Origin of the sequence: Bradyrhizobium sp. CCBAU 11361 (genome assembly GCF_028128935.1) — a bacterium.
Taxonomy (GTDB): domain Bacteria; phylum Pseudomonadota; class Alphaproteobacteria; order Rhizobiales; family Xanthobacteraceae; genus Bradyrhizobium; species Bradyrhizobium niftali.
The window spans coordinates 1-42,892 of record NZ_LBJZ01000156.1 but is presented as its reverse complement, the minus strand read 5'-3'; the positions used below and the strand labels follow the sequence as shown (position 1 = coordinate 42,892).

Annotated in this window: 34 protein-coding genes and 1 pseudogene; 17 read left to right on the top strand and 18 right to left on the bottom strand. The window is 61.2% G+C overall.

Annotation, left to right across the window (positions count from 1 at the left end):
• Positions 1-933 precede the first annotated feature (933 nt).
• The gene (locus XI08_RS14370; protein WP_271574871.1) at positions 934-1,497 is read left to right on the top strand and encodes a hypothetical protein; all 564 of its coding nucleotides are present in this window, start codon (positions 934-936) and stop codon (positions 1,495-1,497) included.
• Between the two features lie 483 nt (positions 1,498-1,980).
• On the opposite strand, the gene groL is transcribed toward XI08_RS14370, so the two are convergent.
• Positions 1,981-3,621 (bottom strand): chaperonin GroEL, encoded by a 1,641-nt coding sequence (groL, locus tag XI08_RS14365; protein ID WP_271574870.1) that lies wholly within the window; start codon positions 3,619-3,621, stop codon positions 1,981-1,983.
• 71 nt (positions 3,622-3,692) lie between these two features.
• On the bottom strand, positions 3,693-4,007 hold the full coding sequence (locus tag XI08_RS14360) for a co-chaperone GroES (RefSeq protein WP_212453891.1): 315 nt from the start codon (positions 4,005-4,007) through the stop codon (positions 3,693-3,695).
• Positions 4,008-4,520: 513 nt separating this feature from the next.
• On the opposite strand from XI08_RS14360, the gene XI08_RS14355 reads away from it, so the two are divergent.
• On the top strand, positions 4,521-5,243 hold the full coding sequence (locus tag XI08_RS14355; RefSeq protein ID WP_271574869.1) for a DUF2786 domain-containing protein: 723 nt from the start codon (positions 4,521-4,523) through the stop codon (positions 5,241-5,243).
• 169 nt (positions 5,244-5,412) lie between these two features.
• Here the strand turns inward: XI08_RS14355 and XI08_RS14350 are convergent, their stop codons facing one another.
• The gene (locus XI08_RS14350; RefSeq protein WP_271574868.1) at positions 5,413-6,549 is read right to left on the bottom strand and encodes a LysR family transcriptional regulator; all 1,137 of its coding nucleotides are present in this window, start codon (positions 6,547-6,549) and stop codon (positions 5,413-5,415) included.
• On the opposite strand from XI08_RS14350, the gene XI08_RS14345 reads away from it, so the two are divergent.
• From XI08_RS14345 to XI08_RS14335, 3 genes are read left to right on the top strand one after another with little or no spacing between them, the layout of a single operon-like run.
• The gene (locus tag XI08_RS14345; RefSeq protein WP_271574867.1) at positions 6,500-8,104 is read left to right on the top strand and encodes an MFS transporter; all 1,605 of its coding nucleotides are present in this window, start codon (positions 6,500-6,502) and stop codon (positions 8,102-8,104) included. The two genes, XI08_RS14350 and XI08_RS14345, sit on opposite strands and share 50 nt — an antisense overlap.
• A gap of 51 nt (positions 8,105-8,155) precedes the next feature.
• Positions 8,156-9,019 carry an MBL fold metallo-hydrolase gene (locus XI08_RS14340; RefSeq protein WP_271574866.1) on the top strand — a complete coding sequence of 288 codons (864 nt, stop codon included), beginning with the start codon at positions 8,156-8,158 and terminating at the stop codon, positions 9,017-9,019.
• Positions 9,020-9,075: 56 nt separating this feature from the next.
• On the top strand, positions 9,076-10,008 hold the full coding sequence (locus tag XI08_RS14335) for an alpha/beta hydrolase (protein ID WP_271574865.1): 933 nt from the start codon (positions 9,076-9,078) through the stop codon (positions 10,006-10,008).
• A gap of 178 nt (positions 10,009-10,186) precedes the next feature.
• Here the strand turns inward: XI08_RS14335 and XI08_RS14330 are convergent, their stop codons facing one another.
• Positions 10,187-11,002: a Bug family tripartite tricarboxylate transporter substrate binding protein gene (locus XI08_RS14330; protein WP_271574864.1), complete on the bottom strand. Its 816-nt coding sequence runs from the start codon at positions 11,000-11,002 to the stop codon at positions 10,187-10,189.
• Between the two features lie 440 nt (positions 11,003-11,442).
• Complete coding sequence (locus XI08_RS14325) at positions 11,443-12,408, bottom strand: LysR family transcriptional regulator (protein WP_271574863.1); 966 nt, start codon at positions 12,406-12,408, stop codon at positions 11,443-11,445.
• 202 nt (positions 12,409-12,610) lie between these two features.
• On the opposite strand from XI08_RS14325, the gene XI08_RS14320 reads away from it, so the two are divergent.
• Together XI08_RS14320 and XI08_RS14315 are read left to right on the top strand one after the other, a co-directional pair.
• Positions 12,611-14,320, top strand: coding sequence for an alpha/beta hydrolase family protein (locus XI08_RS14320; RefSeq protein WP_271574862.1), 1,710 nt, complete (start codon positions 12,611-12,613; stop codon positions 14,318-14,320).
• 22 nt (positions 14,321-14,342) lie between these two features.
• Positions 14,343-16,076, top strand: coding sequence for a thiamine pyrophosphate-requiring protein (locus XI08_RS14315; protein WP_271574861.1), 1,734 nt, complete (start codon positions 14,343-14,345; stop codon positions 16,074-16,076).
• Positions 16,077-16,213: 137 nt separating this feature from the next.
• Here the strand turns inward: XI08_RS14315 and XI08_RS14310 are convergent, their stop codons facing one another.
• Positions 16,214-17,539 (bottom strand): NAD(P)/FAD-dependent oxidoreductase, encoded by a 1,326-nt coding sequence (locus tag XI08_RS14310; RefSeq protein ID WP_271574860.1) that lies wholly within the window; start codon positions 17,537-17,539, stop codon positions 16,214-16,216.
• A gap of 225 nt (positions 17,540-17,764) precedes the next feature.
• Between XI08_RS14310 and XI08_RS14305 the strand changes: the two are divergent.
• Positions 17,765-18,248, top strand: a pseudogene (locus tag XI08_RS14305) (Lrp/AsnC family transcriptional regulator).
• Between the two features lie 14 nt (positions 18,249-18,262).
• On the opposite strand, the gene XI08_RS14300 reads toward XI08_RS14305, so the two are convergent.
• From XI08_RS14300 to XI08_RS14275, 6 genes are all read right to left on the bottom strand, one after another.
• The gene (locus tag XI08_RS14300; RefSeq protein ID WP_271574859.1) at positions 18,263-19,924 is read right to left on the bottom strand and encodes an ABC transporter ATP-binding protein; all 1,662 of its coding nucleotides are present in this window, start codon (positions 19,922-19,924) and stop codon (positions 18,263-18,265) included.
• Positions 19,921-20,781, bottom strand: coding sequence for an ABC transporter permease (locus XI08_RS14295; protein ID WP_271574858.1), 861 nt, complete (start codon positions 20,779-20,781; stop codon positions 19,921-19,923). The genes XI08_RS14300 and XI08_RS14295 overlap by 4 nt, the downstream gene beginning before the upstream one ends.
• Entirely contained in the window at positions 20,778-21,728 is a 951-nt protein-coding gene (locus tag XI08_RS14290; RefSeq protein ID WP_271574857.1) for an ABC transporter permease, read from the bottom strand. Before XI08_RS14290 ends, XI08_RS14295 begins: the two co-directional genes overlap by 4 nt.
• Before the next feature lie 83 nt (positions 21,729-21,811).
• The gene (locus XI08_RS14285; protein ID WP_271574856.1) at positions 21,812-23,419 is read right to left on the bottom strand and encodes an ABC transporter substrate-binding protein; all 1,608 of its coding nucleotides are present in this window, start codon (positions 23,417-23,419) and stop codon (positions 21,812-21,814) included.
• A 277-nt stretch (positions 23,420-23,696) separates the two neighbouring features.
• Entirely contained in the window at positions 23,697-25,073 is a 1,377-nt protein-coding gene (locus XI08_RS14280; RefSeq protein ID WP_271574855.1) for an aspartate aminotransferase family protein, read from the bottom strand.
• Positions 25,074-25,086: 13 nt separating this feature from the next.
• The gene (locus tag XI08_RS14275) at positions 25,087-25,929 is read right to left on the bottom strand and encodes a GNAT family N-acetyltransferase (protein WP_271574854.1); all 843 of its coding nucleotides are present in this window, start codon (positions 25,927-25,929) and stop codon (positions 25,087-25,089) included.
• 176 nt (positions 25,930-26,105) lie between these two features.
• On the opposite strand from XI08_RS14275, the gene XI08_RS14270 reads away from it, so the two are divergent.
• Both XI08_RS14270 and XI08_RS14265 read left to right on the top strand, forming a co-directional pair.
• Positions 26,106-26,774 (top strand): haloacid dehalogenase type II, encoded by a 669-nt coding sequence (locus tag XI08_RS14270; protein WP_271574853.1) that lies wholly within the window; start codon positions 26,106-26,108, stop codon positions 26,772-26,774.
• A 15-nt stretch (positions 26,775-26,789) separates the two neighbouring features.
• Positions 26,790-28,064 (top strand): NAD(P)/FAD-dependent oxidoreductase, encoded by a 1,275-nt coding sequence (locus XI08_RS14265; RefSeq protein WP_271574852.1) that lies wholly within the window; start codon positions 26,790-26,792, stop codon positions 28,062-28,064.
• 116 nt (positions 28,065-28,180) lie between these two features.
• Here XI08_RS14265 and XI08_RS14260 read toward each other — a convergent pair whose 3' ends face one another.
• From XI08_RS14260 to XI08_RS14240, 5 genes are all read right to left on the bottom strand, one after another.
• The gene (locus XI08_RS14260; protein ID WP_271574851.1) at positions 28,181-29,638 is read right to left on the bottom strand and encodes an NAD-dependent succinate-semialdehyde dehydrogenase; all 1,458 of its coding nucleotides are present in this window, start codon (positions 29,636-29,638) and stop codon (positions 28,181-28,183) included.
• Between the two features lie 13 nt (positions 29,639-29,651).
• Entirely contained in the window at positions 29,652-30,698 is a 1,047-nt protein-coding gene (locus XI08_RS14255) for a tartrate dehydrogenase (RefSeq protein ID WP_271574850.1), read from the bottom strand.
• Between the two features lie 7 nt (positions 30,699-30,705).
• Complete coding sequence (locus tag XI08_RS14250) at positions 30,706-32,169, bottom strand: aldehyde dehydrogenase family protein (RefSeq protein WP_271574849.1); 1,464 nt, start codon at positions 32,167-32,169, stop codon at positions 30,706-30,708.
• Complete coding sequence (locus tag XI08_RS14245; RefSeq protein WP_049823833.1) at positions 32,166-32,459, bottom strand: cupin domain-containing protein; 294 nt, start codon at positions 32,457-32,459, stop codon at positions 32,166-32,168. Before XI08_RS14245 ends, XI08_RS14250 begins: the two co-directional genes overlap by 4 nt.
• A 69-nt stretch (positions 32,460-32,528) precedes the next feature.
• Positions 32,529-33,452 (bottom strand): 2-hydroxyacid dehydrogenase, encoded by a 924-nt coding sequence (locus tag XI08_RS14240; protein WP_271574848.1) that lies wholly within the window; start codon positions 33,450-33,452, stop codon positions 32,529-32,531.
• A gap of 234 nt (positions 33,453-33,686) precedes the next feature.
• Here XI08_RS14240 and XI08_RS14235 point away from each other — a divergent pair, with 234 nt between their 5' ends.
• Positions 33,687-34,589, top strand: a complete 903-nt coding sequence (locus tag XI08_RS14235) for a GNAT family N-acetyltransferase (RefSeq protein ID WP_271574847.1) — start codon at positions 33,687-33,689, stop codon at positions 34,587-34,589.
• Between the two features lie 63 nt (positions 34,590-34,652).
• On the opposite strand, the gene XI08_RS14230 is transcribed toward XI08_RS14235, so the two are convergent.
• Positions 34,653-36,059: a DHA2 family efflux MFS transporter permease subunit gene (locus tag XI08_RS14230; protein ID WP_271574846.1), complete on the bottom strand. Its 1,407-nt coding sequence runs from the start codon at positions 36,057-36,059 to the stop codon at positions 34,653-34,655.
• Positions 36,060-36,238: 179 nt separating this feature from the next.
• On the opposite strand from XI08_RS14230, the gene XI08_RS14225 reads away from it, so the two are divergent.
• From XI08_RS14225 to XI08_RS14200, 6 genes are all read left to right on the top strand, one after another.
• A complete protein-coding gene (locus tag XI08_RS14225; RefSeq protein WP_271574845.1) occupies positions 36,239-36,547 on the top strand; it encodes a hypothetical protein in 309 nt (102 codons plus the stop codon).
• A 20-nt stretch (positions 36,548-36,567) separates the two neighbouring features.
• Positions 36,568-37,458, top strand: a complete 891-nt coding sequence (locus XI08_RS14220) for a sigma-70 family RNA polymerase sigma factor (protein WP_271574844.1) — start codon at positions 36,568-36,570, stop codon at positions 37,456-37,458.
• Between the two features lie 118 nt (positions 37,459-37,576).
• Positions 37,577-37,861, top strand: a complete 285-nt coding sequence (locus tag XI08_RS14215; RefSeq protein ID WP_271574843.1) for an RNA polymerase sigma factor — start codon at positions 37,577-37,579, stop codon at positions 37,859-37,861.
• Between the two features lie 26 nt (positions 37,862-37,887).
• Entirely contained in the window at positions 37,888-39,201 is a 1,314-nt protein-coding gene (locus XI08_RS14210; protein WP_271574842.1) for an alpha-amylase family glycosyl hydrolase, read from the top strand.
• Positions 39,202-39,500: 299 nt separating this feature from the next.
• Complete coding sequence (locus tag XI08_RS14205; RefSeq protein ID WP_271574841.1) at positions 39,501-41,399, top strand: adenylate/guanylate cyclase domain-containing protein; 1,899 nt, start codon at positions 39,501-39,503, stop codon at positions 41,397-41,399.
• Entirely contained in the window at positions 41,396-42,688 is a 1,293-nt protein-coding gene (locus tag XI08_RS14200) for an ABC transporter substrate-binding protein (RefSeq protein WP_271574840.1), read from the top strand. The genes XI08_RS14205 and XI08_RS14200 overlap by 4 nt, the downstream gene beginning before the upstream one ends.
• The last annotated feature ends 204 nt before the right edge of the window (positions 42,689-42,892 follow it).

Here is a 42,892-nt window from a genome sequence, read left to right as displayed (position 1 = left end):
GCCCTGATCTCATGCGGCTGGGTCTTATCATGAGGGGGGACTGACCTCGGTGGGCCTCGAGGCATTCATCGCTGCTTTCAAAGCGCAACGTGAAGCGACCAGCCGGAGTCAGCGGAGTTCTGACGGTATTCAAGGGAGTTGCCAGGATTTGTGGTTCAACACCACCCTGGGTCGACGTTACCAAAATTTGGATTAAGCTCTCACGGAGAGCGTGCAGCGTACTCATAATGCCAGTTCGTGCGCGTCCCGGGACGTGGACCCCAACGTGTAAACTCTATGCGCCGGCGACGCTGCATTTGCAGCTAACCTGCAATGCTCGCTGATGGCCCATCAGCGAGGTGGCGGCACGTCACGTTGAGGTCCGTTCAATAGGGCATAGCGGACTGAATTCGCTCAGGTTGAGTCTTTCGTAATGTGACCCGACCGAAACTTTGGCGCGGGGTTTCTGTCCCGCGTTTTGCGTTAGGGCCACGCGGCTCTTCGCTCGCCCCGGCTGCCTCCTGGTGGATCGTGAAACCCGCCGAACGCAAGCCGATTGGCAACACAGTGTTTATAGAGGCAGGATCGAATCCAATATCCTTGGCGTTTGGTGGATGTGCCTCGCTGCCCTTCATAGTGCATTCGGTCAGGACAGCTGACGGTGCGCGCTGCGTTTTCCGCGCATAACGCTGACGACCGCCGCATTCCATGCTATTATGTTTATATTCCAGGTCGTTCGGTCGAGCCTTGTATTGAGGTCAAAACCGATGATTGGAGCCACCATCCCCACATACTTCGTCAGTCTAAGGCGAAGCATCAAGAAAGCATGATCACGTTGACGCTCGGCGCCGGCGTGCAACTCGATTTGACAGGAGAAAGCATACGCAGGTGGATTTCAACTCGCGGCAGTTCACGGCGGAGACCTGAATCGCCGCTTGATCTAAGGAGGCACTCATGAACTTCAACGTGCGCATAGTCCTCCCATTTACCGCAGCGATGAGACTCACCAAAGCAACGGCTCTTGCTGCAGCGCTCGTGTCTTTTGCCCCCGCGGCTGTCGCGGGAGAGCCGATTGAAAAGAAGGGGACTACTCCTTATGTAACTCACTTTATTTTTCGGCCCTTGATGAGCATTGACACCGCCGAACTCGGCAAGGCCACTACGCTGGAGGCGGTTGGGACCACTCAAAACATGAAGGGAGAGAAGATGCTGGACAAGATGTCAGCACGCTGCGTGGCGCTGAACGTCGCGTCCGGAGACAAGAAATATATTGACGGAGCTTGCGTGCTCGCCGACAGCGACGGCGACAAGATTTTCTCGACCTTCGATACTCGGGACCTCGACAAGGCCCAGCCGAAGATGGATTGTGGAACGCATATCATCACCGGCGGCACCGGTAAGTATAAGGGCATCACCGGAAGCGAACCATTTGCGTGCATAGCTATGCCTGCGCTGGCTGGCTCTGGCGATTATTTTGCGATGGACATCCCGCACAACACGTCCTGGGAAATCAAATGATCCTGAACCCGATGTCGGCGTAAAGATGGTTGTTGAGGCAGCCATCAATCGCTGAATGAGAGCCTAGCCCACCACAGCTGGGCTCTTCTTCTGTTCATAAATTTAGGTCAGATGGGCCGCTTGTGGGCTGCATGCGAAGTCCAGACCGGCTCACAGATGGTCTGGTTGTAGGGGTGGGCCCGAAGCGGCTCGCCCAGCGCGCGACCGCCGCGATTGGACTCTTAGCGGAGGCGCGTCGTCCTTGGGCGGCGAGCGCCGGCCATGAAGCTGCTATCGCTGTTTCCAGGAATGGTGGCTCCTCGGGATGATTCCGGGCGCGTGCCCCCTCGAACTTGGCCGCCTGACATTTGTCGCCGGCGCAGGCTTCGACGCGCTCGCGCAATACGGCGCGCCAGTGTTGGACGCCGACTGGACGGCCAGGAAATCAGAAAAGGCTCGGCATCGCCGCCGAGCCTTCATATTGTTGGACTCTGAATGTCGGACTTAGAAGTCCATACCCCCCATGCCGCCGCCGGGAGGCATGCCGCCCGCACCGGTGTTCTTCTTCGGCAGTTCGGCCACCATGGCTTCCGTGGTGATCAGAAGCGCTGCGACGGACGCCGCGTTCTGGATCGCCACTCGAACCACCTTAGTCGGATCGATGATGCCCTTGGAGACCAGGTTGCCGTATTCGCCGGTCTGCGAGTCGAAGCCGTAGGCGTACTGATCTTTTTCGAGGATCTTGCCGACGATGACCGAGCCGTCCTCGCCCGCGTTGATTGCGATCTGGCGGGCGGGGTAGGACAACGCCTTGCGCACGATCTCGACCCCGGTCTTCTGGTCGTCGTTCTTGGTGCGAATGCCCTTGAGGTGCTCGGAGGCGCGCAGCAGCGCAACGCCGCCGCCTGGTAAGATGCCTTCCTCGACCGCCGCGCGGGTCGCATGCATCGCGTCATCAACGCGATCCTTGCGTTCCTTCACTTCGACCTCGGTCGCGCCGCCGACGCGGATCACCGCGACGCCGCCCGCGAGCTTGGCGAGACGCTCCTGGAGCTTCTCACGGTCGTAGTCCGAGGTGGTTTCCTCGATCTGCGCCTTGATCTGAGATACCCGCGCCTCGATGTCGGCCTTCTTGCCGGCGCCGCTCACGATCGTGGTGTTCTCCTTGTCGATCATGACCTTCTTGGCGCGACCAAGCATGTTGAGCGTGACGTTCTCGAGCTTGATGCCGAGGTCTTCCGAGATCGCCTGGCCGCCGGTCAGGATCGCGATGTCCTGCAGCATAGCCTTACGGCGATCGCCGAAGCCCGGAGCCTTGACGGCGGCGACCTTCAGGCCGCCGCGGAGACGGTTGACGACGAGGGTGGCGAGCGCTTCGCCTTCGACGTCTTCGGCAATAATCACAAGCGGCTTGCCGCTCTGCACCACTGCTTCCAACAAGGGAAGTAGTTCATTCAACTGAGACAGCTTTTTCTCATTAATGAGGACGTAGGCATCATCCATTTCAACGCGCATCTTCTCGGCGTTGGTGACGAAGTAGGGCGAGATGTAGCCGCGGTCGAACTGCATGCCTTCGACAACTTCGAGTTCGGTCGCGAGCGACTTGGCTTCCTCAACGGTGATGACACCCTCGTTGCCGACCTTCTTCATGGCGTCGGCGATGAACTTGCCGATCTCCGCATCGCCATTGGCTGAAATCGTGCCGACCTGGGCGATTTCCTCGTTCGAGGTGACCTTCTTGGAGTTCTTGACGAGGTCGGCGACCACGGCTTCCACGGCCATGTCGATACCGCGCTTCAGATCCATCGGGTTCATGCCAGCGGCAACCGACTTGGCGCCTTCACGGACGATCGCAGCGGCGAGCACGGTCGCGGTGGTGGTGCCGTCGCCAGCCGCGTCTGCGGACTTGGAAGCGACTTCGCGCACCATCTGGGCGCCCATGTTCTCGAACTTGTCCTCGAGCTCGATCTCCTTGGCGACGGTGACGCCATCCTTGGTAATACGGGGAGCGCCGAACGACTTGTCGAGGACGACGTTGCGCCCCTTCGGACCGAGCGTCACTTTTACCGCATTGTGGAGGATGTCGACACCGCGCAGCATGCGGTCGCGGGCCTCGACTCCGAATTTGACTTCTTTTGCTGACATAGTGGGTTTCCCTGAGTTTTTGACTTGGTTTCACCCTTGATGAGGCGCTCGACAGGCGCTTGGGCAGTGGACTAGGCGGCCTTCTTCTTGGAAGACACGTCGGTGAGAACGCCCATGATGTCGCTCTCCTTCATGATCAACAGCTCCTGGGTGTCGATCTTGACTTCGGTGCCGGACCACTTGCCGAACAATACGCGGTCACCGACCTGGACGTCGATCGGGATCAGCTTGCCGTTTTCGTCACGACCGCCGGGGCCAACGGCGATGACTTCACCTTGGGAGGGTTTCTCCTTGACCGTGTCGGGAATGATGATGCCGCCAGCGGTCTTCTCTTCCGCGTCGATGCGCTTGACCACGACCCGGTCGTGAAGCGGACGGAATTTCATGCTCTCCCTCCTATCTTCTAGTCGCTTTTTGAAATAGCAGTCGAAGCTAGCGAGTGCTGACCGCTCCGAAAATAAGCCGGCTTGGTCGGCAAACAAGACAAAGCCGCGAAGGATTTCGAAAATCCGTCGTCCTCGCCGGTCCGCGGAGGGCCCATTCAGAGCCACCTAATGGAGCCCCTGGAATCAAGTCTGGGCTGGTCGGAGGAAGCCGCTGAGGAAACTTTAGGCGGGCTTGTACCGTCTGCCCAGGTTGTTGTTTGGCTTTGCCATCCAATGGCTAGCCGGGCAGGGTTGCGCGCGTTTGGATTAGCCTGTTCAGGTACAATGATGCCGCGTCCAACGGCAGTGTAGACCCGCGGCGGTACGCGGAGAGGCTGGAAAATCCCATCCCTCTCGCTTACCAAGAGCACCTGAGATGCAGCGGAAGAGCACTTTCTTTCTAGATTCTCTCCCTCCGCCAGTCTAGTTCGCCCGGGCGTCAGTTCGGTCGGAGCTTCCCGGGGCAACGTAAAAGTGGACCAATCCCCCAATCTCGTGGCGCTCGACAAGCTCAAACTGCGCATCCAGGCGTTGCGCGCAAAGACCATCGACAACGGCTGCACCGAAGACGAGGCGCTGTCGGCCGCTGCCAAAGTCGCTGAGCTGCTCGATCGCTACGACCTGTCGCTGACCGACATCGAGATTCGCAAGGCGCCTTGCGAACGGCGGTCATATGAGACTTACCGCAAGAAGCGAATCCCGCTCGACGACTGTATCGGCGCAATCGCCAATTTCTGCAGCTGCCGGGTCTGGCGCGAGAAGAACCAGGCAGGCGAGAGCCGCTATGTGTTCTTCGGCCTTCGCGCCGATATCGAAGTCGCGCACTATCTGGCCGAACTGATCGACGCCGCCGTCCGCTCCGAACTCGGCCGCTACAAGACCACGTCCGGCTATGGCCGGGTCCGGCACAATGAGCGGCATTTGGCCAATGCCTCGTTTGCGCTAGGCATGGTCGCATCCATCGCGGAGAAGTTGACGGCGATGAAGGGCAGCCGCGATGAGGTAAATCAAAGCACCGGCCGCAGTCTCGTTGTGCTCAAGGCTTCGATCGTCGACGACGAGTTCGGCAAGCTCGGCCTGAATTTACGGGCGGCGCGCAGCACCAGCCGCACGGTGTCGATGACGGCCTATGAAGCCGGAGGCGCTGCCGGATCCTCGTTGGCCATCAATCCCGCGGTGGGAAAGCCGACGACCTAGGCCGAATGTACGAAATGGCTGGCCTGACGGAGTCCAATATCATCGTCGCCATCGGCAAGGATGAGGGCCTCTCTTCCAACTCGTCGGTTACGGCCAGACCGCGACACACAGGCGGCCCGGAGTTGGCTGAAATGTCGATGAGCAAGTGGTTTCACTTCAGCTCGCGTTGCTAGCCGGTGGCGCAGTCCTTGAGTTGCTGCCGAAGCCATTGATGACCGCGATCGTTATCGAATCGGGCGTGCCAAGTGGCGTGCAGCGTAAAGGGCCTCGTATCGAACGGCAGCGGCAGGGATTGCAGGACATCACGGTAGCGGTTGAGGAAACGCTGCGGAAGAGTGCAAACGAGGTCGGTCGACTGTAGCAAGAGCGGCACGACGCTGTAGTGCTGAACTGACACGGCGACGCAACGCGTCAGCCCGTCCTTCGCCAGGACATCGTCGATGAAGCCGCGAAAGCCGCCGCCTTCTCCCGAAACGATAATATGCTCCAGGCGCGAATACTCTCTCATCGTGGGCCGCCGCAATCCGCGCGGATGATCCTTACGCTGGGCCATCATGAACCGTTCATCGAGCAGCGGCTGGGACGGCATTCCGCTTGGGACCGCATCTTTCGAAACCAGCGCAACGTCGAGATCTCCCGCCTCGAGCTGGCCAGCTAATTTCATCAAATCGATCGAGCGGAAGGCGAACCGGATTCTCGATAAGCCATCCCGTCGCGAGAACGCGACCAGCCGCGACCCAACAATAGCGGTCGCGTTGTCGTTCGCGCCGATTGTGAAAGTTCGATCCGATTTCTTCGGGTCGAAACCAGCTGGTGCACCGATAACATCTTGCAGATTCTGCAGTGCCAGTCGCAGAGGTTCCTTGAGCTCGTTTCCCCGCGGGGTGAGGACCATGCCTTTTCCCGAGGCGGCAGGTGTCAGCAACTGATCCTTGAAGATATCGCGCAGCCTGGCCAGTTGGGCGGAAAGTGCCGGTTGGCTAATGCCAAGCCGCGCTGCCGCACGGGTGATGTTCCTCTCATCGAGCATCGCCTTGAGCGATACGAGCAGAGGCATGTCATGAGCCCTGATATTCATCCGGATTATACCACATATCTCATCTATCGATTTCAAATATCCCATGACGGAGGACATCAACGCAAGCCGGATCATATGGGCCGCGAAAGCGGACAAGATAGTTGGGGGACAGATGAGGAAGCTGCCAAACGCCGGTCCTGCTGCGGCGGAGCCCACCATCGAGTTGCAGCGAAGGGTCATGATCGCAGCGACCGTCGGTACGGTCATCGAGTGGTACGATTTCTTCATGTATATCTCGGTGGCTTCGGCCATCTCGGTTAATTTCTTCTCGGCTGACAATCCAGTTTGGGCCAATGTCTTCGCGCTTCTCACCTTCGGCACGGGCTATCTCGTTCGGCCGTTTGGAGCGCTGGTGTTCGGTCGCATCGGCGACATGATCGGACGCAAGCAAACCTTTCTCACCACGATCCTGATGATGGGATTTTCAACGGTTGCCGTCGGTCTGGTGCCGAGCTATGCGTCGATCGGCCTGTGGGCGCCTTCGATTTTGATCTTGCTGCGAATGATCCAGGGATTGGCTCTTGGCGGTGAGTATGGCGGTGCTGCGACCTACATCGCAGAGCATGCACCGCAAGGCCGCCGCGGCTGGTTAACGTCCTGGCTGCAAACCTCTGCACCGATCGGCTTCGCTCTCTCGATGCTATCCGTGTATCTCATGCGCTCCAGCGTTACACCCGAGGCATTCAATGACTGGGGCTGGCGCATCTTGTTCATCAGTTCGGTGTTGCCGCTCGCGATCTCGGTCTGGATTCGGTTGAAGCTGCAGGAATCGCCGCTCTTCCTCAAAATGAAGAATGAGGGGACGCTCTCGAAGTCTCCGATCTACGACACGCTCCGGGCGTTGCCGAACCTGAAACGCGTGCTGATCGCGATGTTTGCGATGGTCGTCCCCCAGAGCGTGCTGCTGGTCGGTGCTCAGATCTATTCTCTGGTGTTTCTCACCGGCACGGCCAAGGTCGATCCGCAGATCGCGAGTCTCCTGGTCGGTGCGGCACTGATGTTGACGCTGCCGGTGATGATCTTCTTCGGCTGGTTGAGCGACCGCTACGGCACCAAGATATTCATCCTGGCTGCCTGCGTCATTGGCACGTTCACCTACCTCCCGCTCTACAAGGCGCTCATCTTCTATGCCAACCCTGCGCTGCATGCCGCGCAGGCCGCCGTACCCGTAACCGTCGCGGTGGATTCATCGGAGTGCTCCTTCCAATTCAACCCGATCGGAACGGCGAAGTTCACCACAGGGTGCGATATGGCCAAGAACGCCTTGATCCGGTTCGGCGCTCCCTATTTGACTAGGTCCGAAGCAAAAGGGGCGGTCGCGACGGTTTTCGTTGGCAGCAAGCCAATCCCGGTTGGCGCCGCAGGGCAGGCTCCGGATGTTGCGGCGTTCACCGCCAAGTTGAAGCATGCGCTTGAGGAGGCCGGATATCCGAGCCGTGCCGATCCAAGTGCGATGAATTTCAGAATGATCATACTCGTGTTGGCGGCGCTGAGCACGGTTGCCGGCATGATCTTCGGTCCGCTGGCATCGGCGATGACCGATCTGTTTCCGCCCCAGGTGCGTTACACGTCGGTCTCGTTCAGCTATCACGTGGGCAACGGCTATTTCGGCGGCCTCTTGCCGGCGATCGCCGCGGCACTCCAGATCTCCAGCGGCGATATATACGCCGGTCTGTACTACGTGATGGTCATTTCGGCGATCTCGTTCTTCCTCGGCTTGTTTTGGCTGCAATCGGCGCCGGCAGCGGCCAAGGTCGAGTCAGTCGCGACTGCCACGGCCTAGCGGTCACGCTTCAATCTGCACAAGCAAGAAAGTCTGGTTCAAATGACCGCAATGCACGCGATCGGCAACGTTGCCATTCGTCAGGTTGTCGAGATCCGAGGTCCGGGTTTCAGCCCGGACTTCCTCTTCCCGGATTGGGATCAGTCGGTTCTGGCGAAGCACCGAGCGCTGATGATCCCGGATTGCTTCGACGAGGCGGAGGGGCGCTTCATCGCGAGCATCCACACCTGGATTCTGAAGACGCGGCACCATACGATCCTGATCGACAGCTGCGCAGGCAACGACAAGAACCGTCCGATGCTGCCGCGCTTTCATCAGTTGAATCTGCCTTTCCTCGACCGGCTGGCGGAAGCCGGCGTCTCACCTGAACAGGTCGACTATGTCTGCTGTACCCACCTGCACGCGGATCATTGCGGCTGGAACACGCGACTCCTCAACGGCCGCTGGGTGCCGACATTCCCGAATGCCAAGTACGTCTTCTCCAAGGCCGAGTACGATCATTGGTCCGGCCCGGCTGGCAAGGAAGGCTTCAGCGCCGGCGTATTCGAGGACAGCGTTCTTCCTGTTATCCAGAGCGGACAGGCCGAGATCGTCGATGGCGAGGCTGCGATCGGGGACGGTCTTACGTTCCATCCGACCCCGGGGCACAGCCCTGGTCACGTCGCTATCCAGCTTTCCGACCAGGGACAGAAGGCGCTCTTCAGCGGCGACATCATGCATCAGCCGCTTCAGATCTATCGTCCGGACTGGAACAGCGCGTTTTGTGAGGACGCGGAGCGCGCCCGCGCATCGCGCCGCTGGCTTCTCGAACGGGCTGCGGAAGATCGCTCGACCGTTTTCACGGCTCATTTCGCCAACACGTCGGCCGGACACGTCACACGTAGCGGCGACAGGTTCGACTGGCGGTTCGCGTAACCTGAGAGGACACCGAGATGCATAAATCGATTACCGACGGCATCATCAGCGACGAGATGATGATCCCGAGCGACACCGCAGGGATCGAACTCTTCGTTCGCAACAAGCGACGGTCCGACTTGGTCCGGTTCTCTGCCGACAAGACGGTCTTGTTCGTCGCGGGATCGACCTACCCGGCGTCGACTTCGTTCGACCTTCGCCTGGACGGCTTGTCCTGGATGGATCATCTGGCCCAGGAGGGCTATGACGTCTATCTCGTCGATGTCCGCGGTTATGGTGGGTCGACCCGTCCGCCTGAAATGGAAGAACCGGCGTCCAACAATCAGCCAATCGTGCGCACACCCGTCGCTGTGCGTGACGTCGGCAGCGCTGCTACGTTTATCCGGTCGCGGCGAGGGGTCGACAAGATCAACCTGATCGGGTGGTCGTGGGGGACGACGCTGATGTCACGCTACGCCTCGGAGAACCTGGCGCACGTCAACAAGCTTGTTCTGATCGCGCCGCAGTGGCTCCGGACGACTCCGAGCGCGGCTGATTCCGGCGGCCCGCTCGGCGCCTATCGCATCGTCGAGCGCTCGGCGGCCAAGAGCCGTTGGCTCAACGGCGTTCCCGATGACAAGAAGGACGCGATATTGCCGCCGGCCTGGTTCGATGCGTGGGCGGAGGCAACTTTTGCTAAAACAGGACTCGGGCCGGACAAGCTGCGGGCGCCGAACGGAACGGTTCAGGACAGCCGAGAATATTGGGCATCTGGCAAGCCGCTTTATGATCCTTCCTCGCTCACGGTGCCGGTTCTGATCGTCCATGCCGATCTGGATCGCGACTGCCCGATGGATATGGCGCAAACGGTGTTCAGCAAGCTCTCGGCGGCGCCATATCGCCGCTGGATCGAGATCGGCGAGGGCACGCACTCGGTATTCATGGAGAAAAATCGCTGGCAGGTCTTCGCTGCTGTCGACGGTTTCCTTGGGGAACAGCCTGCAGCCTAAAGAGGGCACGCCGCGATTGCCCAGCTCCCGAAATGGCAAGCTTAACGGCGTGGCCCCTACCGCGCACAGATCTACCGGTACAGATCGATCACGCGTGCGTCGTAGATTCGGATATTGGGGCGAACAAATCGGACATTTGCGCGATCAGGAGAATTTGCGAAGCGCGAGTGAAATGAGGTCAATTTTTTCCTGCCTTGGCGGCAACAGTTTCCCATTTCCTCGCCTCACTCTCAAGGAATCGTGAAAATTCATCCGGCGCCATCGGCATCGGGTCAGAGCCCAGCCCGCGGATTCGCTCCACGATTGCCGGATCGCTCAGCGCCGTCACGAATGCCGAGTTGATTTTCGCGACAACATCGCCAGGCGTTCCCGCCGGCGCAACGATGCCGAACCAGCCAATCGCCTCAAAACCAGTGAGGCCCTGTTCGGCAAAAGTTGGCGTCTCGGGAAGACCTGGATATCGATGAGCCGACGAGACGGCGATGGGCGTAATCAGTCTGCCCTCAATCGCGGTCATCGCTGACGGAGGATCGACGATCCCGAGCGGCATATGTCCGCCAATCAGGTCGGTAACGACCGGGGCCATGCCCCGATAGGGCACCAGCTCGAGCCTGGTATCAGCCATCTGATTGAACATCTCGCTTGCGAGATGCATCAGCGTGCCGTTACCGCCGTGACCGAGTGCAAGCTTGTTTGGCTGCTTTGCCATGGCGATGATGTCGCGAAGTGTCTTTCCCTGCAGCGAATTCGAAGCTGCCAGAATGAAAGGCACCGAGGCGAGGCCCGTAACGGGCGCAAGGTCCTTGCGCGCGTCATAGGTTATGTTCTCCTGGACGCCGAGGCTTACGCCCAGCCCCGCCGCGCCGCCCAGTCCAATCAGGTACCCATCTGGTGGTGCTTTGGCGACGATGCCCATCGCGATCGCGCCGCCCGCGCCCGGGCGGTTTTCAATCACCAGCGTCTGGCCCAATTGCTTTTCGACGTTCGGCTGCACGATGCGTGCGATTGCATCGGAACTGCCGCCGGCGGGAAACCCAACGACGAGGCGGATCGCACGTTCGGGGTAAGCACTCGCAGCCCTACCACTCCCAGCCGCAGCGCACTGGCATGCGAGCACGATTGCTATCACTGCTCTTGAAGCGCTTCTCATGGGTCTTTACCGGTGCCGTTTTGCTAGGCCCGAACGCCAAGCCAACAGGTTTCGATTTCTACGGTCATCATCGTTCTCCTCCTGTTGTTGGTTGACAGATACGCGGGCACGTCGGGTCATATTGCGTGTTCCGGACGCTTCCCGTTAGCCACAAAATACTCATCCATTAATCAGAACGCCTTATGAATCCCGCAATGCGGCAATTCGCATCTTTAGCGCCTTAACGTGCTCATGACGTCTGCGCAGATGCGGTGAGCCAGTCGGCTGTCGGCCACCGCTCTGAATTATTGAATTCGTGGTCTGGTCTTTTTCGGGCTGGAATGGGCAGACACGTCGCCTCTTCGGTCGGCGGCGCGTCGAACGGACAAGAGCTGTCTCGTTGTCTCCACGAAGCGTTGGGCCGCTGGTGAGAGGACGAAATCCGCCCGGCTTACCAGAGAAACGTGTCTGATTATCGCGGGGCGAGCCAAGGGAACGGCTGCGAGCGTCGGGAATTGCGCCACGGGAAGCATATGTGCAGGCAAAATGCTTATTCCGGCGCCTTCTGCCGTCAATGCCAGTGCAGTCGTGATGAGGGAAACTTCCAGATTTGGTTTTAGCTGACGTCCGGTCCTGGCTAGGGCATCATCGATTTGCGACCTGATCCGTGTTCCGCGGCGCATTGCGATCAAGTTGCATTTTTCGAGGCTGTCCCACGTCAGCCGGGAAGCTTTCTCAAAGCGACCGTCCTTGATCCCAATAGCCGATAGTGAGCTCTGCGCAATTGTTTCGATCTTCACGTCCGGCGTGTCGGCGTTCTCAACGCTTCCGATGCCCAATTCGGCATCTCCGGCGGTGACAAACGGAAGCAAGTCATCAGGCGCAACATCGAAAATCTCGACGCGGACGTCCGGATAGTCCGCTCGATATCGCGCCAGGACGCGGGGGAGCAATGCAGAGGCAACTCCCGCGGACACCGCAATTGTAGTCCGACCTGCCTTTACCTCGACCAGATCGCTCATGTGCCTGGCCAATCCGTTGGCGCCAGCAAGTATCCGTTCCGCAATCGGTATCGCGTCCTTGCAGGTGAGGGTCGGACGCAGCGCGCGGGTCGTGCGGTCGAACAGTCTGAGCTGAAAGTTCTCCTCAATCTGCCGGATCAGGAGGCTGACCGCCGATTGCGTCACGCGCATTTCGGCGGCGGCCTTGGTGAGGCTGCCATGGCGATAGACCAGAACGAGTGCTTCGAGCTGCCGCATCGTCGGGATCATGAGCTGACCTTATGAAATGATGAGAATTTTGTGACTATTCTGAACGATCGGAACCTGCAAGATATTTCGGTAGCCGAATGTGCCCGCGATGAAATCCAGTCTGGCGCGCTGCGCGCAGCCAGACTGGGCCTGATCAGGCCACGGTACGAAGCCATTCTGTCCGGGCTACCAAGGGGAGGATTTCATGGGTCAAAAAGGGACTTTGGCCGCGATCGGCGCCGTTCTGATCGTTCTCGGCGGGCTGCTCGCTCATTTCACCCAGACCGCGAATGGAATTCGCATCGAAGACGTCCGCTTCAAGGGCGCCAAGGGCAATACCATGAGCGCCCTTGTCTATATTCCAGTGAATGCGACCGAGAAGACGCCGGCACCGGGGATTCTCGCGGTACACGGTTATCTGAATTCGCGCGAGACGCAGGACGGCTTTGCGATCGAGTTTGCGCGTCGCGGTTATGTCGTCGTGGCGCTGGACCAGACAGGTCACGGCTACAGTGATCCACCGGCCATCGCCAACGGCTTTGGCGGTCCCGACGGACTCGCCTATCTCCGGAGCCTGCCCTATGTGGACAAGAACAACATCGGGCTTGAAGGGCATTCGATGGGCGGCTGGACCGTGCAGGCCGCCGCGACGGCGATGCCCGACGCTTACAGGTCGATCGTGCTCGAGGGCTCCTCGACCGGAAAGCCGTTCGCAGCCGACGGAACGCCCACGTGGCCACGCAATCTCGCACTCGTCTTCTCGCAGTACGACGAATTTTCACTGATCATGTGGGGCAGTGAGTATGCTGCTGATATTCCCAAGTCGGCAAAGCTTGCCGCGGTGTTCGGTGTTGCGGGACCGATCGAGCCCGGCAAGGTGTACGGCGATATCGCCAAGGGCACGGCACGGGTTCTCCATACGCCGGCAATCACTCATCCCGCCGATCATTTCTCGCGCGAGGCGATCGGCTATAGTCTCGACTGGTTCGGTAAAACGCTGACCGGGGGCACACCGTTGCCATCGACCGATCAGATCTGGCTCTGGAAGGAAATTGGGACGCTGATCGCACTGGTAGGACTTGTCGTCCTCCTGCTTGGTGCGTTCGAAACTCTGCTCGGCATGGCGCCATTTTCGGTGCTCCGCGCCGTCCCATCTGGCCCTGGTGTGACCGCCTCAGCACCATCCATGCAGAACGGACGCTGGTGGATCGCGTTTTGGCCCTCGGCGCTGCTGCCGGCCATCACATACTATCCAGCCTTTGCACTTGGAGCCACGTGGCTTCCAGTATCCCGCTTCCTGCCGCAATCCTTCACCACCCAGATCGCGCTCTGGGCTCTGATCAATACGGCGATTACGCTGGCGTTGCTTCCTCTGTTGCCGAAGCGCACGATCCGAAAGGGCGTCGTGGGTCAATCGATACTGATTGCGGTCGCGACCGTTGCTGTCGGTTATGTTGCGATGTGGCTGGCCGATGTCCTGTTCAAGATCGACTTCCGGTTCTGGGTCGTGGCGCTCAAGCTGCCGAGTGCGACGCAATGGATGATCATGCTGATCTACCTGATACCGTTCACCATGTTCTTCGTCGTCGCGTTGCACACCCAGCACCGCAACTTCAGCCGCCTCGGCGCCTCGGCTCCTGGTCATTACGCCGCGATGATCCTGTCGCTTTCGCTTGGTTTCACTATCCTTATCGGCGGCCAGTATCTGGCTCTCTGGCTGGGCGGAAAACTGATAAATCCCGTCCCGAGCTCGCCGGTCGTGCCTCTGTCCACCATCATCGGCATCCAGTTCATCCCGGTGTTTGCCACCGTCGCTATCATCTCGACGTTCACTTGGCGACGCACCGGCACATCGCTTCCGGGCGCGCTGATTTGTGGTCTGCTCGTTACTTGGTACATTGTTGCCGGTACTGCGACCCAGGCTGCATTCTGATGTCTGGGAAAGAAATCCGGACATGACGAAGCGCAGCACTGCGCACTACTTCCTCGAAGGGCTCTCGGATATCGGGGTCGACTACGTCTTTGCCAATCTCGGTACGGACCATGTCTCACTGATCGAGGAGATCGCGCGCTGGGACAGCGAAGGGCGCCGGCACCCGCAAGTGATACTGTGTCCCCACGAAGTGGTCGCGGTTCACATGGCGGCGGGCTACGCCCTCGCTACCGGGCGCGGGCAGGCCGTGTTCGTCCATGTCGATGCCGGCACCGCCAACGCCTGTATGGCGATCCAGAATCTCTTCCGCTATCGCCTGCCGGTCATGCTGTTTGCCGGCCGGGCGCCATTCACTCTGCATGGCGAACTGCTGGGATCGCGCGACACCTACGTCCACTTCGTCCAGGATAGCTTTGATCCCGCCAGCATCGTGCGGCCGTATGTCAAATGGGACTACTCGCTGCCGTCCGGGGTGGTCGTGAAGGAAGCGTTGGCCCGCGCCGCTGCTTTCATGCAGAGCGATCCCCCGGGGCCAGTCTACATGTTGCTGCCGCGTGAGACGCTCGCCGAGACCTGGGACGATTCCGCAATGCCGGCCTATCCGCCGGCGCGCTACGGCAGCGTTCGGGCGGGCGGCATCGAGCCGGGGCGCGCGGCCACGATTGCCGAAGCCCTCATGAGTGCAGAAAATCCGGTTGCCGTGACCGCTTATCTTGGTCGCAAACCGCAAGCGGTCGCCGTGCTCGACCGGCTGGCGAGGACTTGCGGCATCCGTGTCGTTGAATTCAATTCGATCGATCTGAATATCTCTCAGGAGTCACCGTGCTTTGCGGGATTTGATCCGGCCTCAATCGTGCCACAGGCGGATCTTGGGCTGTTGCTCGATGTCGATGTGCCTTTTGTGCCGCAATCGTTGAAAGCGGCCGCAGCCAGGCGCTGGATCCAGATCGATGTCGATCCGCTGAAGGCAGATTTTCCGATGTGGGGATTTGCCACCGACATGCGCGTCCAGGGCGACTGCGCGACCGTTCTGCAGCAAGTGCTGGATATTGTGGAGGAACGCGCGGACGAGGCCTATCGGAGCAAGGTCCAGGCGCGGATTTCGAGCTGGGCCCCCGCGCGCGAAGCTGCCGAGGCACGGCGTCAGGCGGCTGCGGCCGCGGAAGGCGTTCGAGGTGCGATCAATCCTGCCTACCTGTTTGCCCGCCTGAGTGCAGCGCTTTCGCCGAACGACATCGTCATCAATGAAGCGATTCGCAATGGGCCGCTGCTGCAACAGCAACTCTGGCGGACAGAGCCTGGCAGCTATGTAGGCCTCGCGGGGGGTGGGTTGGGGTTCAGCGGCGGCATGGCACTCGGCCTCAAGCTGGCGCAACCTTCCCGCCGCGTTGTGCAGGTCGTCGGCGACGGCGCCTTCCACTTCTCCTCACCGGATTCGGTCTACGCAACGGCCCAGCAGTATCAATTGCCGATCTTTACCGTCGTCCTCGACAATGGTGGATGGCAAGCCGTCAAAGCGTCGGTCCAGCGCGTCTATCCCGACGGTGTGGCGCAGAGGATGAATTCATTCCAGTCGCAGCTTGCGTCAGGCCGGCAGGGGGAGCGCCGACGCTTCGCCGATGTTGCATCCGCCTTCGGCGGCTACGGCGAGGAAGTCGTTGATCCGGTTCAGCTCGATGCGGCGATCGACCGTTGCCTTGCCGCTGTTGATGACGGGCGTGCCGCCGTTCTTCACGCGCGCATCACACCACTTTAGCTGCCAGGTGCTTACCAGGCCATTCCGATCGAACGGGATCCTGCGCCTTGCGGCAACCCGGTGAGGTCAGCGTTCAGGCTTTGCAGGCGCTATCGCCTCAGCCGATACCACTCGGACATCGGCGGGCCTTCCACCACTCAGAAATCCGAAACTTTTCCGACCGCAAAGCCGGCGAAGCGATCTGGTCGGTAGGGCTTCGGATCAACGATTGGCGCCGCCCCAGTCACGATATCCGCGACCAGGTGGCCGGAGCCCGGGCCGATACCAAAGCCGTGTCCGCTGAAGCCCGCGGCCAATATCAAGCCGGGTAGGGATGAAACCTCTCCGATGGCTGGAACGCCGTCGGGCGTCGAGTCGATGTAGCCCGCCCATGCAGCGGTGATTTTCGTGTCCCTCAGGGCCGGTAAGAGGTCGAGGGCGCGCCGATGCGTGAGTTGAATTGTGCCTCGATCGGGCGCCGGATCCAGAATGCGAACCCGCTCCATCGGCGTCGGGCTGTCGAGCCGCCAACGGCGGAGTGTCTCATGTCCCGACCATACACCCTCGAGGCCGCCAGGGAGCAGACTGCGCCAGCGCCGCAGGAACATCGGGAGGAATTGCGGGGCGAAGCGGAGCTGCTGGGCTGTCGGATCAACGCGCCCTCGACCACTGATGGCGAGTGTATATCCGCCATCGCCGCGTTTCGTGACCGATACGCTGGAGGTATGCAATGCATCGGGTAGGCCCCTCCCGGCCATCGACACCGAAAGGATGGACGAGCGGATCGAGGCAAGCGGAAGGCGGATGCCGGACTGGTGGCAGAAGGAGGAGGACCACGCGCCTCCTGCCAATATGACGACCTTGGTGCGGATCGTACCGCGCTCGGTCACGACCGCGCTCACCCGGCCGCCCTCAGTCTCCAATCCACGTGCCGCGCACATCTGGTGCACAGTGCCTCCACCCTTGAGGATGGCCCGCGCTGCCGCAGGGGCCGCATTGGCGGGATCGGCGATGCCGTCGCTCGCCGAGAAGACGCCGCCCTTCCAGGCGCGCCCGGTGGCTGCGCCATGGGAAGTAGCTTCGGTCGCATCGAGCATGCGAGTGCTGACGTTCACGCCGCGGGCAAAGTCGCACCAGCGCGCCCAGCCCGCCAGCTCGGCCTCATCGTTGCTCAGGTACAGGAGGCCGCAGCGGGAGAAACCGGTGTTCTCTCCGCTTTCAGCGCCAAATCTCTCCCACAGGTCCAGGCTCTTGGTTGCCATCGGCAGCTCTCGCGCATCGCGGTTTTGCTGGCGGCACCAACCCCAGTTTCGGCTGGATTGCTCGGCGCCAATCCGCCCCTTCTCCACGAGAACGACGCTGAGGCCACGCAAGGTGAGATAATAGGCCGCGAACACTCCGATAATGCCGCCTCCGATGACCACCACGTCGGCGCGGTCGGGAAGATCAGGCGAGGTCTCAATCTGACAGAGGGGCGCGGGCATCCTGCGTTCCTGGATTTCGATGGCTGCATCTTAGATCGCGCATTCGCGTCGACGGCACCGGATTCGATGGTGGTCCAGAATTTTATGCTGTATCCTGTGTGTACTGCAAAACGGCGTTCTGTCCGAACGATACATGTCAGTGACGGACGTCGGCTGCGAGAGAAGTAAGCTTTTTGCTCGCTGTGCAGAATTTTCTGCTGCGCGTTGATGAGTGGAGGGCGCTCAATGAAACTCGATCGGATTGACATCAAGATTCTTCACGAGCTCCAGAAGAACGGCCGCGTCACCAATGTCGAGCTTGCCGAGCTGGTCAATCTGTCGCCCAGCCCATGCCTCATGCGCGTGAAGAGACTGCAGACCGAGGGCTACATCGAGGGTTACTCAGCCCAGATCAACATGCGCAAGCTGGGACAGACGCTGACCGTGTTCACGGAAGTGACGTTGAAGAACCATCGACAGATCGACTTTGCCCGCTTCCTGAGCGCGGTTGAGAAAGTCGACCAGCTGATTGAATGCCATCTGGTCTCGGGAGGCTACGACTACATGCTGAAATTCGTCGCCGCCAGCATCGGCGAGTACCAGACGATCATGGAGCGTCTGACCGACATGGATATCGGATATCGGCATCGATAAGTATTTCAGCTTCGTTGTCCTCAAGTCGCCCATCGTGCGCTCCCACATGCCACTGACCAGCCTCTTCCCAGCTTGATGCCACTGCGCCAGCTAGTGATGGCAATAGGTCCGCACCTGCTCTGGATCCTGCTGCAATCCATCTAGCCAGGTCGGGTCGAGTTTCGGCACTGAAGAGAACAAAAGCCGGGTATAGGGATGCTCCGGCACCTTTGACCGGACCGGCGTGATCTCCTCGACCTTCTGACCGCGATACATGACGATGATCTCGTCGCAGATCGCCTCGACGACTGACAGATCATGGCTGATGAAGATGTAGGAAAGACCGAGCTCCCGCTGCAACTCCTTCAGCAGCTCGATCACCGCGGCCGCAACAACCGTATCGAGAGCCGACGTGATCTCGTCGCACAGGATAAGTGTCGGTTCAGCAGCAAGCGCCCGAGCGAAATTGACGCGCTGCTTCTGACCGCCTGAAAGTTCTCCTGGCCGTCGTTGGCGCACGGATTTGGGAAGACGGACCAGATCGAGAAGCTCGCTGATGCGCGCATCGCGCGCCTTACCCCGCGTCCCATGATAAAAGGTGAGAGGGCGTCCCAATATGTCTTCCACGGACTTCGCCGGATTAAGCGCGGTGTCGGCATGCTGGAATACGATTTGAATCTGGCGGAGTTCGTTGCGGGTACGGCTGCGGCCGGCTTTCCCCAATTCCCGGCCATTGAAGCTGATGCCTCCCGCGTGGGCCGGCAGGATGCCGGCAATTGCCCTGGCAAGGGTTGACTTCCCGCAGCCAGATTCGCCGATGACGCCCAGATTTCGGCCCCGGTCCAGCCTGAGGCTGACCGACTGGACAGCACTGACCAACGGTTCTCCATTGCGCAGGCGAGAGCCGTAGCCGACGGTCAGCTGGTCCACCATCAGCAAAGGCAGGTTCGCTGTCGTTTCGATTTCCGGGACGCGCTCTTGCGCCTTCGGCCTGAAAGCGGCCAGCAGTTCCTGAGTATAGGGATGGCGAGCATGTTCGAGGATCTCGCTGGTGGTGCCGGTCTCCCGGATTTCACCATCCTTCAGCACGACTATCCGATCCGCGATCTGGGCGACGACGGCCAGATCGTGGGAGACATAAATACCGGCGATATTGTGCTGTCTCGTCACGGTCTTGAACGCGCGCAGCACCTCCACTTGCGTGGTGACATCGAGCGCTGTCGTGGGCTCGTCGAAGATCACAATCTTCGGTTGGCCGATCAGGGCCATGGCTGCGGCGAGGCGCTGAAGTTGCCCGCCCGAGACCTGGTGAGGATAACGGTCGCCGATGGCTTCCGGCTCCGGCAACGACAAGGCCCTGAACAGCGAAATGGCCTTCGCTCGCGCCTGAGCGGCCGGCATGAGCTTGTGAATTTGCGCCACCTCGACGACCTGATCCATGATGGTGATCGCCGGGTTGAAGGCGGCAGCAGCACTCTGCGGCACGTAGGCCACGGTCGTGCCACGAATGCCTGCGCGTTCCGTTTCCGAAAGACCGACCATGTCAACGCCGCCCACACGGACTTCACCGCCTGTCATTTTGCAGCCTTGCCGGGTGTAGCCCATCAGCGTCAGGGCGATGGTCGTTTTGCCCGAGCCGCTCTCGCCGATCAGGGCTACGATCTCGCCCTGGGCGATATCGAGGCTGACGCCCTTGATGATCTCCAGCCGCCTGCCGGAGTCGGTTGTCGCCTCAACCCTGAGGTTGCGGATCTCAACGAGGTTTCCCGTCATTCGGGGCTCCGGTCGCGGATTCTGCGCGGCAGATTGTCGATCAGAAGATTGACGCTGATGGTGAGACTTGCGATGGCGAGCGAGGGGAAGAGCACCGCCGGCGCAGCAAAGGGCAGGCCACCGATATTCTCGCGCACGAGCGCGCCCCAGTCGGCGTAAGGTGGTTGCACGCCGAGTCCCAGAAAGGACAGACCGGAGAGCAGTAGCACAACGAAGACGAAGCGGAGGCCGAGGTCGGCCAACACTGGACCCAGAATATTGGGCAGGATTTCCGAGGCAATGAGATAGGGGAGCTTTTCGCCTCGGATCCGGGCCACCACCATGAAGTCCATCGTGTTGACATTGACAGCGAGAGCCCGGGCGAACCGATAGGCTCCCGGGGTGTAGATCACCGACAGCGTCGCAATCAGCGCCGGGATCGACGAGCCGACCGCGGCGACCACGACGAGGCCGAACAGCTTGCTTGGAATCGAGTTCAGCGCATCGAGAAACCGGCTCAGCATGGTGTCGAGCCAGCCTCCGGCAACGGCTGCCGTCATGCCGAGCGCGACGCCGCTGAAACAGGCGATCGAGACGGCGGCAAGCGAAATGCCGAGCGTATAGCGCGCTCCCATCAGGATGCGCGAAAAGATATCCCGACCGAGATAGTCGGACCCGAGCCACAGGTCTCGGCTCACAGGCCCGAAATAATCCGTATCGACGATCTCGCCGACGGAATGGGGGACCATGTGCGGGGCGAAAAGGGCGACGACGACCCAGAGAAGGATCACGCCCAGAGCCGAGATGCCGACAGGATTGGCGCGATAGCCCAATCGAATGCCGCGCCGGTCGGACGAAGTCGATGTCGATGTCGTCATCGGAGCCTCGGATTGGAAAGGACGGCGATGATGTCCGCAGCCGTGATCAATGCCAGATAACCAAGGCAGAAGATCATCGCGCAGGTCTGGATCAGCGGGAGATCGCGGGTGGAAACGGCATCGACCATCAGCTTTGCGATCCCGGGATAGTTGAAGATGGTCTCCACGATGATCACGCCGCCGAGCAAGTACGATAGCGAGAGTGCGACCGCATTCACGATGGGACCAAGCGCATTCGGAAGTGCATGTCTCAGCACCATCCGGGGACGCGATGCCCCCTTGAGAAGCGCCATCTCCACATATGGTGTGTTCAATGTCTCGACCACGGCGGCTCGCGTCATGCGGATCATCTGCGCTGACACGCCGAATGTGAGCGTCATGACCGGCATCGCGTAGGTCCGCATCAGGTCGTAGAACGACTTGGTCTCGTTGGTGAAGGACAGCGCCGGCAGCCATTTGAGATACACGGCGAAGAGCAGGACGGCCAGGGTTGCGATCATGAACTCCGGTACCGAGATGATACCGATCGTGGCGACGGTAACGGTGCGGTCGTAAAGCGTGCCTCGCCACATCGCGGCAGTAATGCCAAGCGTCAGGGCGAATGGCACGGCGATCGCGGCAGTCAATCCTGCAAGCTTCATCGTGTTGGCAAGGCGTCCATGTATCAGATTGGCGATCGGCACGTTGTTGACGTAGGACGTGCCGAAATCGCCCTTGAAGATGCCGGCGATCCATTTCAGGAATCGGATGATCGCGGGATCGTTGAGGTGCATCGCCTTGCGCAGACCCTCGACGGCTTCTGGCGTCGCGGACTGTCCAAGCAGGATGGTGGCTGTGTCGCCGGGCAACAGCGCGGTGGCAGAGAATACGGCAATGGAAACGATCAACAGCGTGATCAAGGCGATCAGCAGCCGTCTCATCACGAGCGACGAAATCTGTCTTCTCACGTTCGCACTCCCACATCACCCGGCGATTTCGTTGCCCACGGTTCCGATTTCAGGACCAGGGCAGGGACCTCGCGGGAGCCCAATCAGGTGGCAAGCCAGACGTACTCGGCGAACGCATAGCCCATCATGCCGCCGAGCGGGTTGGGCTCAAGTCCCTTCAGCTTTTCGGTGACGGCGTCCACATTGGAGATGTAGGCCGGAATAATGGTGCCAGCTTCTTCCGACACCATGATCTGCATCTCGTTGTAGATTTCGCGGCGCTTTGCCTGATCGAGCGAGGCACGGGCCTCGGCCAGCATCTTGTCGAACTTCTCCGAGGTGAATCGGCTCTCATTCCATGGAGCATCCGACTTGTAGAGCAGGGAGAACAGGATGTCAGGCGTCGGGCGCGGGTTGACGTTGCCGAAGTGAATCGGCGCCTTCAGCCAGTAATTGCTCCAGTAACCGTCGGAAGGCACGCGCTTCACATCGAGCTTCATGCCGATCCCAGCGGCTGTGGCCTGGACGATCACGGCCATGTCTATCGCCGAATTGGCTGCGTCGGACGTGATGACCTCGATTGGTTGACCGAGAACGCCCGCTTTCTGGAAATGGAATTTGGCCTTTTCCGGATCGAACGCTTTGGGCTTGAGGGCCGCGTTGTGGTAGAAATTGGCCGGGGATACCGGTTGATCGTTGCCGACTACGCCGAACCCGCGCAGTGCTGACTTGACGATCTGCTCGCGGTTGACCAGGTATTTCATGCCCTCCACGAAATCCCTGTTGTTGCCGGGCGCCATGTCCATGCGAATGTTCAGGTCTGTGTAGTTACCCGAAGTCGTCTTGGACAGCGCGAAGCCATTCACGCCATCGAACAGGCGCACGGACCGCGGGTTGATCGCGGCAGCGAGATGAATGTCCCCGGAGAGAAGAGCATTGATGCGGGCGTTTTCATCCTGAATGGCGAAAAACTCGAATGAATCGACATTCGGCCCCCCCTTGAAATAGTTCGGGTTTCGAACGCCGATCGAGCGCACGCCGGGTTCGAATTGCTTGCACTTGAAAGCGCCGGTGCCGTTGCCTGAGGAGAAATCGGTGGTGCCGTCGGCTACGATCATAAAGTGATGCATGGACAGGATCGTCGGCAGATCCGCGTTGGGGCCCGCCAGCGTGATCTCGACCGTATTCTTGTCGACGGCCTTGAAGCCGGTCATCTGGATGGCGATCGCCGCGACTTTGGATCCCGTTGCTTTGTCCAGATGACGCTTCAGCGAGTAAATGACGTCATCGGAGGTCAAGTCCTTGCCGTTGTGGAAGGTAACGCCTTTCTTCAGCTTGATCGTCCAGGTCTGGGCATCGCTGCTGTCGATCGATTCGGCAAGCTCCATCTGCGGCACGCCCGCTCTGTCGAGAAATGTCAGGCGGTTGTAGAACGAGCAACAGCGCACATAGTCGGTCGATAGTGAGGCTTTGGCCGGGTCAAGCGTGTCGGCGGTCGAAGAGGACCAGCCCGCTGCTTTCAGAGCGCCCCCCTTGACAGGCGTCGCCGCTACCGCCTGCGATGCGCGGCCGAGGACCGTGCTGGCGGCTGCCATTGCCATGCCGCTGACAAGCATCAACTTCAGAAGATCGCGGCGCGAAGCACCGCCGCGAATGGCGCGCTCGATCATCGCGTCGTCTGAACGAGACCAGTTCGTCGTCGTGTCGCTCATCTCAATCCCCTCGCTATTGGATACGGCTATGGCTCAGGTTGCGGTAAGCGGCAGATTGTTCTGCCGGGCCGTTGTGGTGGATGCCGGCCTGGTCCCGTCATGGCGACCAAGTTGCTGCGTCCTCCAGGCTTTCATTCTTTTCCCGCACTCTAAGTCTCGCAGGTTGGACCCGCGGCGGTGGCCGAAAAAACCGAGGCAACGGCACAAAATTGCGAAGATGCGCCCATTTGTAGTGTTTCGGACCTGCCATCTGCCGGCCCCTTACGCATGCCTATTTTTATTGCAGTGCGGCGCGCACATCCGCATCGGCCAGAGTCTCGTCAAGAATCATGGCCGTGCGCTCGACGATGGCTTCGATGTCGGACTCGGAGCAGCAGAGCGGCGGCGCATAGCCGAGCACGCCTGTCGGGAAGGCCCGGACGATGAGGCCGTTGTTCCAGGCGCGGTCGAAGATGCGCCGCGCCGGTTCGGCCGCGGCGGGGAGCGGCGTCTTGCGTTGTTTGTCGGTGACGAGTTCGATGGCGGCCAGCATGCCGCGGCCGCGCACGTCGCCCACCAGGGGATGATCCTTTAACGATTGAAGGCCGGCCATCAGACGTGCACCGGCTTTCGCGCCATTCGCAAGCAAGCCGCTCTCATAGAGATGCAGCACCTCCAGGGCCACCGCGGCACTGACGGGATGGGCGGAGTAGGTATATCCGTGTCCAACCGCGCTTGCGCCCGCCCCATCGGCGATCGTGTCGTAGACATGATCCGACAGGAAGACTGCACCCATTGGCACATACCCGGAGGTCAGTCCCTTGGCGACGGTCATGAGGTCCGGGACGACGTCGTCCTCGCTGCAGGCGAAAAGTGGACCCGTCCTGCCGAACCCGGTTATGACCTCGTCCGCCACGAAGAGAATGCCATAATCCCGGCATCGTGCGCGCAGCGCTTTCATCCAGCCCTTGGGCGGCACGAGCACGCCACCCGATCCTTGGATCGGCTCGGCATAGAATGCGGCGACGCGATGTGGACCGCCGATCTCCGCGATCTTCGCCTCGAGCGCTGCCAGCGAGGCCGCGATGATGGCATCTTCATCCTGCCCGGCAGGATTCCGATAGACATAGTGCGAGGGGATCGTGTGCTGCCAGCTGAGCGGCAGGACGAAACCGGCATGGAAGGCGGGCAGGGCTGTCAACCCGGCGCCGACCGTTGAGGACCCATGATATCCCTGCTCTACGGAGATGAATTGGTCGCGTTGCGGTTCGCGTCGGGCGTGCCAGTAGTAGCGGATGAAACGTACCGAGCTGTCGACGGCATCCGAACCGCCCAGCGTGAAGTAGACGTGGTTCAGGTCACCGGGAGTCCGCTGTGCCAATTCCGCCGCGAGCCGGATCGCCGGCTCCGAGCCAAGGCTGAAATAGCCCGTTGCGTAGGGAAGCTCACGCATCTGCCTGGAAGCGGCCGCAACGATGCTCTCGTGCCCATAGCCGGCATTGACGCACCAGAGCCCGGCGAAGCCGTCAACGAGTTGGTGTCCGGAGGCGTCGGTCACCGTTGCTCCCTTGGCCGATTTCAGCACCCTGACCCCAGCGGCCTCGTGACCCCGGTAGGAGGCGACCGGGTGGATGAGATGGGCCCGATCGAGCTCGATGAGAGAATTGCTGAGCATTAAAGATCTCCGCTTATCCGAAAGCCTGGCTGGCAAGGGCGAATGTGGTGAGCGGCGCGTCGCTGGATCGCGGAATGACGGGGCGCTGCATGGCAACGCCTTCGTCCACGCGGACGAGGCCCTTATCCGTGAGCCAGGACCCTAATCGGGGTGTCTCGGCGGTATCCACGCGAACGAACTGTCCTTCCCGCTCGGCCATGAAATAAGCGAGCAGAGCCGTCGCGTCGTCGGCGTTTGCGGCCACGACGGGGCCGATCACCTCACCCCTGCCGAAGGCACGTACCGCGGCAAATCCGGCAATCCGGAAGCCGTCAACGAGTACCGCGAGGCGACCGACCTTCGCGAGAACACGAAGCAGATCCTCGCGGTCTGCACCGCAGGCGCTTCTGTCGAGTTCGATGATCTCGGATATCTCGCGCGCCTCTGGCGGCCGGACATGCGTGGGAGGCGCGACGCGCCGAACCTGTCCCTGATGCTGGACGATGGTGCCGGTTTCGCGAAAGCCGAGCTTGCGATAGAGCGCCAAACCCTCGCGCGTTGCAATGAGCCTTAGCGCGCGCGATCCCGCCAGAGCGATCACTGCCTCCATGAGCTTGCGGCCCAATCCACGCCCGCGTGCGGCTTCATCGACCAGGACCATGTTGATGGTTGCGACATCGCGCTTGTACGGCGTCATCAGAACCGTCCCGAGCACGGTTGTGGCATTCGCATCCACCGCGACGATTCCCGTGCTCAGAGCGAGCGCCAATTGCCAGTCTTCGAAGCGGTGCGGCCAATTGGCTTGACGTGAAAGGCGTGTGGCGCCTGCGAGATGTTCGGGCCCGAAGGCGATGAGCGAGATGGAGCTCTGCGTCATTGGCTCGTTTCCATTGTCCGGCTCCAGTCTCCTGTGTAAGGGACGGGCACATCGTCTGAAGGTCACCGCGTGAACGATATCTTCGACTGCAGCCGGCGGAAAAGCCGCATCTTATGCCGCACAGGCGCTCTATGCTTGCAGCTGTGAAATCGCGCAAGCGCGCCAGGATGAGGATGATGAGCCATTTTCGCCCGAAATACATAACTTTCGACTGCTACGGGACGCTGACGAACTTCCGGATGGCAGACGCGGCGCAGGATCTCTACGGCGCTCTGCTACCCCAACCGCGGATGACTGAATTCGTCCGAGACTTCGCGGCGTATCGGCTCGACGAGGTTCTCGGCGACTGGAAGCCTTATGCCGAGGTTATTCACAACGCGCTCGAGCGCGCCTGCAAGCGCAATGGTGTCGCCTTCAAGGTCGAGCATGCGCAGATGGTCTACGACCGCGTACCGACCTGGGGGCCGCATCCCGACGTTCCTGCTGGTCTGTCCAGGATTGCCAATAAAATACCGCTGGTCATCCTCTCGAACGCCATGAATGTGCAGCTCCCTTCCAACGTGGCGAAGCTTGGCGCGCCCTTCCACGCGGTGTTCACGGCCGAACAGGCTGGATCCTACAAGCCGCGCATGAAAGGCTTTGAATACATGTTTGATGCGCTAGGCTGCGGTCCCGAGGACGTAGCACACTGCTCTTCTTCGTTCCGTTACGACTTGATGACGGCCCATGATCTCGGCATCAAGAACAAGGTGTGGGTTAATCGCGGGCACGAGCCGGCCAACCCATATTACGGCTATGTTGAAATCAGGGACATTGCCGGCCTGCCGGATGTGTTCGGCCTCTAAGCCCACGGATCTGCGGTGAAATACGTCTCTTATTGGCATGACACCGCACCGGCCTTCAGCGGTGGCGCTGAAGGGGCGGTCGAGGGACGTTACGATGTTGCGGTGATCGGCGCTGGCTTCACAGGCCTGGGAGCCGCGCGCCAGCTCGCGAAAGCGGGCACCAGGGTTGTTGTGCTCGAGGCCGACAAGGTGAGCTGCGGAGCATCAGGCCGGAACGGCGGACACCTCAATAACGGTCTGGCTCATAGCTATCTTGCCGCCAAGGCGGAGTTGGGCCAGGAGCGAGCTATCGCGCTTTATCGCGCGCTCGATGCTTCGATCGACACTCTCGAGGCGCTGATCGCGGAGGAGGGGATTGAATGCAGTTTCCGCCGCGCCGGCAAGCTGAAGCTCGCTTCCAAGCCGAAGCACTTCGATGCAATCGCGCGGAATTTCGAGGCGGTCCATCGCGAGGTGGATCCGGAGACCGCGTTGCTCTCCGCCCAGGATCTAAGCTCTGAGGTGGGTTCGCCCTTCTTCGGCGCGATGCTCTCGAAGAAGAGCGCCATGATGCATATGGGACGCTATGGCATCGGACTGGCCGAGGCAGCCAAACGCCGCGGTGCCATCATCTTCGAGAAGGCGGCGGTCACCGCCCAGGCGCGGGAAGGATCGCGCCACCGCCTGACGACGTCGCGTGGCAGCGTCACCGCCGATCAGGTGCTGCTGGCCACGGGCGCCTACACCACGCCGAATTTCGGCTACTTCCGACGGCGCATCGTCACGGTCGGCAGCTTCATCATAGCGACCAAGCCGCTGGACGCGGCTGAAGTCGCAGCCACGATGCCCGGCAACCGTACTTGCGTCAATTCGATGAACGTCGGCAATTATTTTCGGCTTGCGCCCGACAATCGCTTGATTTTCGGCGGACGCGCGCGGTTCTCGGCAACGTCAGATCAGAGGTCCGACGCCAAGAGCGGCGCCGTTCTCGCCGACAGTCTCACGCGAATTTTTCCGCAACTTGCCGGCATACCAATCGACTATTGCTGGGGCGGGCTCGTCGACATGACCAGCGACCGCTATCCACGGGCCGGCTACCAAGATGGGCTATGGTACGCGATGGGCTATTCGGGACATGGCGCACAGCTGTCGACCCATCTTGGCATGATCATCGCCGACAGCATGCTGGGACGAGAGGATAGAAACCCGATGAAAGGCCTCCGCTGGCCTGCGGTGCCCGGCCACTTTGGCAAACCATGGTTTCTGCCGTTGGTGGGAATGTACTACAAGATGCTCGATCGAATTCAGTAGCTCGGACACTCCAGGCCACCGCGCGGGCCGAAATCGCAGACTGCGATTTGTCCGTCTCGGTGGCTGCCTGTCCGGAAAGAGAGGCGCGAGCGGCGCCTTCTCCGTTCCGTCGCTGGCTAAGCCAGCCCGCCGATATGGAAGGTTTTCGCCTCGAGATATTCTTCGATCCCGATTTGCGCTCCTTCACGCCCCAATCCAGACTGCTTCACTCCGCCGAATGGGGCGACCTCCGTTGACACCATACCAGTGTTGAGGCCGACCATGCCGACCTCAAGCGCCTCTGCAACGCGCCAGGACCGCTTGAGGTTCGATGTGTAAAAATATGCGGCCAGTCCAAACGGCGTCGCATTCGCGATGGCAATCGCCTCGTCGTCTGTCTCGAAGCGGAAGAGCGGCGCGACCGGACCAAATGTTTCTTCGTGCGCCAGCACCATATCGGTGGTTGCGTTGGTCAGCACGATCGGCGCCGTAAATTGCGGCCCCTTCGGCAGCGTAGCCGGTTGGGTGGCGATGCGGGCGCCCTTGGACAGCGCGTCGGCGACATGGCGGTTGATTTTGCTGGTCGACGCCTCGTTGATCATCGGTCCAATCGCCACACCGGGCTTGAGGCCTGGTCCCACCGTCATTTCATTGACACGAGCGACAAGCCGGTCTGCGAAGGCATCATAAATGCCGGCCTGCACGAGGATCCGATTGGCGCAAACGCAGGTCTGGCCACCGTTGCGGAATTTTGACACGAGCGCGCCTTCGACCGCGAGATCAAGATCGGCGTCGTCAAAGACGATGAAGGGGGCGTTCCCGCCGAGTTCGAGACTCACCCGTTTAACGCTGTCCGCGGCACCGCGCATCAGCAGCGAGCCGATGCGGGTCGACCCTGTGAAGGAGATCTTGCGCACCATTTCGTTGGCCATGATCTCGGCGCCGATCTCGGTCGGCAAGCCCGTGACGACGTTGATCACGCTGGCGGGAATTCCGGCGCGCTCGGCCAGAACCGCGAGAGCGAGCGCCGAATAGGGCGTGAATTCGGAGGGCTTGATCACGACGGTGCACCCCGCCGCAAGTGCGGGACCCACCTTGCGCGTGATCATGGCGTTCGGGAAATTCCACGGCGTGATGATACCGCACACGCCCACCGGCTCCTTGAGAACCACGATGCGCCGATCGGCCGTTGGTGACGGGATCGTCGTGCCGCCGATGCGCCGGGCTTCCTCCGCAAACCACTTGACGAAGGAAGCGCCGTACCGGATCTCGCTCCTGGCCTCGTCCAATGGTTTGCCCTGTTCGAGCGTCAGAATTCGCGCCAGATCATCCAGATGCGCTATCATGAGCCCATGCCAGGCTTCCAGAAGCGCGGCGCGCTCGGCGCTCGTCTTTGCGCGCCAGGCACGGGATGCCTCGGCGGCAGCGGTAATGGCGGCGCGGGTCTGATCCCGTCCCATGTCCGGCACGGTACCAAGAACAGCCTGCGTCGCCGGCTCGATCACGTCGACCGTCTTGCCCGAGAGAGCCGCCTGCCATTGGCCGCCGATCAAGCCCTGCTGGCGGAAGAGTCCTTTGTCGCTCAGATTCTGCATGTCGGATCCTTGTCTATTGGGAGAGTCTGGAAAGAACGGCTGCGGTGATCGCTTCGGTCCGCTCTTTGCCTTGCACCGTACCGATGCCATGGGAAGTGGTCTTCTCCAGCGCCGCCATGACGCGTGCCGCGGCATCGCGCTCGCCAAGGTGATCGAGCATCATCGCCCCGGACCAGATGGCTGCGATTGGATTGGCAGTGCCGAGATGGGCGATGTCGGGCGCTGAGCCGTGAACGGGCTCGAACATCGAAGGAGCGTTGCGGTCCGGGTTGATGTTGGCGGAGGCGGCAAAGCCAAGTCCACCCTGAATAGCCGCGCCGAGATCGGTCAGAATGTCGCCGAACAGGTTGGAGGCGACGACGACGTCGAGACTCTCCGGCGCTAGGATCATGCGCGCGGCGAGTGCATCCACGTGGTAGCTCGTGACTTCCACGTCCGGATACTCGGCAGCAACCCGTTGGGTCATCTCGTCCCAGAAGACCATCGAGTATCTTTGGGCATTCGACTTGGTGACCGAGGCGAGCTTCCCACGCCTTCCGCGCGCCTGGGCGAACGCAAATCGCAAAATCCGTTCCACCCCGGCGCGCGTAAACACGGAGGTCTCGACCGCAACCTCGTCGCCGGTGCCCTGATGCACCCGTCCGCCAGCCCCCGAATATTCGCCTTCGGTGTTCTCGCGGATGCAGAGGATGTCAAACTCGGTCGCCTTCAACGGGCCGTTGACACCCGGGAGCAGGCGGTGCGGCCGAATGTTGGCATACTGGGTAAACTCCTTGCGGATCGGCAGCAGGAGCCCGTGCAGCGAAACGGCATCGGGTACGACCGCGGGCCAGCCGACTGCGCCAAGCAGAATGGCGTCGAACTTCCGCAGCGTCTTGATGCCGTCAGCAGGCATCATCGAGCCCGTTTCCCTGTAGAACGCGCAGGACCACGGAAATCTGGCGCCATTGAGCGCAAAGCCCGAATGCTTGGCGGCAACCTCAAGGACCGCCCAGGCGGCCTCCGTCACGTCGTGGCCAATGCCATCGCCCGGAATCAGTGCGATCGTATAGTTCTTCATGGAGGCTCTAAACCTGAATGAGCACGCTCTTGGAGCGGCGGTTGGCGTGATAGGCCTCGCGGCCGAGGTCCTTGCCGATGCCGGAGCGCTTGTAGCCCCCGGTCGGCAGGATGTGGTCACGCGATCGGCCGTAGCGGTTGACCCACACAGTGCCAGCGGAAATTGCGCGTGCGATCCGCATGACCCGTGAAACATCGCGGGTAAAGAGCCCGGCGGCGAGACCGTAAGTCGGGTGGTCGGCGAGCGCCAAGGCTTCCTCCTCGGTCGTGAACGTTTGTAAGGTCAGTACCGGTCCGAAGATCTCTTGGGTGATGGCGGGAGAAGACTGATCGACCTTCGTAAGAAGCGTCGGCGCATAGAAATAGCCCTTGCCCTCCATCGGTTCGCCACCGGTAAGGCATTCTGCGCCCTCGGCGCAGGCTGCTTGCACGAGCGAGTGAATCCTCGTGCGCTGCCCCTCGGATATGATCGGGGAATAGGTCGTTGCGACGTCCCAGGTGGGGCCTGCTTGAACGGCTTTCATACGAGCGAGGATGGCCTCAACGAGCGGCTCGGCCACAAAGGCGTGGGCTATGAGCCGCGATCCGGCGACACAGGCTTGCCCGGCATTTGCGATGATGCTGCCGGCAATCGCAGAAGCGGCCTGATCGAGATCGGCATCGGCGAAGACGATTTGTGGGCTCTTACCGCCGAGCTCGAGCGTCATTAGCTTGATGCCCGTGTGCGCGACATTGGCCATGATGGCCGCGCCAGCCACAGTCGATCCGGTGAAGCTCACTTTGGCGACGTCGGGATGTCCCGTTATGGCGGTACCTGTTGTCTGCCCGTCGCCGAGCACGACGTTGACAAGCCCCGCGGGCAGGCCCGCTTGTACCGCCAATTGGGCGAGGAAGATGGACGAGAACGGCGTCAATTCGGATGGCTTGAGCACGACCGCGTTGCCCGCAGCAAGAGCCGGTCCGAGCTTCCAGCCTGCCATGGACACAGGAAAATTCCAGGGCGTAATGGCGCCGACGACCCCGAAGGGCTCAGTCATGATCATGCCGAGGTGCTTGTCGTCGGTGGGCACCAGATCGCTGCCTTCCTTGTCCGCGAATTCAGCGAAGAAACGGATTTGCTCTGCGGTGACCGCGATGTCTCCCGCAACAAGTTGACCGACCGGGCGGGTGGATGAAACCGCCTCGAGTTTGGCGAGCGTCTTGGCCTCGCTCTCGATGAGATCGGCCCATCGCCGGAGCACGTTGGCTCGCTCTCGGGGCCGCACGCCACCCCAATTGCTCGTCTTCAACGCCTTCCTGGCGATCTGGACCGCCTCGTCCACGACCTCTTCCGAGGCGATGGGACAGTCGGCGTAGGACGCACCATCCGAGGGGCGGCGCATCGGAAGCAGGCCAGGAGATTCCAGCAACCGATCGCCGATGAAGTGGCCGATGGGCAGCGAAATCCGATCGGGATCGAAGCTTAGGCTCATGACACCGTGACGTAGATCTTGCGGACCGTCTCGACGGTCTTCCATACGCCCGTAAATCCGGGCTTCATGACGAAGCTGTCGCCGGCTCTGAAGGTCATGGGATCGCCGTGGTCGGGCGTAATCTCCACGATACCGGAGATGATGTGGCAGAACTCGAAGGTCTCTCCCTTGATGGAGCGTGTCTCGCCCGGGGTCGCCTCCCATATGCCGGTATGTACGAGTTCGCCCTTGGCCACGTCTTGCGCCCAGGTCTTGAAGTGGGGGGCGCCGGCAATGAGCCGCTCGGGCATCGGGGCGGACTCCTTGGGGGCGAAGCTCGGATTGGGATCGATCGATTTCAGCAGCAACTTGGGCTCCTCTCAGTAACCACGAGTCCGATCCACGAGCCCGATGGGATCAAGGCCCGCCTCGTATCGTTTGATGTTGTCGATGACCGACCGCGCGGCGGTTTCCGCCTGAGTTGCGCTCGCCACATGCGGGGTGAGCAGCACCTTCGGATGAGCCCACAAGGCATGATCCGAAGGCAGTGGCTCGGGTTCGGTTACGTCGATGACGGCGCCGGCGAGCTTGCCAGCGTCCAGAGCGGCCAGAAGTGTGAAGTGATCGAGCTGCGCACCGCGTCCCGCATGGACCAGCGCAGCGCCTTTCGGCAGCTGCGCAAACAGGTTGCAGTCCAGGATCCCGCGCGTGTCCTCGGTGAGAGGCAGCAGGCAGACCAGAATGTCGGTCTCGCCGAGCATTTGGCTGAGACCGGCTTCGCCGCAATATGTCGCAACTCCTTCGATCGTCTTGCCCGATCGGCTCCAGCCACTCAAGGGAAAGCCGAAAGGCTTCAGGCTTTCCAGCACGGCGCGGCCGAGCATGCCAAGCCCGAGCAGCCCGACTCGCCGGTCGGCCGCTTGCTTCTGCGGCAGAGCCTGCCATTGGTGCCGCCGCTGCAGGTCAAGATAGGCGGGAAGGTTGCGGTGGAGCGCCAGCACCGCGAGCGTGACATACTCCTGCATCATCCGGATGATGCCGTCTTCCACCATCCGCACCACCTTCACCTCGGGCGGAATCGCCAATAGCGGAAATTGATCGACCCCGGCGCCAACGGAGAACAGGATTTCAAGATTGCGATAACGTTCGAGCCCGTCGGGTACCGTCCAGCTGATGATGTAACGCACCAAATCAGTATCGACCGATGCCGGATCGATCGCGAACGGGAGGTCAGGGAGCTCGCGAGCGAAGGCGTCGCGAAAAACGGTCCCGCGCTCGGCGTCGGAATTGAAGAGAAAGGTCATCGGTCGAGTTTCAAAGCATAGGGAATGGCGAGTACGCCGGAACGGAACCAACCTAATGGACTGGGGGCCGTTTCCATGCCGAATGCGATCGTGATTTAGCGGATTGTTCGGTACGACGCCTGATCTGAAACGCATTCTGCCGTGATTGATGGTTTATGGTGGTTTTGCCGGGAGCCTGCAGCGCACCCGGAGTGGCACCATTCGAGCGACGTCGGGCTGATTGCAGAGAGAGATATGAAACGCCGCATTTCCAATTCGATTACGATCGATGCTTACGAGGCGCGTGCTGTCGAGATCGATACCGTCGAGCTGGAACAGCTTCATGCGCTCTCGATCGGCGTCGCTTGGCCGCACCGGGCTGAGGACTGGCAGTTCCTCCGTGACGTTGGTCACGGCATCGTGGCTCACGATGAAATCGGACGGGTGCTGGGATCAGCCATGTGGTTTCCCTATGGCTCGGATTTTGCCACCGTTGGCATGGTCATCACGTCTCCGCGCCTTCAGGCGCTTGGCACGGCACAGTGGCTCATGAAGCGCGTTTTTTCGGAGTGCAAGGGACGCAATCTCCGCCTCAATTCCACGCGCGCAGCCCGCAAACTCTATCTGTCGCTCGGCTTCCGCCCCGAGAGGACGGTGTTCCAATGTCAAGCGGAGGCGCAGCGATCCGACGAGATGCCGCGTCCTCCGGAAGGAGCCGAGCTGCGCCGTCTCGACCAGGGGGACCTTGCGGCCGTCGCTGAACTCGATGCGCAGGGGTACGGCGCATCCCGCGTGGAGCTGCTCAACGCTCTCTTGCAGCAATCGGTTGGGTTCGGCCTCTACCGGAATGGCCGCATGGAGGCCTATGCGCTGTGTCGCCCGTTTGGGCGCGGCCATGTCATCGGGCCCGTGGTGGCGTCAAATGACAAGGACGCGATCGTCGTCATTGCGCCGCACATGACTGCCCATGAGGGAGAGTTTCTGAGGCTGGATACGCACCTCGCCGACGGCGAGTTCTCCTCCTTCGTGGCTCGGTCGGGCCTTGCTGTTTTTGACACCGTGACGACGATGTCGCTGGGAGGAGACTTCCGTGATCCCAACGAACGCTCGGGAAACCTGCCCGTAACCTATGCGCTTGCGAGCCAAGCGCTTGGTTGAGACCCATCATCGCTATCGGTGATCAGGTCGAGCGGTGCGAAGACAATTCTATCGCTATGAGCGTCAAGCATCTTGCGGCGCGGCTGCGCTGGCGGTCCGTCGCCGTGCCGGCAGGAAAAATCCGGCGATCGCGCCGGCCAATGACAGCGTTGCGGCGAGGCTCATCGCCGCGGCAAATCCGCTCGCGAAATGTGCGGCCGAATCGACCGCGCCGTTGGCCGAGAAGGTCGCCACCAGCGCGGCGACGCCGAACATGCCGCCGAGGAATCGGCCCATGTTGAAGACGCCGGACGCCTTGCCCATTTCGGCCACCGCGACCGAGCTCAGGATGGCGTTCTGCGCTGCTGGCATCGCCATCGAGACTCCGACGCCGGCCAGCACCAGCGGCGCGACCAGAGCGGAGTAGGGAACGGCGGGGCTCACGATCTCCGCGATCCAGCCAAGGCCGATCGCCTGCATCAGCAATCCCGTCACCACCAGCGGTCGCTCGCCGAATCTGTTGACGACCGCGCCGGCGATCGGGGCGGTGACGAACAGCGTCGCTGTCCAGGGCAGCAGGCGAAGTCCGGCGCCGAAGGCGTCGAAGCCCAGGGCGGTCTGCAGGAACTGCGGCAGCAGGAACAATACGCCATACATTGCGGCGTAGAACAGGACGCTTGCGGACATGCCGGAGGCGAGGGCGCGCGATGCAAACAGCCGCATCGGCACCATCGGCGCGGCCGCGCGCAATTCCCAGAGCACGAAGCCGGCGGCGAACACCAGGCCTGACATCAGCGCGCCCATGACCTCGGGGCTCGCCCACCCCACGGCGTTGCCGCGCAACAGGCCCCAGACCAGCGCGAGCGCCGCGAGGGCGACGAGCGCGAGGCCGGGGATGTCCAATGCGGCGGCCGGTCCAAAGCTCTCGCGCAACCGTGCCAGCACCAGGGCGATCGCGATCAGGCCGATCGGCAGGTTGATCCAGAAGACCCAGCGCCAGCCGAAATGTTCGGTGATGAAGCCGCCGATGGCCGGGCCTATGATCAGCGCGCATCCGGTGATGCTGCTGAAAATGCCGAGCGCGCGGGCGCGCTCCTCCCGGCCGAACGTGCCGCTCAGGATCGCCATCGCCAGCGGCATCACCAGCGCGGCGCCGGCGCCCTGCAGCGCGCGGGCGATGATCAGCGCAGTGGCATTGCCTGCGAGCGCACAGGCCGCCGATGCAACGACGAACAGGGCGATCCCGGCCGCGAACATGCGGCGGCGACCAAAGCGGTCGCCGAGCGCGGCGCCGGTCAGGAGCAGCACGGCAAAGGTCAGGTTGAAGGCGTTGACGGTCCATTGCAGCGTCTCGACCGGGCTGCCGAATTCGGCGCGGATGGCCGCGAATGCCGTCGTAATGATCATGGCGTCCAGCGCCATCATGAAGGATGCCAGCGCAGTGACGCCAAGCACCCAGTTCTGCTCGGCGCGATTGGTCGGGGTCTGCATCGCCCTCTCCGTGTGTCGCGCCACCCTGTCGCGGCGCGTTCTGCGGGCTAGACGAGGCCGGAGGGGCAAAGGATGCGCCCAAAAATAATTTTTCCCGGGCCGCATCCTTCGGCTGCCGGCAAACGTCCTTGGGGTGAGGCGGCCGCGAGCCAGGTCGCGACATGAGCAAGGAGCGCGCGATGAGAAGGACGTTGATCAGGTACAGGGCCAAGCCGGAGCTGGCCGACAGGAATGCCGAGCTGGTTTCGGCCGTATTTGCGGAATTGAAGGCGGCCGGGCCGGACGGCGTGCGCTATCTGACGCTGCGGCTGGAGGACGACACCTTCATCCATCTTGTCGAGGCCGCGACCGAGGACGGCTCGAGCCCGATCCCGAAACTCAGGGCGTTTCAGGCGTTCCAGGACGGCATCCGCGACCGCTGCGCCGAGCCGCCGCTGGTTCGTGATGTGAGGATCGTCGGCAACTATCGTATGCTGGACGAGTCCTGAACAGGCGAGTCGGAGGAACAATGGCACCAGAGCCACTGGCCATCGTCGATATCGAGGCGCTGCTGGCGGGGATGCGGCCGAAGCTGCATCGCTACTGCGCGCGCATGGTCGGCTCGGTCATCGACGGTGAGGACGTGCTGCAGGATGCGCTGATCAAGGCGATGGGAGCGCTGCAATCGGTCACGCCCGTCGTCAATACGGAGGGCTGGCTGTTCCGCATCGCGCACAACACCGCGCTGGATTTCCTGCGTCGCCGCAACCGGCAGGAGGCGCTGCATTCGGCTGCGGAGGTGGAGATGATTGCCGACCAGCTCGATGATTTGGAAAGCCGCCAGATCGCTGCGACCAGCCTGCGCACCTTCATGCGGCTGCCGGTGGCGCAGCGGTCCAGCGTGATCCTGATGGACGTGCTCGGCTGCTCGCTTGCCGAGGTCTGCCACATCATGGATTTCAGCCTGCCGGCGGTGAAGGCCGCGCTGCATCGTGGGCGCACGCAGCTGCGTGAGTTTGCCGAGGAGCCGGGCGACGCGCCGCAGCCGGGCCTGTCGGAAGCCGACCGCACGCGGCTCAACGCCTATGTCGGCCATTTCAATGCCCGCGACTTCGACGCGATCCGCGCCATGATCGCCGATGACGTCAGGCTCGAGCTCGTCAACCGCACCAGGCTGAAAGGCAAGGCCGAGGTATCGCGCTATTTCGGCAATTATTCGAAGATCAGCGACTGGCACCTGGTGACGGGGCAGGTCGACGGACGTCCGGCGATCCTGGTGTTCGATCCGAACGAGCCGAGCGGGCGGCCGAAATATTTCATGCTGTTGAACTGGTCCGCCGACAAGCTCGCCACCATCAGGGATTTTCGTCACGCGGCGTACGTTATCGATGCTGCCGAGTGCGTAGTGGACAAAGGGTGAGTGGATGAGCGTACGTAGCGCCCCTTCGACCGAGCAGCGGGACGGAGCGGAGGGGCGTGTGTGGCTTTTCCGGCGGCTGGCGCGTATCCTGAAGGCGCCCGCCTGCGTATAGATCGATATGGATACCCAAACCGAACTCGACACGACCGGCCTCTTCGAGGCGCGCTATGTCGCGTTTCTCGAAACTCTCGCTCATCTCCGCCCGCGGTTGCACCATTACTGTGCGCGCATGACCGGCTCAGTGCTGGACGGCGAGGATGTCATGCAGGAAGCAGTGTTCGAAGCCTATCGTAAACTCGACCAGTTCGACGACAGCCGGCTGCTCAGCCCTTGGCTGTTCCGGATTGCCCACAATCGCTGCGTCGATTTCCTGCGCCGGCGCCAGGTTCGGCAACCGGCTTGAGGAGTGAATGTGGCTAGGAGGGGCGCGTGAACAACTGGATCGGGCACGCCATCTGGTGGCATGTGTATCCGCTCGGCTTCGTCGGCGCCGAACGGGAGGCCAGCGCGTGTGTCGGCGTCGTGCATCGCCTTGACCACATTGTCCGGTGGCTGGATTACGCCGTGGAGCTCGGCGCGTCCGGTATCCTGCTGGGGCCGATCTTTGCCTCGTCGACCCATGGCTACGACACGTCCGATCACTTCCGGATCGACAGGCGGCTTGGGGACGACGCGGACTTCGACGCATTCGTCGAAGCGGCTCGTCGTCGCGGCCTGCGCATTATCCTGGACGGCGTGTTCAACCATATGGGCCGCCAATCTCCGCGCTTCCAGCGCGCCGTCGCTGGCGGCCCGCAATCGCCGGAAGCCTCCTGGTTTCGCTTGACCTGGCCGGCGGACGGAAAGGAGCCTGATTGCGCGACCTTCGAAGGTCACCACCAGCTTGTGACGCTCAACCATGATGATCCCGCGGTCGTCGACTACGTCATACGTGTGATGAACCACTGGCTTGATCGCGGTGCCGGTGGTTGGCGCCTCGACGCGGCCTATGCTGTCCCGCGGCAATTCTGGAACCGCGTCTTGCCCGTGGTTCGCGCGCGGCATGGCGACGCCTACATCTTCGGCGAAGTGATCCACGGTGACTATGCCGGCTTCGTCGACGAGACCGGTGTCGATGCGGTCACGCAATACGAGCTTTGGAAGGCGATCTGGAGCGCGCTGAACGATCGCAACTTCCATGAGCTCGCATGGGCGCTCGTGCGGAACAATGCGATGCTCGACCGGTTCGTGCCGCAGACCTTCATCGGCAATCACGATGTCACGCGGATCGCGAGCCAGCTTCTGGACGAACGGCACATCGCGCACGGGCTGGTCATTCTCATGACCTGCGGCGGCACGCCCTCGATCTATGCCGGTGATGAACAAGCGTTCCGCGGGATCAAGGAACGCCGTGCGGGAGGCGACGACGCGATCCGTCCGGTCTTTCCGGCGACGCCAGCCGAACTGGCGCCATTCGGCTGGCCGACATACCGGCTGCATCAGGAGCTGATCGGACTACGGCGGAGGCATCCATGGCTCGTTCGGGCGAAGACCCGCATGGTCGAGATTCGCAATACGGACCTGGTCTTCGAAGCATTCGATGAAGGCGATCGGCTATGGGTTGCGCTGAACCTGGCCGACGCAACGGTCGGACGCACCATCGATTCCGGCGTCGACAGGCTCGCAGGATCAGGCGCGGTGTGCAGGGCGGGCGGCAGGACCGAGCTCACGCTGCCGCCGCATGGGTGGGCTATCCTGGGTTAGCGACAGCTTGCCAGGCGCGGCAGGCTCCGGACAATACAAGCTTATGATGAGCCCGCTCACCGCTGAAGCGGACGAAACTCCATTTTCCGACAGTAGCTTAAATGGTGGGTTTGGCCTGGAAAGGTCAAAATGAAGGTGACACAACCTGCATGTGACATTTGGACAGCAGCCATTACTGCTTTTTGGGGTACTATCGCGACAGCGGGAATATTCGGATAAACGACAGCCGGCAAACGGTGAGCGGGCAATCGCGCCGAAGCGAACCGCAGAGCGCCTGAATGACGATCGGGTAGACACGGATGTTCACCTTCCGGACCTCCATCACCTTTGCGGTCATGTCGTTTGTCGTGGCGCTGACCTTGCTGCTGGTCGCCATTCAACTGCGCTCGTTGCGCTTTGCCACGCGCGAAGCCGCGTCGGCCTACATGGACGCAACCAGCACCAAGGTGCTCGGACGGCTTCAGGGCGAGCTTTCCACGATTTCGTCCCTGGTCCATGTGCTGGCTACGAGTTCGAGCGTCGCAGACTCCAATGAGAGGAGCGAGACCGGCCGTGCAATTCCGTTGTTCAAGGCTGCGCTGCAAGAATTTCCGCAGATGGACAGCATCTATGCCGGTTTCGAGAATGGTGCCTGGCTCCAGGTGCGGCGCATCAGAGGCCTTACCGAGGAGCAGCGCGAGAGCTTGCGCGCGCCGGCGAACGCCGAGATTGCGATCAGTCTCATACGCCCCACGATGGACGGCGATCTGCCGCTACGGCGCATCTTTCAGGACAAGCAAGGCAACGAGATTGGAGAGCTCGACCTGTGGAAGTACGGCTACGACCCCCGCAAACGTTCCTGGTATTGGGCGACGATGCAAGCGGACAATCCCTACATTTCCGAGCCCTACCTCTCGTACAGCATAGGCGCGCCGGTCATCACCGTGAGCGCGCCGCTGCGAGGCAAGGTGCTGGGCGTTCTTGCCGCCGACCTCAAGCTCGATACGTTCAGTGAGTTTGTCCAGGCTCAGCGGCCGGGCGAGCATGGCACGGTCATGATTTTCGACCAGGCAGGATCAATTATCGCCCACCCCGAATTTTCAGACCTCGTTACGAACGCAATGACGCACCCGGCCCAATCGTCGTTGCCGAGCATCGATGAGATCAATACGGGAATGATGGCCTCGGTGATCCGCGGGTCGTACAACCGGGACAGCTATGAGGGAAGCATCGATGACGGGACGGGCAAGGGCTTTCTCTTCCGAGTGACGAAGTTCGCGCTCGGCGAACGGTACAACGGCAGCATCCTGCTACTGGCTGCCCAGGACGACTTCGTTCAGAATGTCCGCAGGCTTCAGTTCACCGGACTTGTCCTTGCGATGCTGGTTGGCGCTGCCTTCCTTCCGATCGTCTGGATGTTCGGCAGCCAGATGTCGCGGTCCATCCAGCGCGTTACCGCTCAGGCCCGCCAATTGCAGACATTATCTGAACCCGAACTGGTGCCGGTAACGTCCTATATCAAGGAAATCCACGCGCTGGGCAGTACAATGAATCTCGCGCAGCGCGCGATATGGTCGTTCGCCCACTTCGTTCCCAAGGAGATCGTCCGCGGGTTGATCGAAAATTCCATCTCGACCAGGCTCGGCGGGGTCAAGCAGGAGGTCACGCTGGTTTTCACCGACGTGCAGGGCTTTACTACCATTGCCGAGGCTGCGGACCCAGACGTGCTAATGCGCCAGACGTCGCGGTATTTTTCGGCAATGACGGCAGCGTTCCTCGCTGAAGGGGGCACGGTCGACAAATTCATCGGCGACGCGGTGATGGTTTTCTGGAACGCGCCGAACCCGCAGGCGGATCACGTCGCCCGTGCTTGCCGGGCGGTGCTGGCAGCCAAGGCCGCCGGCGAGCGGCTCAACGTCGAATTCGAGGCCGATGGACTGAAGCCTTTCATCACAAGATTCGGCATTCATGTCGGCGAAGCGGTGGTCGGTAACCTCGGATCCAGCGAGCGCATGAACTACACGGCGCTCGGTAACACCGTCAATCTCGCTGCCCGCCTTGAAGGCCTGAACAAGGATACCCGGACAACGATCCTGGTTAGTGAGGATGTGTACTCTCGGGTCGAAAGTCTCTTCAAGTTCAGGGCTCTCGATGCCGTCGTTGCCAAGGGCATGACACGCGAAACTCGTATTTTCGAACTCGTCGGGGCATCGACATGAGTAAGTCACCGATGTCTTGCGGCATTCTGTCGACGCTGCTGGCGCTCTGGCTGAGCCTCGCCGGTTCATTCGTTCACGCCGCCCAAGACACGATCAAGGTCGGTATCCTGCACTCACTGTCCGGCAATTTGGCGATTAGCGAGGCCGTCCTCAAAGACACGGTCCTGATGCTGATTGCGGACCAGAACAGGAAGGGAGGGCTGCTTGGAAAGCGACTCGAGCCGGTCGTTGCCGACCCCGCGTCCGATCGGGACACCTTTGCCGAAAAGGCCGGCGTGTTGTTGACCCAGGACAAGGTCGCGGTGGTCTTTGGCGGCTGGACGTCTCTTTCCCGAAAAGCGGCAATTCCCATTTTCGAGCAAATGAACGGCTTGCTCTACTATCCCGTTCAATCCGAAGGCGAAGAAAGTTCTCGCAACGTTTTCTACTTGGGCGCCACGCCGAGCCAGCAGGCGATACCGGCGATCCGCTACCTGATGAGCAAGGAGGGTGGCAATGTTCGCCGATGGGTCTTGCTCGGAACCGACTATCTCTATCCGCGCAAGACCAGCGAGATTATGAGCGTCTATCTCGCGACCGAGGGTGTGCCTTCAGAGGACATTACGGCGATCTACGCATCGCCGGACCAATCCGACTGGCGCGAGATCGTTCAGAGCGTGAAGGCCTATGCCTCCGGAGGAAAGAAGACGGCAGTGATCTCAACCGTCATCGGTGAATCAAACGTTCAACTGTACGCCGAGCTGGTGAAGCAACAGATCGATACGAGCAGAACGCCATTTATGTCTCTCACCGTCAGCGAGCGGGAGTTGCGTGGCCTGGATCTCGGCGGACTTGCCGGGCACCTGGCTGCGCGAAACTACTTTCAGTCCGTCAAGTCGCCGGAAAACGACGTGTTCGTGAAAATGTGGGCGGATTTCAACGAACAGCGGGACACCACCACAAATGATCAGATGGAAGCGACCTTCCTTGGCTTCAGGATGTGGACTCAGGCTGTCAGTCAAGCAGGCACGGCTGATGTCAATGCCGTCAGGCAAGCCATGTACGGCCAGCGAGTCAATGCGCCAAGCGGTTTTGAAGTGGTGATGAACACCAATCATCATCTCTCCAAGCCAGCCATGATCGGCAAGCTCCAGGCTTCAGGAAGCTTCGATGTGGTCTGGCAGTCAATCAACCCGATCAAGGCTTCGGTTTGGAGCAGGTACCTTCCCGAGAGCGCAAAGCGCACCGCTGATTGGACCTTCCCCTGGGTTTGCGGCGGATGTACCGAGCCGACCTTCAAAGATAGGTAGCCTGTCGATATACGAAGCAACACGCCGTCCATCGAAAACGACTTCGCCACGATCGCACCGGCCGGACCACCACGGCGCGGAAGAGGACGGCGGTCGGCGTCGGGGCGAACCGGACATCGACGAAGACTTATGATGGGGTGGACGCCCCGCCGACGGCATCGATGTGCCAAAGTGGAGGTGTTGAGCACCACTTAAGGGAGGCGT

Excerpts from the sequence above, each read along its gene's own strand:
- XI08_RS14370 (WP_271574871.1), top strand. The coding sequence starts at position 934 with ATGAACTTCAACGTGCGCATAGTCCTCCCATTTACCGCAGCGATGAGA.
- groL (WP_271574870.1), bottom strand. The coding sequence starts at position 3,621 with ATGTCAGCAAAAGAAGTCAAATTCGGAGTCGAGGCCCGCGACCGCATG.
- XI08_RS14360 (WP_212453891.1), bottom strand. The coding sequence starts at position 4,007 with ATGAAATTCCGTCCGCTTCACGACCGGGTCGTGGTCAAGCGCATCGAC.
- XI08_RS14345 (WP_271574867.1), top strand. The coding sequence starts at position 6,500 with ATGATCGCAGCGACCGTCGGTACGGTCATCGAGTGGTACGATTTCTTC.
- XI08_RS14350 (WP_271574868.1), bottom strand. The coding sequence starts at position 6,549 with ATGAAGAAATCGTACCACTCGATGACCGTACCGACGGTCGCTGCGATC.
- XI08_RS14340 (WP_271574866.1), top strand. The coding sequence starts at position 8,156 with ATGCACGCGATCGGCAACGTTGCCATTCGTCAGGTTGTCGAGATCCGA.
- XI08_RS14335 (WP_271574865.1), top strand. The coding sequence starts at position 9,076 with ATGATGATCCCGAGCGACACCGCAGGGATCGAACTCTTCGTTCGCAAC.
- XI08_RS14325 (WP_271574863.1), bottom strand. The coding sequence starts at position 12,408 with ATGATCCCGACGATGCGGCAGCTCGAAGCACTCGTTCTGGTCTATCGC.
- XI08_RS14315 (WP_271574861.1), top strand. The coding sequence starts at position 14,343 with ATGACGAAGCGCAGCACTGCGCACTACTTCCTCGAAGGGCTCTCGGAT.
- XI08_RS14310 (WP_271574860.1), bottom strand. The coding sequence starts at position 17,539 with ATGCCCGCGCCCCTCTGTCAGATTGAGACCTCGCCTGATCTTCCCGAC.
- XI08_RS14300 (WP_271574859.1), bottom strand. The coding sequence starts at position 19,924 with ATGACGGGAAACCTCGTTGAGATCCGCAACCTCAGGGTTGAGGCGACA.
- XI08_RS14295 (WP_271574858.1), bottom strand. The coding sequence starts at position 20,781 with ATGACGACATCGACATCGACTTCGTCCGACCGGCGCGGCATTCGATTG.
- XI08_RS14285 (WP_271574856.1), bottom strand. The coding sequence starts at position 23,419 with ATGAGCGACACGACGACGAACTGGTCTCGTTCAGACGACGCGATGATC.
- XI08_RS14280 (WP_271574855.1), bottom strand. The coding sequence starts at position 25,073 with ATGCTCAGCAATTCTCTCATCGAGCTCGATCGGGCCCATCTCATCCAC.
- XI08_RS14275 (WP_271574854.1), bottom strand. The coding sequence starts at position 25,929 with ATGACGCAGAGCTCCATCTCGCTCATCGCCTTCGGGCCCGAACATCTC.
- XI08_RS14270 (WP_271574853.1), top strand. The coding sequence starts at position 26,106 with ATGAGCCATTTTCGCCCGAAATACATAACTTTCGACTGCTACGGGACG.
- XI08_RS14260 (WP_271574851.1), bottom strand. The coding sequence starts at position 29,638 with ATGCAGAATCTGAGCGACAAAGGACTCTTCCGCCAGCAGGGCTTGATC.
- XI08_RS14255 (WP_271574850.1), bottom strand. The coding sequence starts at position 30,698 with ATGAAGAACTATACGATCGCACTGATTCCGGGCGATGGCATTGGCCAC.
- XI08_RS14250 (WP_271574849.1), bottom strand. The coding sequence starts at position 32,169 with ATGAGCCTAAGCTTCGATCCCGATCGGATTTCGCTGCCCATCGGCCAC.
- XI08_RS14245 (WP_049823833.1), bottom strand. The coding sequence starts at position 32,459 with ATGCCCGAGCGGCTCATTGCCGGCGCCCCCCACTTCAAGACCTGGGCG.
- XI08_RS14240 (WP_271574848.1), bottom strand. The coding sequence starts at position 33,452 with ATGACCTTTCTCTTCAATTCCGACGCCGAGCGCGGGACCGTTTTTCGC.
- XI08_RS14235 (WP_271574847.1), top strand. The coding sequence starts at position 33,687 with ATGAAACGCCGCATTTCCAATTCGATTACGATCGATGCTTACGAGGCG.
- XI08_RS14230 (WP_271574846.1), bottom strand. The coding sequence starts at position 36,059 with ATGCAGACCCCGACCAATCGCGCCGAGCAGAACTGGGTGCTTGGCGTC.
- XI08_RS14225 (WP_271574845.1), top strand. The coding sequence starts at position 36,239 with ATGAGAAGGACGTTGATCAGGTACAGGGCCAAGCCGGAGCTGGCCGAC.
- XI08_RS14220 (WP_271574844.1), top strand. The coding sequence starts at position 36,568 with ATGGCACCAGAGCCACTGGCCATCGTCGATATCGAGGCGCTGCTGGCG.
- XI08_RS14215 (WP_271574843.1), top strand. The coding sequence starts at position 37,577 with ATGGATACCCAAACCGAACTCGACACGACCGGCCTCTTCGAGGCGCGC.
- XI08_RS14205 (WP_271574841.1), top strand. The coding sequence starts at position 39,501 with ATGTTCACCTTCCGGACCTCCATCACCTTTGCGGTCATGTCGTTTGTC.
- XI08_RS14200 (WP_271574840.1), top strand. The coding sequence starts at position 41,396 with ATGAGTAAGTCACCGATGTCTTGCGGCATTCTGTCGACGCTGCTGGCG.